This is a genomic window from Staphylococcus sp. mip270_02, from assembly GCF_054031535.1.
On sequence record NZ_CM132934.1, the window covers coordinates 922,743 to 980,413 of the forward strand.

Consider the following 57,671-nt stretch of genomic DNA (forward strand, 5'->3'; position numbering starts at 1 on the left):
CTAAGACTAAAAGTGTGCAATAGACAAACAATCGTGTTTCAATAAAGATAATAGATAAAGTGGAGGGGTTAAAATGACAGAAGTTAATTATCTTACATTGGGTTCAAATGAAGCGCCAATTCAAGTCGAATCTTTTATTAATTTTGCATGTCCATATTGTAAGAATTATTTTAAAGCTGCAGACAAGGTTCTAAAACCATTTATTGAGGCAGGTAAAGTGCAACATGTAATCAAACATTTTGATAAAACTAAGCAAGCCTTATTAAAAGGAACGGTTGCAAATATACATTTAGATTATCAAAAAGTTAATGAAACGATAGAAATTATACGTGAGTTATACGATACGCAAGATGAATGGAAAAAAAGCTTTACTGCAATTGAAGAAAAAATGACTCAAACATTTAACTTAGCGCCTAACAAAGAAGCGGATGAGCGTTCACTAGCAATTAATGAAGAAACATTTAAACGTGGTATTAAAGGCATTCCAACAGTATTTATTAATGAAGTTCAATTTGAGTTCAACCCATTACAAGATAAACAAAGTGAAATAGAGACATTGATTATTGACAAAATAAACCAATTAAGTAGATAAAATAAGAACACTATGACAATCGTTTCAAACGATTGTCATAGTGTTTTTTGGATTTTTATACATGTTCTATCAATTTTAATTTATAGTCTTGGATAGATTGAATGTTACCATCTTTATTTTTAATAATAATATGTTCTTTAGAAATTTGTGTCGGTGATTCAACGCCAACTGCAGCTGCGATATTAAATAAACCTTCGTGCAAACTTGTTACAAAATTAGTGACACGGTATTTTTTCTCATCAATAATTAGCCCTTTTTCTCTTTTGGGGTCTGTAGTGGCAACGCCTACTGGACAAGTGTTCATATGACATTGTTGACTCATAATACAACCTACACTAATCATCATGCCACGAGCAACGTTGATTAAATCTGCACCTAAACCAAGTGCAATAGCAATCTTATCAGGTGTGATTAGTTTACCTGAAGCAAATATTTTAATACGATGTCGAATGCCATACTTTTCTAGTAAAGAAGTAAGTATAGGCAGTGCTGTGAAAAGAGGTAAACCTACACCATCTTCTAATTCTTGGAAAGTTGCACCAGTCCCACCTTCTCCTCCATCTATTGTTATAAAGTTTGGATATTGTTGTGTATCAATCATTGTGCGCACCAGATCTTCTACCTCTGAAACTTTACTGATTACTATTTTAAAGCCAACAGGTTTTTGACCAAGTTGCTGTAATTGATGTACCCAAGAAAGTAATGCAGACGGATTATTGATTTGCTCAAAACGATTAGGTGAATTTATCGTTTTCCATGGCTCAACTTTACGAATTTCTGCAATTTCTTCAGTGACTTTATTGCCTTGCATATGGCCGCCCCTTGTTTTAGCGCCTTGAGCTAGTTTGATTTCAAAAGCTTTAATTCGAGGGTGCTGTGATAAATGCTTAAAGGCGTCTGTATCAAAATTACCTTGTTTATCACGTACTCCGAATAGACCAGGCCCGATTTGAAAAATAATATCTACATCACCAGACAGATGGTGTTTTGATAGCCCACCTTCACCTGTATTCATCCATGTACCAGCTTGTCCTAACCCTTTAGAAAGGGCAGTAATAGCATGGCTACCTAATGCACCGTAACTCATACCAGATTGACCAACCAAACGTTTTAGTTTGAAAGGTTGTTCAAGCTCTGGTCCGAGTATAATTTGATTGTCGTCTGATAAATAGTAAGGGTCAATTTCTGTTTTTATTCTATGCTCGTCACGATCAAATAGACGCTCATTATCTATCTGATAAATAAAAGAAGATATCATAGGTGATTGATCGATGTGCAATTCGGATGATTGTAGTGGAAACATAGTGTTTTGAATATAAAAGCCATCTTCATAATCGCATTGAGTACCAAAACTTGTCATCCTGGAATTATATTTGCCTGCTACAACGATATTAGTGAAATCATTTCTAGAAAAAGGTTTACCTTTAGTGTCTGCCAAAAAGAGATATTGACGTAATTCCGGACCTATTTTCTCACCAAAATAACGTATTCTAGCTAATAAAGGATAATTACGTAATACGCTATGTTGTTTTTGACGCTTATCTTTAAATAGTAATAGTGCACCTATAATAAGCCCACTTATTAGAAATAAAACAATGATTATATTAACAATAAACTGTAGTACGGTTAATATTGTCATAAAGCATCCCCCCATTTAACTATATGTTACAACAAAATGATCATTTTACAATGAAATAACTAAAAAAAGAAAAAGTTACTTAATATTAAAATTCTAAAAAATGAAATGCTAAGAAAAATTTTATAAAACATATATAAGTAATTTGAATCGTGATATATTTACAATATATAAATATAAAGGAAGGTGTCATATGGATGAAGAATTAACTTTAAAAAGAACGAAACAATTTCAAGAAAAAAACCAATGGCAAAGTAAGCATATTGTGAAAAGAGATTTCTGGCTTATTCCTTTTTATATACTATTCAATCAAGTTGTACCTTTAATTGTCTTAGCTGTAATATTTGGAGTTTTCTTGTTATTTAATATTAAAAATGAAGTAGCAGGCAATGATTACAAGATTATAAGTACAATAATCTCTGAAATTATTATTTTGTTAAGTTTTTATTTAATACATAAGAACCATCGATTAGTACCGATTGCGATAGAGCGTTTTAAGAAAGGTCAAAAATATTTATTAATAATTTTGCTAACTTATATGGTTTCACTAGTATTGATTACTGGATATGAATGGATCACAGATTTTTTGCCTGAATCTCTTCAATATGGAGAAACTCAGAATCAAATGTTATTAGAAGAACTGTTTGATAATAATTGGATGCTACCATTGCTGTTTATAGATATCGTCATTTTGACCTCTTTTATTGAAGAATTATTATTTAGGCACTTAATTATTCATGAATTAGGTAAAAAAATTACCTATGGTTTTGCTACAGTTCTGTCAGTCATTCTTTTCGCGAGTGTACATGTTCTAGGTGCCACTTCGCCTTTTGAAATAGGAAGTTATATTATAATTGGTGCAAGTTTAGCCTTTGTTTATCTAAAAAGTGGTATGAATTTAGCTGTTTCTATCATATTGCACAGTTTAAATAATTTCATATCATTTTTAACAATTGTTATTTTAAAATAACTTTTAATAAAGTATTGTTAAGTTATATTTTCTAGAAACTGGTTATTTACATCATGTGTTAGGGAATAATGATGAGTAAAGTAAATATTAGGGAGGCCGAAGCATGTTAGAACTGAAAAATGTTTCATATCATGTTGATAACCGTGACATCATCAACGATATTTCTTTGAAAATTGAGGAAGGGGATACTATTGCGATTGTAGGACCTTCAGGAAGCGGGAAAAGTACATTAATGAGATTGATTAATAATTTAATTAGTCCGACAGAAGGGGAAATATATTTAAATGGTAAGCCTTATGAGCAAATTGATCCAGAAACATTGCGTATGAAAATTAGTTATCTATTACAAGAGAGTGACTTGTTTGATAGAACTATAGGAGAGAATTTAGCCTTTCCAGCAGAAGTACGTAATGATAAATTTGATCGCAAAAGAGCAAAATATTTATTGAAATCTGTTGGTTTGGGTCATTACAATTTCAATACTAGAATAGATCATTTATCCGGTGGGGAAAGACAGAGAATAACCATAGCAAGGCAGTTAATGTACAAACCACAGATGCTATTATTAGATGAAGCGACTAGTGCACTAGACGAGCAAAATAGTGAAAAAATTGAAAAACTAATTTTTAATATGGCCAAAGAAGGTGTCTCTATTTTATGGATTACTCATAGTAATGAACAAAGTAGTAGGCACTTTAAGAAAAGAATTAAAGTCGTTGAAGGTCGAATTGCACAGGAGGATGATTTATCATGAGCACAACTGCGTTAGCATTAACCGGTCTTCTATTGCTATTTCCTATTATCGTCTCTTATAAAGAAAAATTACATATAATTAAAGATTTATTAATTGCTACATTACGTGCAGTGGTCCAACTTGTTATATTAGGGTATCTCTTACATTTTATTTTTGGAGTAAACCAAAAGTGGCTACTGCTTACATTTGTATTAATAATTATTATAAATGCTTCTTGGAATACAATAAGTAGGGCTTCGCCAGTCATGCATCATGTGTTTTGGATTTCATTTATAGCTATATTCGTTGGTGTTGCCTTGCCATTAGTTGGTGTTATCTTAACTGGTGCAATTCAGTTTAAACCAAATGAAGTTATACCGATAGCAGGTATGTTGGGAAGTAATGGCTTGATAGCCATCAATTTAGCCTATCAAAATTTAGATAAAGAGTTTGTAAAAGAAATGAGTCAAATAGAAGCTAAATTGGCTTTAGGCGCTAACCCTAAATTATCCTCTAAGGCAACGATTAGAAACAGTATTAAAACAGCTATTGTACCTACGATTGATTCTGTTAAAACATATGGTATTGTCTCTATACCTGGTATGATGACTGGTTTGATACTAGGTGGCGTTGCGCCTTTAGAGGCAGTGAAGTTTCAGTTGATGGTCGTATTTATCCATACAACTGCGACAATTATGTCAGCTTTAATTGCGACTTACTTAAGCTATAAACAATTCTTTAATCACCGAGATCAACTGATCGGACGCCATATGCATACAAAAGAAAGATAATATACAACAGTGTTATAATAGTCTATTTGGTTATTACTAAAATTACTTTTCAAAAAGTAAAATGGTGTACGCTAATTAAAGTGGTATTTATCATATTTAGAGTTGAGACGGAAAACCAACAAAGCTAAGTGTTTTGTTGGTTTTTTAGAGCTTCTTTATAGGATACTTAAATTTAACAATCCAAAGACAAATGGATATCTTAACTCCTTACTACAAATGGATAATCATTATTATTTTAAAATGTTCAAACGTGTTGACGAATGGTTTATAATATAGTGGTTATGTAAAAATAAAAATTTATAAAAGGGAGGAGTGAATCTATGTCAGTGATGAGAATTGCAACATTCATTTTAAGTATATTTATCGTAGGTATGGTTGAAATGATGGTTGCTGGAATTATGAATTTAATGAGTAATGATTTACATGTCACTGAAGCGGTAGTTGGGCAGTTAGTAACTCTATATGCGATCACATTTGCTATAGCTGGTCCAATATTAGTGAAATTAACTAATCGCTTTTCACCGAGACCAGTATTATTATGGGCGTTAGCAACTTTTATTATAGGGAATGTAATTATTGCTATGGCGCCAAATTTTTCAATCTTGGTGTTTGGACGTATATTATCATCTGCTGCGGCAGCGTTAATCGTGGTTAAAATATTAGCATTAACGGCCTTATTAACAGCTCCGCAACACCGTGGGAAAATGATTGGTATTGTATATTCAGGATTTAGCGGTGCTAATGTGTTTGGTGTACCTATTGGGACAATTATAGGTGACTTAGTAGGGTGGAGATATACATTCTTATTTATCGTCGCAGTCAGCGTGCTAGTTGGTATACTAATGTACTTTTATGTACCACAGCCACAATTTGAAACGCCTAAAACAGATACAGAGGCAACGCAACGTACAAGTAGTTATTCTAAAATATTAAGACCGGCAGAAATTGTAAAATATTTGAGTATAACGTTTTTACTACTCGTTGCCAATTCAGTGACATTTATTTATATTAATCCATTGATGCTGAAAAGTGGCCATGATTTATCATTTGTGTCTATCGCATTGTTGATTAATGGTGTAGCAGGTGTAATAGGTACCTCAATGGGTGGATTCTTATCAGATAAACTCACAAGTAAACGTTGGTTAACGATTGCGACAACCATTTTTATCATTATGATGTTAATCTTAAATGTCTTCTTACCAGGCACAGGTCTATTATTGATGGTTATCTTTATATGGAATATCATGCAGTGGAGTACAAATCCAGCTGTACAAAGTGGTATCATTGAACATGTAGAAGGTGATACGAGCCAAGTTATGAGTTGGAACATGTCTAGTTTAAACGCAGGAATTGGTATAGGTGGCATAGTAGGTGGCTTAGTTGTTTCAAAAGTAGATGTTTTTGCAACAACGTATTATAGTGCGGCAATTGCCTTATTAGCATTTATATTAATCATTAGTTTAAAAAATGTCGCGAAATTTAATAAAGCTCAGGTATAAAGTTTATATATAATAATGGGGACAACTATCCGAAATACTAACTAAAGCTTAGTGTCAGATAGTTGTCCCCATTTTAAGTTTGAAAGTTAAAATTTATATAAGTAATTTAGACTGCTACTACACCGATTAATACAGCGATAATCAACATGATAATAGCAAATCCCCATATCCAGAAAAAGGCATATTTTATATATGTTCCCATATTTGCCTCTGCAAGACCAATTGCTAACCATAAGGCTGGAGAAAATGGACTAACAAAAGTTCCAACAATATTACCAATAATCATTGCATATGCTGTAGACATAGCAGGAACGCCAAATTGACCAGCAGTTTGTTCAACTATTGGAAGTACGGCAAAATAATAAGCGTCTGTACTTGTGAGTAAATCAAGTGGTACACCAAAAATACCTACGATAATATGTAAATATGGACCAACTGCACCTGGAATAATAGCTATAAAGTTTAAAGCTATAGCTTCTAGCATACCAGTTTTATTTAGTACACCTAAAAACATTCCTGCTGCTATAATTACAGCTGCCATCATTAACGCATTGGGTGCGTGTGCTTTCAAACGGCTCATTTGTTCATCTACATTTGGGAAATTAATTACCAATGCGATTGCAACGCCTATCATGAAAGCAAATTCTGGCGGTGCGATATTAGATAACATCATGACGATAATAATAAGCGTAAGCAGCCCATTAACCCAATTAATCCATGGTTTAGATACGGCAGTTCCACGTACGGGGAATTTTACTGCCTGATCTTTTTCGTAATTATCTACAATTTTATGAATATCTAAATGTTGTGTGTCTCTAACTTCGCCTTTATTTATAGCTTTGTTAATTCTCGCTTTCTCTCTAAGTCCTAAATAAGCTGCAAAAACCAGTACAAGTGCAAAGCCTATTAATTGGACAGGTATAATACCGTACCAAAGTTCATTGACATTTTTGACATTCAATACTGAAGCTGTACGTGCCATAGGACCGCCCCAAGGTACCATATTCATAATAGCAGCACTTAAAGCCAATAGTAATAATAACAAATATCGATTCATATTTAAGGCTTTATAAAGTGGTAATAATGCAGGAATAGATAATAAAAAAGTTGTTGCTCCAGCACCATCAAGCTGTGCGAAGATACCTATTAAAGCAGTAACGATACAAACTACTATGACGTTGCCTCTAGTGAGTAGGATTAACCTTTTTACAAGTGGTTTAAATAAACCGCTATCGCTCATTATACCAAAGAATATGATGGCAAATATAAACATAATAACAACGTTTATAACTTGATCTAAGCCACTATTGAAAAATTTAACTAAATCCCCAATATTATAACCTAAAAGTAATGCACCAATACTTGGTATTAAAATCATACCAACTACTGGGCTAATACGTTGCGCAATTAATAAGCCTACAATGGAAATAATAATAACTAGGCCTACAATCGTTAACCAAATACTTTCTTGTTGCATTTTACTTCCCCCTTAAGTTAAAGCGCTTACAAAAATGATCATCATCTGATTAAATTGTAATGATTATAGATAATTGTAACAAAATTGAATATTGTTAAGTGATTATTCTTGTGTTATTTCATATTAATTTACTTATATTAAATAATAAGTAAAACAAATGTAATGAGAGGAATTATATTTTTTTAAATGTATAAATATAGAAAAGTAAGTTAGAACTCATAATAGAATAATATGAGTTCTAACTTGCTTCCTGTTAAAGATAATTTGTTAATTTGTTTTTTCTGAAAGTTGAGTTGAATTTAAGCGTATATCAACTATATTTAAATTAGCTTTAGTATTTGAAACTTGCGCTATAGCAGCTGAAAGTAAAATATATATTAAAGTACCTATCATATAACCAACTTTCAAGTCAGATATTAATAAATAAGACTGATATAGTAAAACAATTATAGCAATAATTGCTATAACGATTAGTACAGGATAGGGCACTTTAAAAGGTGATTGTTTATAGGCTTCAGGATATTTTTTAGGTAATTGTGTTACTGCTAATGCAGGAAATGCAAATACTATTAACGATATGCCTGTACCTAATTGGGCAACAACATTTAGTGACATCCCCGTAACGATAGGTATTGCACCAATAATATAAAAAATAAGCAGTAACCAATGTGGTGTGCCAAATCGCTTGTTTACGTGCCCTAAGGCTTTGGGCAAATAACCATCATGAATTGCAATTAATAAACTTTTAGTTACCCATGTAAAAGTTGAATTAAGTGTGGTAGCTAAAGCAAACATTGCCCCTCCAATCATAAAGAAAATAAAAATGGGGGTAGGTAGTATTTCTTTTGCTACGCTTGTTAAAGGTCTGCCTGCTACTTCGGGAATCGGTAAAACGCCAACTGCAATTGATGCAATAAAGGCATATAATACACCAACAAAAATAGTAGCTACAACTATAACGAATGGTATATCCCTTTTTGGATTTTTCATTTCTCCACCTAATTCAGCAACAACTTGCGCGCCACCAGTAGCAAAAGAAACTAAACCGACTGCAGTGAAGAATCCTGTAAATCCATCTGGGAACATTGAGCTTGAATTAAATACCCCAAAATTAACATGTGACATACCGAAGATGATGAAGCAAGATAGAGCTACAATTAAAGTAATTACCATCAAGTTTCCTATAATTGATGCAGATTTTATGCCAACGATATTCACGATAAATAAAATAGTTAACAATAAGAAGGCGACAGTTCTAACTGGTACACCAGGAAAAAGCCCTTCTAAATATTGCGCAAACGACAGCGCATATAAGGACAAGGTAATTTGTAAAAACATAAACAACATAAGCCAAAATATACCTGTTTTGGGGGACAATAAACGACTAGTATATTGATACATACCTCCAGTAGTAGGTAACGTTGAACCTAAGATTGCTATTGGAAACATGGTCAGTAATGTTATAACAGCAGATAAAATGAATGCTGGTGTTATACCACTACCTGTCATCTGTATACCAATACCAGTTAATGACATGACACCAGCCCCGATAATTTGACCAATCGCAATTCCCAAAACATCTGTAAGACCTAAGACTTTTTTTAAATTTGTTGCTTGTTGCATTCAATCACCTCTATATTATGTAGTTGTAAAAATATTAAAAAAATCATAACATAATTTGCACTTAATTCATAGTACGTCAATCGGAAAACTTGGTTTAAGGATGAGATGGTCTATGATAGCAAAAATAGAGTGTCTTATAGTAGAATGAAAATAAATTAAAAATATAATGAGGTGCAATTATTATGACAAATCAACAAAATCATATAAAAGTAGATGCATTTATTGATAAATTAAAACAATGGCAAGATGAATTTAAATTGATGCGTGAAATTATTACAGAAACTGAATTAGTTGAAAATTATAAATGGATGCATCCTTGTTATACATTAGAAAATAAAAACGTAGTGATTGTACAAGACTTTAAGTACTATTGTGCACTGTTATTTGAAAAAGGTGCTATTATGGAAGATCCTTATCAAACGTTGATTCAACAAACAAAAAATGTACAAGCAGCTAGACAATTACGTTTTGAAAGTTTAGAAGAAATAGAAAGACGTAGAGAAGAAATTAAATGGTATATTGAAGAAGCCATAAGAATTGAAAAATCAGGCAAAAAAGTACCTATGAAAGAAACAGAGGATTACGAAATGCCAGTAGAATTACAAGCGAAATTAGATGAAATGCCAAAACTGGAAAAAGCATTTTATCAATTAACTCCTGGTAGACAAAGACAATATATGTACTATATAGGCCAGGCTAAAAGAGCTTCAACACGTGAGGATCGCGTGCTGAAATATATAGATCATATTTTAAATGGTAAAGGCATGAATGATAAATAATTCTCAAAGTGTATAGTTCTAAGGCCGAGGCTTAAATTTAATGTCTCGGCCTTTAATTATCCTTATAGTGACATATGTCATAGCAGTATATATGGAATAAATTATTTTAGCAAATATGATAATATACTTATGTCTTTAATTTGGAAGTTATAGAAAGATAGAGTTGCAACTTTTTCGTTTATCGTATATAGTTTGCTCGAATATAAAATACTACGCGACAACAGGTCAGATAGTACATTGAGAAAGAAGGTGTATGAATGCCAAGAGTTTCCAAACGGATACAATTATTACAGGCAGCTGCAACTATCGTTGATGAACAAGGTAGTGAATATTTAACTTTAGATGCTGTTGCTAAAAAAGCTGGTGTTAGTAAAGGCGGCTTATTGTATCATTTTCAAAACAAATTTGCGTTAATACAAGGACTCGTTGACCATGCAGATGAACTATATCGCAATAATGTTAATGAACATGTAGAAAAAGATAATAATGGGAGCGGTAAATGGGTTCGTGCCTTTATTGAAGCAACTCGCGAACATCGTGCTGAAAACGGTTCGATTACATCTGGTATGCTTGCTGCCCAAGGCATAAACAGTAATTTACTATTACCATTACAAGACACATACAAAGAGTGGCAACAGAAAATTGAAAATGATGGTTTAGATAAAGTAGACGCAACTATAATTAGGTTGGCAGTTGATGGATTATGGTTGTCAGAAATTTTCGGTTTAGATAATTTAGATGAATCGATGAGAGAAAAAGTCTTGGATAGATTGACGGAATATACTCAAATTGATAAAAACGACTAAATTATTCTTTGATTCTATGTAATTTATAAAAAAATAATAAAATGAATAAACTACGTTAAGTACTGTTACTAAAGGAATAATCGACAATTTAAAGTTGATTATTCTTTTTTTAAATTTTCAAGGGCTTGAAACTAAACCGTCCAGTTGGTACACTAACCGATGTATTAAAAACTCTCTTGGAGGTTTATATCAATGAAAAAAGTTATGCTAACAGCAGCATTGACAGGTGCTGGAGATACTGTAGATAAAAATAAGCATGTCCCTGTGACGCCACAAGAAATTGCTGATTCTGCAATTAAATGTGCGAAGGCTGGTGCTACTGTAGCACATATTCATGCGAGAGACCCAAAAACAGGGGGGATTAGTCATGATGTGGAGTTTTTTAGGGAAGCAGTAAGACTAATTAGAGAAGCAGATGAAGATATAATTATTAATATTACGTCAGGTGGAGGCGGAGATTTCATTCCAAGCCTCGAAGATCCATATAAAGCAGAGAAAGGATCTGATATGCAAACCCCTGATGAGCGACATGAACCAGTTGGCACATTATTACCTGAGATGTGTACATTAGATTGTGGTAGTGTCAATATGGGTGACGCTATTTATTTAAGTCCTGCAGATTGGTTGAGAAAACAAGCGCAATTAGTTAAGGATGCAGGTGTTAAACCAGAATTAGAGTGTTTTGATAGCGGTCATATTTCTTTTGCAAAACAATTGATAAATGAAGGATTTATTGAAGGGACGCCGCTATTCCAATTCTGTTTAGGTATTCCATGGGGCGCTGAAAATGATCCAGAAACCATCGAATATTTTAAAACACGTATACCTGAAAATGCAGATTGGTCAGCATTTGGTATTGGAAGAATGCAATTTCCAACAGTAGAGGAAGCAGCAAAACGTGGTGGTAATGTTCGTGTTGGTTTAGAGGACAATTTATATTTAGCAAAAGGCGTAAAAGCTTCTAACGAGCAACTTGTTGAAAAAGCAGTAGAAATACTAAATGGTTTAGATATTGAGCCGATGACACCGGCAGAGGCGCGTGAAAAGTATCAGCTTAGAGCACCACAAGGAGGTACAAAATGAAGTTTGCAGTTGTAGGTACAGGTGTAATTGGTAGTGGTTGGATTACAAGAATATTAGCACATGGACATGAAGTCATCGCGACTGATCCGAGTGAAAATGCATATGAAAGTATGTTGAAACAAGTAAAACAAAATTGGCCATATGCTGAACAACTTGGTTTAGCAGAAAATGCCTCTTTAGAAAATTTAACGTTCACTCCTCATTTAGAAGAAGCAGTTAAAGATGCAGATCACATTCAAGAAAATGTGCCGGAAATTGAATCATTAAAGGATCAAGTACTAACTGAGATAGATTTCTATGCAAAACCTGATGCTATAATAGGTTCTAGTACATCGGGTATTATGCCTTCAGAATTACAAAAGAATTTACAACATCCAGAAAGACTAGTGGTAGCGCATCCATTCCATCCTGTATATATTTTACCATTAGTTGAAATTGTTCCTGGTAAATTAACTACAGAAGAAACAACTGTAAAAGCTGAAACAATTTACGAAAGTATTGGTATGGATGTACTACATGTGAGACATGAAATTGAAGGACATGTAGCTGACAGACTAATGGAGGCGTTATGGAGAGAAGCATTGCATATAGTCAATGATGGCGTTGCTACTACAGAAGAAGTAGATAAAGCATTTACCCACGCAGCTGGATTGCGTTATGCACAATATGGTCCGTTTATGACATTCCATTTAGCTGGTGGTGAGGGAGGTATGCGTCATATGTTAAAACAATTTGGCCCTGCATTGAAAAAACCTTGGACTAAGTTATTAGCTCCTGAATTAACACAAGAACTTTATGATGAGGTCGTCAATGGATGTGAATCATCATCACAAGGACAAACAATGTCAGAACTTGACCAAAAACGCAATGAATTTTTAGTTAAAGTGAAACAACTTGCAGAAACATACTGGCCAGAAGAGTCACCTTCAATGAAAAAAAGAAATAATCAGTCGGTGTATTAATATGACTCAATCACTTTTTGAATATACGACAACAGTAAAACAAATTTGGGTAGATCATAATGGTCATATGAATGATGCTGAGTATAATCGAGTATTCAGCGATACAACAGACGCTTGGTTAGCTACTTTGGGATTAGATCTACAAGCGATTGAACAATTGAAATATACAATATTCACACTTGAAAATCACGTGATGTATTTAAAAGAAATAAAAGTAAATGAGCCCATCACTGTCACAGTAGAATTGTTTGATTTTGATGCGAAGCGCTTACACGTATTTATGACATTAAAAAATGGGCAAAATGACAGATGTGCGACATATGAAGTGATGCTAATGGGTATGGATACTGAATCTAATAAACCGAAGCCATTTCCAGAAACTATTAGAAAATCAGTTGAATTTTATGCAGATAGTGCATTAATTCAACATCAACCTGAAGAACTTGGGCATCATATTGGAATCAAACGAAAATAAATTTTAAGCTATTGAATAAAAGGTTTTTTGAATGTGTTGGGAAACAAAGTTCACTATTATAAATTGTTTAATTTTATTAATTGATGTATCTTGTTATATATAGGTTGATAAAATATCTAAGCAAAAACGGCTATTTATTTAGTTGTATTTAGCGAAACATGAATAAATTAGGGCTATATGTGCTCATGTTTTTACTTATTCTAGGATTTGTATAACATCCACAGGTAGCCCTAAATTTATTAGGAAATAGTTGAAATTGAATATATACATAGAAAGGAATTGACCCATGTTAAGTATTAAAAACTTATCTAAAGTCTATGGCGGCGGTAAAAAAGCTGTGAATAACATTTCATTAGAGGTTGAATCTGGTGAATTTATAGCATTTATTGGTACGAGTGGTAGTGGTAAGACAACTGCCTTAAGAATGATAAATAGAATGATAGAAGCAACTGAAGGCCAAATTACAATTAATGGCAAAGACGTCCGTAAGATGAATCCAGTGGAATTGCGTAGAAAAATTGGTTACGTTATACAACAAATTGGATTAATGCCACATATGACTATTAGGGAAAATATTGTTTTAGTACCTAAGTTATTGAAATGGTCACAAGAAAAGAAAGAAAAAAAAGCAAAAGAATTAATTAAATTAGTCGACTTACCTGAAGAATTTTTAGATAGATATCCATCACAACTTTCTGGTGGTCAACAACAGCGTATAGGTGTTGTTAGAGCATTGGCGGCTGAACAAGATGTTATTCTGATGGACGAGCCTTTTGGGGCATTGGATCCAATTACTAGAGACACGCTACAAGATTTAGTTAAAGAGTTACAACAAAAACTAGGTAAAACATTTATATTTGTCACTCATGATATGGATGAGGCTATCAAGCTAGCCGACAAAATTTGTATTATGTCAGAAGGTCAAGTGGTTCAATATGACACACCCGACAATATTTTACGTCATCCAGCAAACGACTTTGTACGTGACTTTATTGGTCAAAACAGATTAATACAAGATAGACCTAACATGCGTACAGTTAAAGATGCGATGATTAAACCAGTTACAGTACATGCAGATAGTACATTAAATGAAGCAGTAGAAATTATGAGGGCACGTCGTGTCGATACTATTTTTGTAGTAGGTAACAATAGCAGATTATTAGGTTACTTAGATATTGAAGATATCAATCAAGGTTTAAGAACGCGTAAGGATCTTATTGATATGATGCAACGTGATATTTATAGAGTGAGGATAGACAGTAAATTACAAGACTCTGTTCGTACAATCCTTAAGAGAAATGTAAGAAATGTACCAGTAGTGGATAGTGATGGTAAAACATTGATTGGATTAGTTACGAGAGCCAATTTAGTAGATATCGTTTATGACAGTATTTGGGGAGAATTAGATGAGGATGTTAGTGCTACTGAAGCTGCAATTGTAGAGCCCGATAATGTAGGAGCTGATATATAATGAAACAATTCATAGAGCAATATGGTGGTCAACTGATTTCTAAAACAGTAGAACACTTTTATATCTCAATGATCGCTTTGCTAATCGCCATTGTAGTAGCTGTACCTTTAGGAATAATTCTATCCAAGATGAAAAGAACTTCAAACATTGTGCTTACAGTTGCTGGTGTATTACAAACGATTCCTACATTAGCTGTACTTGCGGTCATGATACCAATTTTTGGCGTGGGAAAATTACCAGCAATCATAGCTTTATTTATCTATGTACTTTTACCAATATTAAATAATACTGTTTTAGGTGTTAAAAATATCGATAGTAATATTAAAGAAGCGGCAATAAGCATGGGTATGACACGTTTTCAATTAATGAAAGATGTGGAATTGCCATTAGCCTTACCGTTGATTTTAGGTGGTATTCGATTATCATCAGTTTATGTAATCAGCTGGGCTACACTTGCGAGTTATGTCGGCGCCGGCGGTTTAGGTGACTTTGTATTTAACGGATTAAACTTATACGATCCATTGATGATTGTAAGTGCTGCAGTGCTTGTCACAGCATTAGCATTAATTGTAGATCTATTACTATCATTAGTTGAAAAATGGGCAGTGCCAAAAGGATTAAAAGTATCCAGATAAATTAAGGAGGACATTATGAAACGATTGAAACAGTATTGTATCGCGCTTGTACTGTGTCTGACGGTGTTATCTGGATGTAGTTTACCCGGTTTAGGTGGAAATAGCTCAGACAACGAAGTCAAGATTACAGCGCTTGCGACGAGTGAATCACAAATTATGTCTCATATGTTGAGACTTTTAATAGAACATGATACAGATGGAAAGATTAAACCAACATTAATAAATAACTTAGGATCGAGTACAATCCAGCACAACGCTCTTGCAAATGGTGATGCAAATATGTCTGGTGCTCGTTACAATGGTACAGACTTAACAGGTGCATTAAATGAAGATCCTATTAAAGATCCCGAAAAAGCAATGAAAGCTACCCAAGAAGGTTTCCAAAAGAAATTTAATCAAACGTTCTTTAATTCATATGGTTTTGCAAATACATATGCGTTTATGGTTACAAAAGAAACAGCTAAAAAATATAATTTGGAAACAGTTTCTGATTTGAAAGCACATAGTGATGAATTAAAACTAGGTGTCGATAGTTCATGGTTAAATCGGGAAGGTGACGGTTATCCAGGGTTTACGAAAGAATATGGATTTAAATTTAATACAGTTAGACCGATGCAAATTGGTTTAGTATATGATGCATTAAATTCTAAAAATCTCGATGTAGCAGTAGGGTATTCAACAGATGGAAGAATTGCGGCATATGATTTAAAAGTGTTGAAAGATGATAGACGCTTTTTCCCACCTTATGCAGCTAGTTCGGTAGCAACAAATGAATTATTAGATAAATATCCTGAATTAAAACCGATTATTAATAAGTTAGAGAAGAAGATTTCAACAAGTGAAATGCAAGAGCTTAATTATCAAGCTGATGGTAAAGGCAAAGAGCCGGCAGTTGTTGCAGAAAACTTCTTGAAAAAACATAACTATTTTGAAAATGATAAGAAGGGTGGTCAAAACTAATGGAGGGTAATCTATTACAGCAATTAGTCGAATATTATTCAGTAAACTTTGGCTACCTTTGGGATTTATTTATTAAGCATTTACTTATGTCTGTGTATGGCGTGTTGTTTGCAGCAATTGTGGGTATTCCGCTAGGTATTATTATAGCTAGATATAAGAAACTATCATGGACGATTATTACGATTGCGAATATTATACAAACTGTACCTGTTATAGCAATGCTTGCTATTTTGATGTTAGTTATGGGCCTAGGACCAACGACAGTAGTAGTAACGGTATTCTTATACGCTTTATTACCGATTATTAAAAATACTTTTACAGGTATCGTGGGCGTAGATGAAAATATTAAAGATGCCGGTAAAGGTATGGGTATGACACGTAACCAAGTCTTACGTATGATAGAGTTACCATTAGCTTTATCTGTTATCTTAGGCGGACTAAGAATTGCGCTTGTTGTAGCTATTGGAGTTGTCGCTGTGGGGTCATTTATTGGCGCACCGACCTTAGGTGATATTGTAATCCGTGGGACAAATGCTACAGATGGCACAACATTTATTTTAGCTGGTGCTATACCTATTGCATTAATTGCAATTTTAATAGATGTCGTATTAAGATTATTAGAAAAACGATTAGACCCCACGACTAGAACACAGAAGAAACAAAAGCATAGACCTCAGGGTATTAATCAGTAATGAAAGTAGTGAAATGATATGGCGTTGTTAACGATAAATTACAAATCCAAAACTATTGGTATGAACCACCAATTTATAGCAATTTTACCTGAAGATGTTAGTTATTTTAATACGAAGATAGAGCCTAAACAATTAAAGACAATGTTATTGTTACATGGTTTATCAAGTGATGAAACTTCTTATATGCGCTATACAAGTATTGAACGTTATGCAAATGACCATCAAATTGCAGTTATTATGCCTAACGCTGACCATAGTGGTTATAGTAATATGAAATTTGGTCATAAATACTTTGACTATGTATTAGAAGTATTAGATTATGCACATCAAATCTTACCATTATCACAGAAGAGAGAGGATAACTTTATTGCAGGCCATTCTATGGGAGGATATGGAACGATAAAATATGCCTTAACACAAGGTCATCGTTTTGCTAAAGCTTGCCCATTATCATCTGTATTTAATGCACAAACCTTTATAGACATTGATTGGAATGACTTTTCAGGCCAAGCAATTGCAGGTGTAGATAAAATGACACAGGATACAGAACTTGATCCGTATTATTTAGTAGATAAAGCAATAGCTGAAAGCAAAGTAATACCAGAGTTACTTATTATGTGTGGAACAGAAGATCAACTCTACGAAGACAATAAACAGTTTATATCATATTTGGACGCGCAAAAAGTACCTTACCAATTTGAAGATGGAGCTGGTAAGCATGATTATGCTTATTGGGACAAGGCAGTAAAACGTGCAATTGAATGGTTCATAGGGTAAATAGCAATTTAAAACAATGATTTAGCATAAATAAAAAACCTCAATCATAAAAATGGTTGAGGTTTTTTGACTTGAAAAGTTGATTGTATAAACGATAAAGAAAAAATTAGTTATCATTACTATTATTTAAAGTAATATTGTTGCAAGAATTGGAGCAACAACTACTACAATTACACCGACAATAACTAATGAAATAGATGCCATTGAAGCTTCTGTTTCACCAAATTCTTGTGCTGAAGAGACGCCTAAGGAATGCCCACTTGTGCCAAGTGCAAGGCCACGAGCGATAGGATTGGTAATATTAAATAGTTTGATTAACTTTGTACCGAGTGCGTAAATAATTACGCCATTTAATATAACAGCTAATGAAGTTAGTTCTTTAATTCCACCTATGTCCGCTGAAACAGGTAGTGCAATAGCAGTTGTCGCACCTTGAGGTAACATAGATGCAATAATGCCATTAGAAAATTGGAATGCTTCAGCTATTAAGTAAATGCAAATTAGTGCTGCCGTGGTACCTAATGTAATACCTCCTAGTACTTGTTTCCAGTATTTTTTTAAAACATCACGTTTTTTATATAAAGGAATAGCGAAACATATAGTAGCCGGTTCCAGGAAGAAATTAATGATGTCTCCGCCAATTTTATAATTTGCATAATCTATGCCAGTAAATTTTAGAAATGCTATACCTACTACCATACTTACAAATAGCGGTGTGAATAAGAAAAAGCCATTAGTTTTTTTAAATAAAAATGTGGCTATAATAAATGGTATCAATGAAAGTAAAATACCGAAATAGGGCGTGTTAATAGCTAAATGTTCAATCATAATTTATCCTCCGCAAGTTGTTTTTGTGGTCTTTTTCTTGGAATAAAGGATTTAGTTATAAGCATTTGAGCAAAGAACCCTGTACATAATAACAATAAGAGTGTTGAAATAATGATTAATAAAATAATTAGGATAGGGCTCGTACTTAAAACGCCTAGTGAATTAATAACTGATACACCTGCTGGGACAAATAGAAAACCAATATTGTTCGTTAACGTTGTACCGACTTTCTCGACTTGACCAAGTTTAATAATACCTGTACATAACGCTATAAATAATAACACAAGACCTATAACTGAAGCGGGCATAGGAATTGGCATGAAACTTTCGATAATATTTGAAATGAGCATGATAATAGCAATCACAAGTGCTTGATGGAAAAAATTATATGTTTTTGAATGCTGAGTTTGTTCTGCATTTTGTTGTTTGTTTGCTTCCATAATTAAAGTTCCTCCCGAATTAATCTTGGGTTAATTATAGAATGAAAGCGATTACTTTAGTTGGATTGACAAGCGACTTACTAGACGTTATCTCTGAAATGCATAAATTAGAACTTGAAAATCAAGATAACCCCATATCTTGTTTGAATGATTTCATATAAGAGCGACTCACTTGGAATTTTAATTGATTAGTCATGGTTAATTGATAAGTATAGTTGAACCAATGTTCAATTGTTTGAATATGTGTCTTGTTAATTAAAGTGGCACGATGAATTCTCATAAATTGAGTAGTGTCTAATTTTTTTTCATAATGGTTCAACGGTTCAGAAGTTTCAAATTCATTGAGTGTCGTATTTATCGTTGTGACCCCGTTATTGACGGAAATTGCGATAATATCATCTAAATTAATAATATGAATACGCTCGTTAACTTCAATAGGGAGTACGTTTGGCCTATTCTCAAGTTTGTTGTGTGTCTCATTATGGTTATTATCATTATTTATAAAATTTTGTTGTTCGATATTTGAGTTAAGCACTTGTTCAACTTTATGGATAGCTTGTGCGATTCGTTGTTGCTCAAATGGTTTTAAAATATAGTCAATAGCATCTAATTCAAACGCCTTTACCGCAAAAGTATCATGTGCAGTAGCGAAAATAATCAAAGGGCGATGTTTCATTTTTTTAATTTTATTAGCTAAATCCAGACCACTTTCATCCATTAAATTAATATCTAAAAAAATAACATCGTAGTTATCATAAAGTAATAATTCTAAAGTTTCAGAGATATTTTCGGCTTCTTTAATTAAATCAAATGAACGAATTTGATTTAATAAATAGTGTAGTTCATTACGTGCTAGCGGTTCATCATCTACGATAATTGCCTTCATAATTTACCCCTCCTCTGTAGTGTGATGTGGAATGGTACAACTTACTTTTGTACCTTGTTTATTTGATTCAAAATGAAGTTTAGCTTTATAGCCAAATAAACCATCTAATCTTTGATTTAAATTTTCTAATGCACTTCCTGTACCAGATTCTGAATAAACACTAGTTTTTCCGATTTTATCAAGTTTACTTAATGGTATGCCTTGTCCATTATCTGAGACAGAAATATTTAATCCGTAGTTATTTTGGTGAGCTTTTACAATAATATTGTTGTCATACTTTCTATTTTTAAATGCATGTTTAATTGCATTTTCTACAAGGATTTGAATCGCAAAAGGTGGCACTAAAGCACCATAGCTTGAATCAGCGATATCAAAACTAACATTAAAACGATCTGGATAACGCGCTTGTTCTAATGATAAATAAGCCTCAACCTGCTGTAATTCCTTTTCTAAAGAAATGGTATTATTACGTGTACCTTGCAAATTTGAACGGAAAAATTGACTGAGTTGTAATAATAATTCTCTTGCTTTTTCACTATCGATTCGTACTAATGCTGAAATAGTATTAATTGAGTTAAAGAAAAAGTGAGGCTTAACTTGAGCTTGGAGCGACTTAATCTCAGCATCTCTTATTAACGCATTTTGCGTTTCAGCTTGTCCAAGCTCAAGTTGGCTAGAAAATATATCTGCTAGACCGGTTGCAAGCTGTTTATCGGAAAAGTTAACGTCATGCTTATTAGTAAAATAGAGTTTTAATGTACCGACTACTTCATTTTTTACATGTAATGGCATAACAATAGCAGCTTCTAGCGGACAACCAGGGTGGTTACAACCAATATCTTCACTTGAATAAGCTTCTTTTAAAGTTCCAGTTTGAATAGCAATTTTTGATAAATCTGTAATAATTGCTTTTTGTGCAACGTGATGATCACTTGCAACACCAACGTGAGTTAATATGTCTTTACGATTTGTAATAGCAACTGCTGAAACACGCATTAGGTTTAGAATGATTTCAGCAGCTTGTTTAGCGGATTGCTCATTTAAACCTGAACGGAAATAAGGTAATGTCTGGTTAGCTAATTGTAAAACATCATGAGTTTGGATTGCACGGGTTTCTTCTTCTTTCTTAATTGTTGAAAGGATGATAGATAAGAATATAGCTGTACCTATTGAATTTATAGATATCATAGGTAAGGCAATAAGTTTTACTAACGTCCATGCGTGTACGGTATTATCAGAAAATACTAAAATACAAAGCATTTGAATAATTTCTGTAGCACCACCGATGAGCGCGCCTTTTACAATAGTTGGATACCTATTAGCTCGCATAGCTTTATGACCAAAATAACCTGAAACAAGGGCAATAATGATAGAAGAAATTAAATATATGTATGCATCTGCACCTCCGATATAGACACGGTAAATCCCTGAAATCAGTGCTACAGCTAAGGCAACGAATGGACCACCGATTAGTCCTGATACTCCAATTGTTAATACACGTGTATTTGCTAACGATGCATCAGGGCTCAAATGATTATAGACCGTACCGTTGATAATTTCATCACCGCGAATTTGTACTCCAGTAAAATTTGAAAGCATGGAGAAACAACCAAATATGATAATCAATTGCCATTGCGAACGTCGCTTTTCTCGGTCATTCATCATCGATTTAAAATGATTAATATTCATTAAAATATATGCAATCAGTATAATTAAACCAACGCGTTCTAATAATAAGATAAATAAATTTAACATGGTTTCACCTTTTTTTAATTAGTTTGACATGGTTGATTATACATAATTTTATAAAATTATGAGTTTTATGTGAATTATTTTTTATAAATTATATCCAATGTACCAATATAGCAGTGATGAGAGGGAAGAATCAAATTACTCTCTATGTAAATAACTACATAATTGACGCAGTTCTTTAGCATTATTAAGAGTTAAGTGTTATTTTATTAATATTGGCTTTTAAAAGGATTTGTAAAAAATGTAGATATTAATATAAAATTAATTGCATATAATTATTGCAGAATTTTAAACCAATTGTATATTAAAAGATTAGTTTTGAAATAGATATAGACTTTTTTAGCGGTTTTTCAGTTTGTATGGAGAATAGCGTTAAAGGCGTGTATACCTGTTTTGAAATGTGATCTATGTGTTTACGGGAAATATAGGAGGAAAAAAGCATATGGAATCAACACATTCGTTTGAAGGAGATAATAAACTTCTTGTTGGTATTTTCTTAGGAGTCATTACATTTTGGTTGTTTGCACAATCATTAGTAAATATTATTCCAGATTTAGAATCATCATTTGATACGAATTATGGAACAATAAATGTGGCTGTAAGTTTAACTGCATTATTATGTGGTTTATTTGTAGTAGGAACAGGAGGGCTTGCTGATAGATATGGCAGGGTGAAAATGACCTATATCGGATTGATATTAAGTATTGTTGGTTCGTTATTAATCATAATACCAGGGTTTATGCCATTACTTGTTGTTGGACGCGCGATTCAAGGGTTATCTGCAGCATGTATTATGCCTTCAACTTTGGCAATTATCAATGAATATTATATTGGTAGTCGTCGTCAGCGCGCATTGAGTTATTGGTCAATCGGTTCTTGGGGAGGCACAGGAGTTTGTTCGTTATTTGGCGGTGTAATGTCTACGTTTATTGGTTGGAGATCAATATTCATTATTTCAATTCTTGTAGCATTAATGGCAATGTTTCTAATGAGACATACACCAGAAACAAAAGCCGTACAAACTGAAGAAACAAAACAAGCTAAATTTGACATAGTAGGTCTTATTATTTTAATTATTGCAATGCTAAGTGTTAATTTGATTATTACAGAATCATCTGATTATGGGCTTTTCTCACCATTTATCATGGCACTAATTGTTGTATTTATTATTTCAACACTTTGCTTTTTATATTATGAAGGTAAAGTTAAAAATCCACTTATAGATTTTAAACTATTTAAACATAAAGGTTATAGTGGTGCTACAATCTCTAACTTTTTATTAAATGCAGTGGCAGGGACACTTATTGTCGCTAATACGTATTTCCAATCAGGATTACATTTTAGTTCCTTCCAATCTGGTGTCATGTCTATTACGTATTTAGTAGCTGTGCTTGTAATGATTAGAGTTGGAGAAAAAGTGTTACAAAAGATTGGTCCAAGAAGACCGATGCTAATTGGTGCAGCACTTAATGCTATAGGAATTATTTTAATCTCATTCACGTTTTTACCTACGCCAGTTTATATTGTAACTTGTATAATAGGTTATTTAATCTATGGTATGGGGTTAGGTATGTACGCAACACCATCGACAGATACAGCAGTATCAACAGCCCCAGAAGATAAAGTTGGGGTTGCGTCTGGTGTTTATAAAATGGCATCATCATTAGGAAATTCATTTGGTGTCGCATTATCTGGTACTATCTTTACTGTGATGACTGTAGTTTCAAATATACAAGTTGGAGCAATGTTTGGCTTGTGGTTCAATGCAGCATTAGCAATTATCGCATTTTTGGCAGTACTCATATTGGTACCAAAAAATCAATTTAATAATTAACTTAAAACTAATAGAACTTTAAAGTATAGTTATTTATTGTCGAAACGGGATTGCGCATTCAATTTATAGAATTGATTGCGTAATTCCGTTTTTTTATTTTTTGAATTTTTATATAAACTTTGCCATTCATACTATAATTAAGTGAACAAATATTAATTTTACAAAGCTTTTTCATGAGAATATATTGATTATGAAATTAAAAGCATATTATAATTGAGGAAACGTTTACATTAGGAGGGGTTATGTGGCACAGGAACTATGGCAAACTTATGAAGATAGATTGAAATTATTAAAAAATTTAGTTAAACATGAAACGGTTACTAATACTCAAGGTGAGATTGCATTTCCTAATTTTGTAAAGAATCTGCTATTAAAATTGGATTATTTTCAACAGCATCAATCTCAGGTTTTACTTGAAGTTACTGAAGATGAAAAAGAATCTGTTGTAGCTTTTTATCAGGCACCTACTTCTAAAAAAACAATCGTACTAATCAGTCATTTTGATACTGTAGGTGTAGAAGACTTTGGCTCATATAGTGAGTATGCTTTTGATCCTGATGCATTAAAGAATATTTTTAAAGAGAATAGTAGTTATCTTAGTGAAGATGCTATTGAGGATTTAAATCGTGATACATATTTGTTTGGTCGTGGTGTAATGGATATGAAGGCAGGTTTAATGCTACATTTATCCTTAATAGAACAAGCGAGTATTGAAGCATGGGATATTAATTTAATTTTAGTCACAGTACCAGATGAGGAAGTGAATTCTTCAGGTATGCGCAAAGCTGTAGAGACCATTGCAAGATTAAAACAACAACATCAGTTAGATATTCAGCTTCATTTAAACAGTGAACCTACTTTCCAACAGGCAAGTGCAGATGAACAGCACTATATATATTCTGGCTCTATTGGAAAAATAATGCCAGGTGTATTATGTTATGGAAAAGAAACTCATGTAGGAAATCCAATGGATGGATTGAGCTCTAACTTTATGATGAGTTATATTAATCAAGCGATAGAATATAATGGTATATTTAAAGAAACATTTGAAAATGAAACGACACCTTTGCCTGTTTCGTTAATGACAAGAGATATTAAACAAACATACGATGTACAAACACCATTTAGAACAATGGCATTATTTAATATGTTCCTTTTCAAACAGAAACCTGCTGACTTATATAGACAATTTATAGATACAGTAATAAAAGCAACAGAACGTTGTGAAAGTGATTGGTTATCAATTTTAGAAAGTGAAGATATTCCTTTTGATACTAAAATTAATGTACTGACATTTGAACAATTGAAAACATATGCGATTAAACATCATGGTGAAGCATTTGTAAATAAAGAAATAACAGCAGTGATACAGCAAACTAAAGATCTACATTTACAAAGTATTAAAGTGACAGATAGATTAATGCAAATTTGCAGAAATATTGCGCCAGCGGTCGTGACTTTTTTTGCAACGCCATATTATCCAGCAGTTAATACGTCTTATGATGCAAAAGTTGAGGAAACTATTGAATTGGTCCGTCAAACTTTACAAGAACAATTTCAACGTAAAAGTGAACGTATACATTATTTTAATGGTATTAGTGATAGTAGTTATTTGAATTTTTCAGGCGACATGTCTCAAATGATTACTTATCAGCAAAACGCACCTAATTTTAATCAAACTTATTCGATTCCTTTTGAAGCGATACAAGCTATTAGTGCGCCAACCATACTCTGTGGACCAATTGGTAAAGATGCACATAAATTAAGTGAAAGATTACATAAGGATAGTGCATTTATAGAATTACCATTCGTATTAACTCGTATCGTAAAGTCATATATTTAAAACAAGATAAGTAATTATTTGATATAATGTTTTTAAATTTACTAATATTTTAGTATAAGTTTTGAAAAAATAGGGTATTACGATATATTGGTGAAGATATGTACTTTAAAAGTTCCACAAGAAGAAAATGGAGTGGTAAGCACATGCTAGAGGCGTATAAAGATTTTTGGAGAAAATATATAGACTTTAATGGCAAATCAAATAGACTAGAATTTTGGACACCTGTATTAATTCATATCATTATTATATTTATTATTGCGCTCATCGGTGTCGTTTGCTTTATTACAGGTATCTTTATTGTAGCGGCAATACTATCAGCTTTTGTGGGTATATTTGCTCTAGCGATAATCGTACCAATGTTTGCAATTACATTGCGTAGATTTTATGATGCCGGTAGAAAACGTGCAACAGCAATCATATTAATTGTACTGTCTATATTTGTTAATATTACCTTTGATATTATTCAAATCAATAGTGTTGCTATATCATTAAATATTATTTCTTTAATCTGTACAATTATTCTGGTGGTAGAAACATTATTACCATCACGTAATGTTGCTGATTCAGAATTAAAATGGTTATAATTTTATACAATGTCGAAAATAATTTTAAATGTGACGAGTGAGTTTGGAACATACATGTCTAGTCTTAAAACAGTGGTACAGAAATCTAATTTATTTTAGAGAGGTTTCGTCGTCCAGTACCTGCAAAGGTGACTAGAGTTAAAAGAGATAACAGTTTTACCTGAGATGAAGCTCATGTATAGCTGAAACCAACTCAATATACTGATTAAAGCAAAAGAGCTATATACCTTGATATTAAAGGATATAGCTCTTTTGCTTTGGAAATAACTGCAATTTTAACTATTTGATAATAGTAAAAGCTATCAAAATTAGATAACGTAATAAATTTTATTTTCTCTGCTACATAAGTTAAAAATGACGTGAAGTTAGAATGAAAAAGTGAGCAAATTGGAAAGATGGTTATTAGCCATTGTTTTACACAAGTCACCCTCTTTCTAACGGTATTATCGGGAGATATACTTGTATGTTGCCTTTTTTCTATATACAAATTAACATAACTTTAAAATATTATAAAATGTTTAAGGTAGCGTGTACATATTGGCTTGTTATGAAAGACATATTAATCATCGGTGCTAGTCTAGACGGTTTAAGTGCAGGAGTTTTTTGCCTAGTTTTCTATTAGTAATATTTAAAATTACTAATAATTATGACAAAAGGCTATGAACTACTGAAATTCGATAATTTTTATTGTATTTAGAAAATTTAAAATTATAATGTAGGCATAAGGAGGGGTATTATGGAGTGGTTAAAGTTAATTGGTATTCTAATTATTATATTGGGATTCCTGTTTAAGATTGATACGATTGCAGTGATTTTAATTGCTGCTGTTGTTACTGGTATCGTGTCTGGGTTAGATTTTTATTCCATTTTAGAAACACTAGGTAAAGCGTTTGTTGATAATCGTTTAGTTACATTATTTATATTAACGTTACCGATGGTCGGTTTGATTGAACGGTTCGGTTTAAAAAAGCAAGCTTCTAACATGATAGGAAAGGTGAAACGAGTTACAAGTGGGCGTCTGATGACAATATATTTAATAATTAGAGAAATAGCTGGCGTGGCTTCAATACGTATCGGGGGTCATCCTCAATTTGTTCGCCCACTGATTAATCCAATGGTACAAGGTGCGTTAAAAACTAGATATAATTTGAAAGACGATGAAGTTGATGAAGCAGATATCGAAAAGATAAAAGCACAAACTTCTGCAATGGAAAACTATGGAAACTTCTTTGGACAAAATTTATTCGTTGGTGCTGCAGGGGTTTTATTAATGGTAGGGACATTTCAATCATTAGGTATTAAGGTAGACGCAATTGAATTAGTACTGGCGTCAGTACCCATAGCACTAATTGTATTAGTGCTTGTCTGGCTTAATAATATAAGATTTGATAAATATTTAGAGAAAAAATATGACTCAAAGCAGGTGAAACGTGATGAGTGAACAAGTATTAAATAATATCTTAGAAGTTTTTTATATTTTAATAGGTTTACAATTACTATACACTGCGTTTCGAATTTTGAAATCTTCTATACATAAAAAGAAATATGGCACAGCATTATTTTGGATTTTGCTAGCTGCAACATTTATTGTTGGTCCATATATTCCAAATGTAATTAATGGTTTATTTATTTTAATTATGGGGGTACTGACTTTATTTAAACAAGTGACAATTAATAATATTGTCGATGTAACTGAAGAAGAAGGGGTGCATGGTGCTCAAAAATATGGAAATAAACTATTTATTCCAGCTATCATTTTAGCGATTGCGGCAATCGCTGTTTCAAATTGGACTCCTTTAGGTGGTGCAATAGGTTTAGGTGTTTCTTCTATATTAGGGTTAATAGCTGCATATATAGTAATTAAACCTAAAATAAAATATGTATTTTATGATAGTGACCGACTAACACAACAAATTGGTACTGTGGGTATATTACCTCAATTTTTAGCTGCTTTAGGAGTATTATTTACAGTAAGTGGAGTTGGAGATGTCATATCGAAAGGTATTTCATCGGTATTACCCGAGGGAAATCACTTGGTAGGTGCGACTGCATATATATTAGGCATGGTATGTTTTACTATGTTAATGGGAAATGCTTTTGCCGCTTTTACAGTAATTACTGCAAGCATTGGTATTCCGTTTGTCATCGCACAAGGTGGAGATCCTGTTATCGCAGGTGCGCTAGCTATGACTGGAGGATTTTGTGGCACTTTGCTAACACCAATGGCAGCTAATTTTAATACATTGCCGGTAGCATTGTTAGAAATGAAACAAGAATTTGGGGTTATCAAAGCACAAGCGCCGATTGCACTTATACTTATAGTAATACATATTGGCTTAATGTATGTATGGGCGTTTTAACTGATTTCAATTAAAAAGGGGCGTTTTAAAATGAGAATCTTAATAACTGGATTTGATCCATTTGGTGGAGAAGAAATTAATCCTGCGTTAGAAGCGGTGAAACTATTACCAGATAATATTGAAGAACATACGATAGATAAGTTAGAAATACCAACAGTCTTTCATAAAAGTAAACATGTAATCGAAGCACGTTTGAAACAATATGATTATGATATTGTGTTAGCAATTGGACAAGCAGGCGGAAGGTTTGAATTAACACCAGAGCGTGTTGGTATTAACGTCGATGATGCCCGAATAGCAGATAATGAAGGTCAACAACCGATTGACGAATGTATTCATCCTGATGGAGCACAGGCGTATTTTTCAAACTTACCTGTAAAACGCATGACTGAAGCTATTAAAGCAAGTGGTGTACCTGCACGTTTATCTAATACGGCTGGAACTTTTGTATGTAATCATATTTTATATCAATTAGGCTACTTACATGCAACGCAATTTCCTAATATAAAATTCGGTTTTATTCATGTGCCATTTATCCCTGAACAAGTTGTAGATAAACCCGAAAAACCTTCAATGTCTGTGGAAACGATTCGGAAAGGATTAAATGCTGCATTAGAAGCTATCATTGAGTCTGACGAAGATATTAAAGTAGCACTTGGAGAAACACATTAAAGTAAATGTTAACAAATGCTATTGAATAATATAAACAAAGGGGCTACGAGATCTTTAAAAAAAGATTTCCTAGCCCTTTTTATTTGAATTTAATTTAATTATCATGTTCAGTACGTGTGTAATCCATGCGAATTTCGTTATATGTTTTGCCGAAGAAAGTAGGTTGTTTATATGGTGTTTTTTTAAATCCAACTTGTTCATAGAAATTAATAGCGTTAGTATTTTCTTCTACAACCCAGAGTGTCACGTTATCTGGATAAGACAGCTCTAGTGCTCGTTGTGTTAAAGCATATCCAATCATATGACGTTGATATGCTTCTAAAAGATACAATGCGTATATCTCACTCCAATTGTCAGATTCTGAAATAGATTTCGTTTTACCATAAGTGATAAATCCTACAATCTCATCCTTAACAGTTGCAACTAAGGTAGGAAGATCGTGTATAGAGGACTTCTTGATAAATTGTTCTTTATCAAGATTTTCTAGGTAGTCGTTTTCAGAAATATGGTTATATGTTTTTAACCAGCTCTCGTAATGGACATTGGCTTTACCATGACGATCTTCCTCCGTCAACGCTCTAATTGTAAAATCCATAGAATGCCCCCTTGCTAAACTAAATTGATATTATTATAGCATCATTATTTTAAAAAAAGAAATTTTTCAATTCAAAAAATTATAAAAAGTAAAAATATTAAGTGATAAAATAACAAAGTTTTAAAATACGTTTAAGTCAATTTACGTTCATCTAACTCACCTTGAAGATGAATTGCTTTGTTGTATGCCAGTTTACTGTAATAAGAATGCGCAAAATGCATTTGAATAATTAAAAATAATCCACCAACAGTCCAATATAACCCAAGTGCTGCAGCAGAGTGTAGGGAAATATACGTAATAAATATAGGTGATAAAATCATCAATACATAGTGTGTTTTTCTTTGATCTTTAGGATAATGACATGCATTGACTAATGGTTGGAAGAAATATATTATTGCTGCAATTAGTGAAATCCAAAAATTAGGTTCGGTTAAGTTGAACCACAAAAAGTCTGGATAACGATCAATACCATCTCCTGTAGGATACTTTAAAGTTATTATTAAAGCGAATAATATAGGTAATTGAATAAGTATCGGCAAACATCCTAGAACATTTTTTAAAGGATTAATATCATATTGTTTATAAAGATCTATTAGTGATTTTTGTGCTTCGTTTTTTTCTTCTTGTGAATTCGCAATTTTAATATTGTTTCTTAACTCATCAATCTGAAATTGGACAATTTTTGTTTTTTCGCGCATCATATGCATATTTTTTACTTGTGCAAGCATAAAAGGAAGTAGAAAAAGCCTTATTAGTAACACGATTGTGATGATTGCTAAACCATAATTATCTCTGTACAAATGTCCTAATCCATGTAACAACATGTCTATGGGTTGGACAAAAATTGAATAAAATAAACCATTTCTATCTTCATCATTAGAATAATCACAACCAGCTAAAAATAAGGGGACTAATAATACTAAGCGCCTTTTCCAATACATAATATATTTCCTCCGATTAATGTATTATTAAATATAACTTTAACACAACTCAAATATTATTTTAAAGTTTTTGAAAAACAAAGTTAGCTGCATATTTTATATTGTAATAATGAAAAAGTCACTGCCCCCAATGTGAAATAGGATGTAGTGACAGTCGTTTTATTTTGAAGTTAAGATTATTTCATTGTAATTAATATGTTCTCTTACTTGTGCAGCAACATGCGCGTCTATTTGTTTATTTTGGATTAGTTCATCAAGATACGTTCTCTGAATGTATAATCCTTCTAATTTATGCGCTTCAGTGATTGTGTCTGGTGTTTCATTTTGTGTATTACGATTTCTTCTGATTCTGTGAAGTCTGTTGTAATACTGGTTTAAGACAATATTTACTTCTAATACGTTTTCGTTAGTTTGCTCTTCCTTTAAACGCAGTGAAACATTATGATGTACGATACGCATAACTTTCTTCACTTCTTGAAAATTCGATTGAAATTGCTTTAATTGTGAACTTTCTACATGTTTCTTTGCTCTCCATCTTAAGATTAACATTTTAATCACAACTTTAAATTTATGAACAGCTGATGATTCCTTAAATTGTTTTGAAGTTTCTATAGCTGAGCGATAGTTCAAAATCGTTTGACGGTCAACTTTATTTTGAGTTACTAAACGTTCTAACGTTTCTGTCTCTATTTCGCTAGCAATCGTTTCTAGTCGTTTTAATTCTTTAGCATTATTTTCTTCAGGTGTCATCTGCAGTAGGAAGAATAGTTCATCAAAATAATCAGAAATAATGCTACTATAATTTGTTGATGGGTGTGTATTAGACTTTGTTTTAAAATGTTTAATAACGTGTTGTACTATATAAATTTTGGCAACCGCATAGCTCATAGTGGTTGATGTTGGTTTCTCTTCCGAAGGTGTAATAATAGGTAGCACGATTTGAGCCATGACTAAACTAATAATTACCATTAATGAGGCAATAAATAGTAAATCATTTTTATAAGTAAAGGTTTGTTGTTGTGCTAATAATGTAGGTAATGTTAATGCCATAGATAGAGAAATTGTTCCGTGGATCCCACACATTGTCATAATGAACGCATAGTGTGCACGTTTTGGCGGTACTTCATATTGGTCATTGAGATAAGATTGAATGTTATTTGGATAGTAAAATTGTTTGAATAATATAAAGACCCATATAAAACGGAAAGCATAAATAGCTAGTGCAATTAGTAATGTTGTAATGATCAGGAATATAATGTTCTGCGGTTCGTCTTTGAATATTGCAGAAACAACTTCAGGTACAATGTAACCTAATACAACAAAGACAAAGCCATTAAGAACATAACTTAATGTACTCCATATCTGGTTATAGTTCATTTGTAGCTCGGTTTGAGCACGAATCAATCGTTCACGTTCAAATCCATGTATTAATCCAGCCACTACAACTGCAATGATACCCGATGCATGCAACATTTCGGAGATGAAATAGACGACGAAAGGTGTTAATAATTGAATGAAAATCATTGTATTACCATCTTTAAGACCTTTGTGCATGGATAGATAAACACGTAGTCGTACAATCATAAAGCCAAAAATTGCACCTATCAATATGCCTAGAATAGTTGAAATAATAAATTGTTCTATTGCATCGAATGCAGAAAACGCACCAGTAACAAGTGCTGTAACAGCAATTTTGAAGGAGATAATACCAGCAGCATCATTTAATAACGATTCACCTTCTAAAATAGTTAATGCACCCTTAGGTAATATTTTACCTTTAGTAATAGCTTGTACAGCGACTGCATCTGTTGGGCATAAAATGGCTGCTATTGCGAAGGCAGCAGGCATTGGTAACTCAGGCCAAATCCATCCGATGAAATAACCTACGCCTATCACAGTTGTAAATACTAACGCCATTGCCATTAAAATAATAGGTTTGCGATATTCTAACAGTTTAGACCGAGATACATGTGTCCCCTCAACAAACAGTAATGGGGCAATCACAGCCATCATAAATACTTCTGGTTCAAATTCAAAGTGTAAAGGGATAGGGAGAATATATAAACAAACACCTAACCCAATTTGAATGAACGCCATTGGTATCTTTGGAAACTTGTTATGTATAATTGAACTTATAATTACTGCTATAATAAATATTAAAAAAGCTTCTAATAATAACATACTTACTCCTTATTTTTTTGATTGTTTTATATTACCATTATCACCAAAGCATAGATAGTAATTTTTTTGGAAATATAATAGACTTCAATATTTAATTAATTTATAGGCTCATGATTTAAAAATGAATATACAAATATGTCATAATAGAGCTGTTAAGATAATAGAGGATTGTGATAGTAATGAAAATAGGTGTCATATCAGATTTGCATATTGATCGCCATAAGAAATTAACACCAGAGGATTATACACACGAATTAGTAAAAGCCATACAGAAACAAAAGATAGAACTCTTACTTATTGCAGGAGATATTTCTAATAATTATAAATTAACGCATCGATTTATCGATGGTGTAGAGACGCAATCACATATAAAAATATTATTTATTCCAGGAAATCATGACTTTTGGGCTACAGATACGGATGCATCGTCCGCTGAAATTTTAGATTACTATATGAATATGGAAGCGTGTTTGATAGGGAATCCTTATCACCTCAATGATTCATGGGCGATTGTTGGTAATACAGGTTGGTATGACTATACGTATGCAAGTCCAGAATTTTCACTTGAGCGCATTGCTCGTAGAAAATACTACGGTGCAACTTGGCAAGACAAAATCAAAATAGACTGGCCTATAGAAGATAGAAAGCTATCAGCTATTGCAGCAAAACAAACAATTAAAGACATGGAGGAAGTGAAGCATAAGCGTATTATTTTAATGACGCATATTGTAACACACCCTAAATTTGCTGTGCCAATGCCTCATAGAATATTTGATTATTTTAATGCTTTTATTGGGACTTCTGATTTTGATGAGGTTTATCAGCGATATGATATTCGATATAGCATTATGGGGCATGTTCATTTTAGAAACTCTTTTGAAGAACAGGGGATAACATATATTTGCTCGTGTCTTGGTTATCAAAGAGAATGGCGTTCTAATAATATAGAACAAGAAATCAATCATGCTTTATATACAATTAACGTATAGTGAAAGAAGCGACCATAAATATTAATGGTCGCTTCTTTTATTGTAATAATCTATAGTAATTCCTAATATGACTAATTGATAAGCGACCCATTTTTGTTAAGATAACACAAAAATAGTTATGGTTGAATATGAAAACTCAAACGGCCGGGCGCGTCATAACTTTGTGCTAACTTTGATTTTTTAATTTTTATTATTTGATATTTATTAGGCATTAGTGCTGGAAATACAATTAATCTTCCCATATGAGACCAAAGCGGATCGATGTAATAGTAATAATCATCATCATAGCCAATGAGTAAAGTGACATGAATATTAGACACCAATTTAGTAAGTTGATTATCAAATTTATAAGTACGACGCAAAGGTCGTTGTCCGAGTACAGTATGATAAATAACAACGGGTTGACCATTGTCTAAAATTGCACATAAATCAGTTAACGACTGACCAGTACTATCTATAATTTTGGGGTCATATCGTTTGAGATGTGGAACGAGAGCGGAAGGGAAAATAGTTTGATGATGTCCCCATTTAATCCATAAGTGATGTCCTACATATCCTTTATAAGGGTTATTTTTATGTTTAGGCCAATGTTTCATTATTTGAGTGGCGGGTATTTTATGCTGATTGAATTGTAACATCATTGCTGTCGATACACCTTCACAGCCCATAATCATTGGTATTGGAAATAATTGACTAATTGGTTTAACAGGTAATATATTTAATTTCATGATGATGCTCTCCCTAATGATTTGTACTTCAAAGTAAAAATGAAGCGATTTTACATTGTATTTATTATATAGCTATTCTTAAAAGTTGCCTATTAAGATGCTTAAGCAATATGGAAATAGCTTAGAATAGATATTGTTAAGATGTTTTGGTTATAATAGCATAAAAAAGAAGGTGGGAGATTACATATGAAACACAGAATAGAAACACTACCAACGTTATCTGTATTAGGAGAAAAAAGAGAATATGCCACTGGACAAAAAGCACAAGAAAATATTTTTATGTTCTGGATGGATTTTGATGAAAGTGGCAAAAAACACGACTTATTGAAATTAGGTAATGAACATTTACCAGGTCTATTAGGAGTATGTAAACCACTTGATAATGGAGAAATGCATTATTTAATAGGTGTTACGAGCGATGAAGATGATGAAATATGGCAACACACAGAAATAGCAAGCGGGAGATACCTCGTATTTGATGCTGAAGGACCAGTGCCAGGTTCTATAAAAAACGCAATGGAATCTATTAATAGACATATTTTACCAACATTAGATTATGAATTGCGAAATGCGCCATTTTTTGAGTGTTATAAAGAAGGGGAAATTAGAGCTGAAGATTATATTACAGAAATCTGGTTACCGATTGTTTAAACTAAAAGTGAATGCTTAATTAAAATAGGGACAGGATACAAATCAAAAAATTTAAAATTGATTTTGTATACCTGTCCCATTAAGAGTAGCGTAGATAAAAATCATACATATATAATTTTTTCTATCTTAGACATTTTTAGCTAGTTAATCGGTGTTGTTAACCCCATTAGATTACGCATTTCGCTTAATCATGATAGGTTTTAATAGTATTTCCAATAAAATAATTAATATAGCAGTAATAGTTAGGATGATGAGATAAGGCATAACACTGTATTCACCTTTTAAACCAACAAGAGGAGACATAATTCCACCTAAAATAAATTGGAATAAACCAAGCAAACTTGATGCGTTACCACTACCACCTGTTCGAGATTCCATAGCTAATGTGAAACTTAATGGACCAATTCCTGTTACAGGGCATACATTAAGGAAAAAGGCGATGATTAATACCCACAGTGGTAAATGGAATATAAGAGTAAAAATAATCAATACAACACCTGAAATTTGTATTAATGTCAGCAGTACAAGGAGAAAGTAGCGATTGATATATTCAACGAGTAAGGCTGTTAGTTGACTCATAATAATTAAGCCGATACCGTTTAACGCGAATAAAATACTAAATTGTTGTGGTGTCATCTCGTAAATCTTCTGCGTAATAAACGGTGCGGCAGAAGAAAAACTAAAGAGCATCACATAGGTTAATCCTTGCAACAGCATTGGAATGATAAACGCAGGTTTCTTTAGTAGATACCCAAAATCTTTAAATATTAAGGAAAAGTTAAGTTTGGTAAGATCTGTATCTCTCGTTTCTTCCATTTTAAAAAATGCAAAAATTAATATTGCAAAACTGACAATGGTTAAAATTAGGAATATTGCTTTCCAATTTGAAACGCTTAAGGCATACCCGCCGATTAAGGGTGCAAGAATGGTGATAATCCCATTAACAACTAGTAAAGAGGCTAGTCCTTTTGCTAAAGATTTTCCTTTATGCTGATCGCCAATGGACGCTTTGGCGATGACGATAGCGCCTCCCCCAGTTAACCCTTGTATAAGACGTATTACAAGTAACAGTGATAGTGATGTTGTAAATACTGCTGTTAACGAAGCAATGACGTATATTGAAATAATAAGTAATGCAATTTTTTTACGACCATATGCATCAGATAATGGTCCAAATGTAAATTGTCCAATTGCAAGTCCAATCATAGCAAACGACAGTGTAAGTTGTACTTGTGAAGTAGTTGTACCAAAATCACTCTGCACATTTGGTAGTGAAGGGACATACATATCTATTGTTAAAGGCCCAAAAGTAGTCATAATACCCAACATAATAATGACCATCAAAGGTAGTTGGCGATTTGTAATTTTATCCATATAAAGTACTCCTTTAAGCACAGTTAGTTACGTTATTATAATGAAAAATTGAATGTTTAGTAACTAGATTATTATCGCACACGTGAATATAAATGCAATGACAAAATTACATATTTAATACGTGCACATTGTTCGAGATATTATTTTTAATATATAATACAATATATTATGTTAAAATACTGATTAATAAGTAATATATTTTTAAGACATATCTCAAGTTGTTAGACAAGTTATGTTTTATTGTAGTATGGACATTTTAGATTGTCACACAAAGGAGAAAATTGATGCATTTAACCAAGACACAATATGAAATTATAAAATTTATTCTTGTTGGTGGTATTAACACTTTTAATTATTACGTGGTTTATTTATTTTTATTAAAGTTAATTGATATCAATTATTTAGTCAGTCATATCAGTGGATTTGTTGTTAGTTTTATAGTTTCTTATTATCTCAATTGTTATTTTGTATACAAAGTAAAACCGACATGGCGCAAATTTATTCAATTCCCATTAACTCAAGTTGTTAATATGGGGATGCAAACCATCTTACTATATATATTTGTACAATGGTTCCACATCTCATCTGTTATCGCACCATTTGCTGGACTTATTATTACTATACCAATTACGTTTGTATTATCTAAATATATATTAAGAGATTGACATTAAATTAAATTTTGACGAAATGTCATTATATTATTGAGCATTATTAGTTGGCTACCTATGGTTATGGAGTGGCTATGATAATGCTTTTTTATTTATACTGTTATATTTTAGAAAATATCCAGTAGAACGCCGATAGAAATATTTTGAGAGGCGTTTGTGATTTCGAGATTTTTATTTTAATTTTTGCACAATTTAACAGTGTAATTTAGGAATGGCTAAAAAAATAATTAACTAAAAAATATTAAATAATTTTATAATAAAAAATGTTGTAAATATGCTTGTGATAGGTCATAATATATAATCCAATATCAATTAAGGTGGCTGTAGTACATGACACAAAGTGAGAATTTAAAACTTGCACAAAAAGGTGCATATCTGAGTTTAATCGTCTATATTATACTTTCTATTTTGAAATTTATAGTAGGGTATATTTATGATTCGGCGGCAGTAAGAGCTGATAGTATCAACAATATGACAGATATTATTGTCTCATTAGCAGTTATTATCGGATTGAAAATTTCTATTAAACCTGCAGATAAGAATCATCCCTACGGTCATTTGAAATCTGAGAATATTTCGTCATTATTGGTTTCATTCATTATTATGTTTGTTGGTATTCAAGTAGTAATTGAAAATTTGCCCAATATATTTTCTAATGAACACAGTACACCGAATGCGATTACGATTTATGTCAGTGTTATCAGTGGCGTGATTATGTTAGTCGTTTTTATTATTAATCAAAAGCTTGCCAAACGTACAAATAGTAGTTCACTTAATTCAGCGGCAAAAGATAATTTATCAGATGCTTTAGTTAGTATTGGTACCGCGATAGGTTTAGTTTTTACTCAGTTTGGTTTACCAATCATTGATACATTATTAGCAACGGTTTTAGGTCTACTAATTATATATACAGGTTTCGGTATTTTCAAAGAGGCTATATTTACATTAAGTGACGGATTTAATGAACAGGAGCTAGAAGCATATAAGAATTATGTATTAGACATTGAAGAAGTGATTGATGTTCATACTATTAAAGGTAGATATCATGGAAGCAGTATTTTTGTCGATGTAACAATCGTTGTAGATTCAGACTTATCATTAGAAGAGGCGCACCATATTTGTGATAAAGTAGAACAACATATGCATGGTAAAGGTATATCATCTGTGTATGTGCATCCTGAACCTGCTTCAATACAGTAAAACTGGATATTATTGTAAAAAAATATATAATTTATTAATCTCATACAACTGAATAGGTATATAGTAACAACGCTAAAAGCTAATAAAGTATTTCGCGTTGTAGTGAATTAAAATAGAAGTTTCAATTGGTAATATTAGTTGAGCCATGTTTTAAAATTTATATAATGCCCATTTGTATAGTAATTTTACTATACAAATGGGCATTGTTTTTTTTAGTATCTTGATGTGAGATTCCATATAAATGCGACGTATTTTGGCGAGACTCTTGAGGAAACAGGACAAGCAGAAGACTACAGACTGAAGCTGCTCCCTAAAAAAGTAAGCTAACAATACGAAGTATTGAATAAAAACTAAGAACTCAGATGAATTGTATTAAATCATCTGAGTGCTATTTTTCTGGGGTTATGTCCCAACCTTTGGTTATATTATTTAAGCCTAGAAATTAGGTATTATACTTACCACCAGCCGTTAGCTACACGGAAATCAATTGCTGCGTCAACTGAACCATAACGTTCTTCGGCATAGTTAATCATACCTTTTGTTTGCTCTTCAACTGATCCAGTTCCCCAAGATTCTTTAGTTTGTCCTAAACCTCTATATCCTAATTCATTTACAGCATCTGGGTTACCACTTGATTCTGGCATTACAATATTGTCCCATAAAGCTTTAGTACCACCCGCTTCAATAAATTGATCGTATACATCATTTGTTGATTGTGTTGTTTGTTGTACAGGTGTTTCAGCTGCTTCTGCTGTTGAAACATTTGAGCTTACGCCAAATCCAGTTGCTGCAATTGTAATCGATGCGAAAGATGCTAATAATAATTTTTTCATTGTTAAAAATCCTCCTAATTGATTTTACCTGTGTCTGAAAATGAACTATACAGGTTTATATATTTCTTCCAGTTATGTGTGGTATTTACTTGCACATTCTTAATTTCTTAATTCAACGTTTACAACTATAACACTATAAAAAAGCGTGTAGGTTACAGTGAAATAAAAATAAAGTATCTTTTGTGAATAAAAGAAGACATTTATTTCAAAAATGTGTGTAAATTGTTATAATTTTAATATATATAGAATCAAGATAAATACGTAAATGCTTTTATGAAAGCATTTATGATATATTTCATAATTTATTTTTGTTGTAACATTTCTGTAAAAAACAGAAAAATTATATTTTATTTAATGAAAGAAGGAATAATATGCCAAAATTAATTTTATGTAGACATGGACAAAGCGTTTGGAATGCTGAAAATTTATTTACGGGATGGGCAGATGTAGATTTATCTGACCAAGGTAAAAACGAAGCCATTACTTCCGGTAAAAAATTAAAAAAACAAGGTATCGAAATTGATATTGTATATACTTCTTTACTAAAAAGAGCAATTAAAACTACGTTTCACCTGTTAAATGAATCGGATCAATTGTTCATCCCAGTTATAAAATCTTGGAGGCTAAATGAGAGACATTATGGTGATTTGCAGGGTCTGAATAAAGACGACGCACGTGAAAAATTTGGCGAAGAACAAGTGCATATTTGGAGACGCTCTTATGACGTTGCGCCACCTAAACAAGGTGAAGAACAAAGAAAAGGTTATTTAAATGATAGAAAATACGAACATTTAGATAGAAGAGTTATGCCTGAATCAGAAAGTTTGAAAGATACATTAATAAGAGTAATACCATATTGGAATGATCAAATCTCACAACAACTTTTAGATGGTAAAACTGTGCTCGTTTCTGCACATGGTAATTCGTTACGTGCACTTATTAAATATTTGGAAAATGTATCTGATGAAGATATTATTAGCTATGAAATAAAAACAGGTGCCCCATTAATATATGAATTGACAGATGATTTACAAGTAATAGATAAGTATTATTTATAGTGAAAATAATAAATAAAGTTTATGTAAAAAAGTCCGAGGCATTGATTTCATGTCTCGGACTTTTTTATGTGTATTAACACTTGTGTATTTGATTGTTTAGTTATTATTTAAGATTTGAGATTGGGCTTATCAAATCTTTTTATAACTGCCGTTTTAAGATTAGGGGGATCACTACCAAATTAATGATCTATAATAAATAAGGACTTGATGGATTATTTATTACGCTTATGTTGTTGAATAATCTTACGTGCACGTTTTCTTGTTTTAATATTTGGGCTATTCAAGTTACGACGTGCTGTTTGTAAATCTAATTTCATAAGTTATGACCTCCTTCACAAAAGTAATTATGGACGAAATATACAGTTTTGTAAATAGGAATTATTACGATTTATATAAAAACTATCACTTTTATTAACGATATGTAAAAATTACAATATTTTTGAGTATTTTTAATGTTATATTTTAAAAATATATGTATAATGCACCAATGTGGCTAATTTCTCAAAAGCTAAACTATAAGAAAATGTAGGAGATAAAAATGACTCAAAAAACTAAAATAATGATGATATTGATGATGTTGTTTGGGGGTTTCTTTGGACTTTTAAATGAAACATTGTTGACCACAGCATTACCAAGTATAATGAAAGACTTTAATATAGATTATACGCAAGTACAATGGTTAACTACAGCGTTCTTGTTAACTAATGGTGTCGTTATACCATTATCAGCAATGGTGATACAACGCTTTTCGACAAGACAAGTATTTTTAACAGCAATTTCAATATTCTTTATTGGTACAATTATTGCGGGCTTTAGTCCGAATTTTACAGTTTTATTAAGTGCAAGGATTGTTCAAGCACTTGGTTCAGGTATCATGATGCCTTTAATGATGACAACTATATTAGATATATTTGAACCACATGAACGTGGTAAATATATGGGGACTTTTGGTCTAGTGATTGGTTTGGCTCCAGCAATTGGTCCAACTTTATCAGGATATCTTGTGGAATATTTTGATTGGCGTTCATTATTCCATGTAGTTGCTCCAATTGCAGCGTTGACGTTTATAGGTGCATTTAAGTTTGTAAAAAATGTAGGAACAAATAGGAAAGCACCAATTGATATAATATCTATTTCATTATCAGTATTAGGATTTGGTGGACTTCTATACGGCACAAGTTCAATTTCACGCGACGGGTGGAGTGATCCTATTGTTTTAACGTCAGTAATAGGAGGTATAATTCTTGTTGCGATTTTTATTTTCCGTCAAACAAGACTAGAAACACCATTACTTGATTTTTCAGTATTTAAAAATAGTCAATTTGCAGTAGGTATTGTTATTATGGCATTTACAATGATATCAATGATAGGATCTGAGACTGTACTGCCTATGTTTGTCCAAAATATAATGAATGATTCAGCACTTCAATCAGGGTTGATATTATTACCTGGTGCAATCGTAATGGGGATTATGTCTGTAGCTTCAGGTTTTTTATATGAAAAGTATGGCGCGAAAATATTAGCATTTATCGGTATGCTTATCGTAGTAATTACAACATCATACTTTGTTATAATGGATGAAAATACTTCTGCAGCAGTACTAGCAACTGTTTATGCGATTCGTATGATTGGTATTGCACTTGGATTAATGCCATTAATGACACATACAATGAACCAATTATCTCGTGATATGAACGCCCATGGCTCATCTATGACTAATACAGTGCAACAAATATCTGCTTCAATAGGGACAGCAGGTTTGATTACGATCATGAGTCAAGTAGCAAAAGACTTTACACCTAATATGAGTGATTATAAAGGTATGGGTAAAAAAGAAATGGCTATGCAAATACAACATGAAGCACTTTTAAGTGGATATCATGCAGCCTTTTGGTTTGCTGTAATTATTTCATTTATTAGCTTAATTAGCGTGTTTATGTTGAAAAGTAAACGTAAAATTGAACTAGAACAAGAAAATTTATAATAATGGAGCGTGAGCCTTATAGAACATTCGATGAGATTAAATGATGAACCATTTCAATTAGTAAAAGAAGGTACAAAGACCATTGAAGTGAGACTGAATGATACTAAAAGACAGGAAATACAAAGTGGAGACTTTATTACTTTTACAAATTTAAAATCAGCAGAGCAAATAACAGTTGAGGTTATTGGAGCCGAAGTATTTACATCGTTTCAAGCTCTGTTGAATCATTATTCAAATCAAGTGACTGGCTTTAGCAATGATATACAACTATCACAAAAATTAGCATCAATTTATCAGATATACTCACAAACAGATGAGTTGGCTTACGGAGCGTTAGCGATTGAAATTCGATTAATAACCAAATAGTTTCAATCATATGAAATAGACTAAATGATATAACTCAAAACACCCATTCATTACTTTAGTATGTAACTGAAAGTTGGCTTTCAAGCCTAACCTTTAAGCAATACATAGCTAATAGAATGAATGGGTATTTTTTATAGAATTGGTTATTTCATATTATCTTGTTATAATTTACCGATTAATTTTCCTAATTTGTATATTACTGGTCTGATAGGTTTTACAAAGTCACCGATATATTCTTCAACGTGGGCGTTAAATCCTTTTTTGAATTGCTGTACACCGCAATCAATTGCAGTGTCACTAAAATCACCGGTAATACCATAAAAGTTATAGCGATCAATGCCATGTGCCTTAGCGAATTTTATCATTTCCCATTGTAATTTATAAGCACCCATATATGCATTGTACGTTGGATTTGAACCACTAGATAGATAATATAGTTCATAATCATTATAGATATAAATAGCAGCAGCTAAGTCTAATATTGAACCATCTGATACAATGGTAGCGTCTATATCATCGATTTTACGCTGTGTGCTAGTGCTTTGTTGCCTGAGTTGTGTTTGTTTCGTTTTTTGCTTTTTAGAATTTGGACTTTCTACTAATGCATTTTGTACATCAGTCAATTGGTATTGTAATGAATCTAGCTTTTTAATTAAGCTATCTTTATATTCATTCAAGTCAATATATGCTAATTGTATAGAGGCATAACCCTGATAGTCTTTTTGTAATTGTTCAAAATATTGCTGATCTCTAAAGTTAAAGCCATGTTTTTCTTCAGCCATGTGAAATAATTTGAAAAAGCGTGCTGTTTCATCGATGGGCAATTGACGAACTTTAACTCCCATCTCTTCAGTTTTTTTGATGTTACGTCGTGTTTGATAGTCCATTTCTTTTAACAGTTGTTGTTCTGATTTATCTTTTAAATCAAGTACAGATAACCAACGAATCTGGCTTGATTTTGAATAACCTACAGGAAAGCCTTGATGTTGGTACCCTAGTTGGTCTAACGTAGATATTAACATTCGATTATCATATGACTTTATTATTTCACCATCGGCATTTCTTAAATTTTCTAAGATATAGGGATCAAGTAAGACATAAAGACAATTATGCTGTTTTAAATAAGCGGTTAGTGATTTAAAGAAAAAGTTAACTAATGTAATATCAGAATAATCTAGTATAGGACCTCGTTGACTATAAAAATATTTTAAAAATTTGAGTGTTCGCGCTTCTGTAAACATACCTGCAGCAATGACTACGCCATCATCATTTTTAACACCTAATAAATGAGCTTGATAATGAGCTTTATAATTTATATGTGTTTGGGTATAATGTGAGAAATGTTTTTGTGTGAATTTTTCGAACTCTCCAGGAGTAATTTCCAGGAATAACATTATTTTTGCCTCCTTAAATGACAACTTTATAATAATAAGTTGCGCAATATTTTTATTATATCAAAACATTGTTATAAAACATAAGTTTTGCCACGCTTTTGTGGTGTGAAATCATGTATTTGCTTACAGATTGATATAGTATATTTTATATATTCGGTGTATGATAATATTTACGGTGATAATGTATATTAAAGTATCTACTTGAGATAGATATGTTTTAGGAGTGAGTTTTATACTATGAAGAAGTTATTGATTTTACTTGCAATATTTGGACTGGGACTTGCTGGTTGTAGCAGTGGGAAATAAGCTGATAAAATAGATAAGGCAGTAAATAAGCAACAGCACTACCAAAGTAACCTTGCTAAACAACATAAAGGGGATGTAGAGCGTAAATTCGATAAAAAAGATGCTAATATCTACGTTAATGAAAAAGGAAAACACGTTACAATTGCTTATAAACCATTAAAAAATGACGAGGAAGTTCATTATTATACTTATAAGTTTAAAGATGGAAAAGCCAAATATATAAAAGATTTTAATTCTAAAGGTTATTTGCATAAACATGAACCAGACTATAAAGAAGAAAATATGAATCTGGAAGAATAACAAAAAATAAAATAACGAGTTAGAGGTGTACTAATAGGAATATGAAAAAGTTATGGTTATGTATAGGATTAGTAGCTATTATGATATTAGTCACAGCATGTTCAAGTAATCAACATGTACATAAAGATGATAAAATGGATGAAAATGGCAAAATTAAAATAATCGAATATGGTGATTTCAAATGTCCATATTGTAAAAAGGTAGAAACTAATGTAATGCCTAAATTAAAAAAAGAATATATCGATAAAGACAAGATAGATTATCAATTTGTAAATATGGCATTTTTAGGTGATGACTCTATCATAGGTTCAAGAGCCGGTCACGCAGTTAAGCGCTTTGCACCTGATAAATATTTAACGTTTCAAAAGTTAATGTTTGAGCAGCAGCCAGACTCTGAAAAGGAATGGATTAATAAATCATTAGTAGATAAGCAAATAGATAAATTAGCGATAAACAAAGATGTGAAAGATAAAATTAAAAAGGAATATACGACGACAGATAGTAAATCTTGGAAAGCTGCAAAGAAAGATCAACAGCAAGCTAAAGAAAAACATGTTAAGACAGCACCAACTGTATATGTCGGCGGTGAAAAATTAGAAGATCCTTATAAATTTAAAAATTATAAAAAAATATTAGATAAATAAACATAATTGTATATAAAGTATACAGAGAATCATTATAATAAATTTTTTTAATGGAGTGGCATAACCTGACTTATTAGGATATATAAGTTGGTGTTATGTCGCTTTTTTTATAATATAATTTTAATCGTAAAAGTTACGATTAATTCTCTATTTGCTATTGCACTTTAGAAAGAAGAAGCTTATAATAATAAATCGTAACAATTACTATTTGGGGGGTTTAGAAATGAAAAAATATACATATATCCTGTTTAGCATTATAGCTTTAGTAATGGTGTTAGCAGGGTGTGGCAAAGCTGATTCTGATAAGGGAAATGAAAAAATAAAAGTTAATACGACTGTATTTCCTTTAAAATCATTTGCAGAAGAGATTGGTGGCAAACATGTAGAAGTGGAGTCTATTTATCCAGCAGGTACAGATTTACATAGTTATGAACCAACGCAAAAAGATATTATAAATGCTTCAAAAGCGGATTTATTCGTGTATACTGGCGATAATTTAGATCCTGTTGCCAAAAAAGTTGCAGCTACAATTAAAAAAGATGACAAGAAATTATCTTTAGAAAATAAATTAGACAAATCACAATTGCTCACTGACCAACATAGTCACGGTGAAGCTGAACATGAAGAGGAGCATGAACACGAACAGGGTGAACACCATCATCATGGCGGATACGATCCACATGTTTGGTTAGATCCTAAATATGATCAAGTTTTTGCAAAAGCAATTAAAGATGAATTGATTAAAAAAGATCCTGATAATAAGAAATATTATGAAAAAAATTACAAAAAATTAAATGACGAATTAAAAAACATTGATGAGAAGTTGAAAGAAACTAGTAGTAAGAAGCAGGGAAATACTGTATTTATTTCACATGAATCTATTGGTTATCTAGCTGATAGATATGGTTTTGTTCAAAAAGGAGTTCAGAATATGAATGCAGAAGACCCATCACAAAAAGCACTTACTAAAATTGTCAAAGAAATCAAAGAATCAGGCGCTAAATATATATTATACGAAGACAATGTATCTAATAAAGTGACAGATACAATAAGAAAAGAAACATCAGCGAAACCGTTAAAATTCTATAATATGGAATCATTGAATAAAGAACAACAAAAAGATGAAAATTTAACTTATCAAAAATTAATGAAAGAAAATATTAAAAATATTGATAAAGCATTAAGTGACAATATCCATAGTGATGATGATAAGCATGAATCGAAACATGATAAGGCTATTTCTGATGGTTATTTTAAAGATAAACAAGTTAAAGATAGAGCATTATCTGATTATAAAGGAGATTGGCAATCAGTTTATCCTTATCTTAAAGATGGCACTTTAGACGAAGTGATGAAACATAAAGCTGAAGATGATGATTCTATGACTGCTAAAGAATATAAAGATTACTATGATAAAGGGTATAAAACAGACGTAGATAAGATAAAAATTACTGATGATACAATTACATTTAACAAAAATGGTAAAGATATAACTGGAAAATATAGTTACGAGGGTAAAGATATTTTAAAATATGAAAAAGGTAATAGAGGCGTTAGATACACATATAAATTAGTAGAGGATAATAAAGAATTACCCAAATATGTTCAGTTTAGCGATCATAATATAGCTCCTAAGAAGACAGGACACTTCCATATTTTTACAGGTAACGATAAAGACAAAGTGTTGAAAGAACTAGATAATTGGCCAACTTATTACCCTGAAGAATTAACGAAAAATGAAATTAAAGAAGAGATGTTAGCACACTAAAAATCATCATACCTACATTTAAATTTTATATTTTGAATGCATGAATTTCTATTTAAAGGGAATAAAATTTAAAGTAACAAAGAAAATAAGCTTTTTTGTTGATATATATTGTATATTTGATATAATTAGTATATCGATAAAAGTTAAATACTTTGGAGGTATATTTATAATGACAAAATTTAATTTTGACCCAGCGCATTCAGTAGTTGAATTTTCGGTTAAACATTTAATGATATCTAATATTAAAGGTAGATTTACAGAATTTGATGCAAATTTAGATGGTGACTTAAATGATTTAAGTTCATTATCAGGTAATTTTACTATCAATGCTAATTCAATTGATACACGTGTAGAAGATCGTGACGGTCATTTACGTAGTGGAGATTTCTTAGATGTTGAAAATCATCCTGAAATTAAATTTGAATTAATAAAAGCGGATGATTCATCTGTTACAGGTAATGTAACAATTAAAGGTGTAACAAATGAAGAAACTTTTGATTTATCATATGAAGGCCAAAGTAAAAATCCATTAAATGGTGCTACAACAGCTGGATTTATCGTTAATGGTAAAATTAATCGTGAAAAATACGGAATTACATTTAACCAAGCGCTTGAAACAGGTGGCGTTATGATTGGTAAGGATGTATTATTCCAAGTAAGTTTAGAATTTGCTTTAGAAGACTAATACAGTTTTTAAATATAGTAGAATGAGTCATAATAATGCTTATTCTCAAAAAAGGACTAATCCGTTTTTTAATCCGGATTAGTCCTTTTTATATAAATATCTCAAGATTATGGCTGTGCATGCTTGCCTTCGCGATAGTTCGAACTTATATTCTCTCACTCATACTTATGATTGACTTGGGTCATTTAACTTTTTTTCACGATAATATTTGATAATTGTATAAATGATAAAACTCCAAGATATAATCAGTAAGACAATTGAAGAAATAATTACATAGTTTTTGTTCGTAAAGTCACCACCTGTAAATACTGTACCAACCAGATCGGGTATGCATAACAATAGAATAAGACCAGCATAAAATTTTTGTTTTAAAATAAAGCAAGACAACATTGTTAATAATAAGAGTACTAATCCTAGTGTGAAATTAGTTGTTTGATTAGGTGACCAAATTATATAAAGTGGGTAGTTACGTAATAAGTATTCACTTAAAATATATATACCAAAAATAGCTGCAGATGAAATTCCAATAATAGTATAAGTTATTTTACTGTCTCCCCAGCGCATAATTATTTTTTTGGCAAAGTATAAAATAAAGATAAATGACCCCAAAAAAATAAAGAGGAAATAACAAATGAAAGCAAACGTTAACTGAAAAGAAGTATCTAACATTCTAGGAATTGTCGTCATAATAAACATGAAGGATATGAAATATAAAATATATTTGAACAAACCTTGTGTCATATTTAAATGTGTTGAGAATTTGTCTGCGTAAGACTTGATAGGTGTGTTTAATAGAGAGTCGATATTTTCATTGTTTTCTTCAGCAATTGTAATATGGTCCCGTAATTCTTCTTCAATTGTATTTACCTCATCTTCATTTTTCCCACGAAATAATAATTCGATTCTTAACTTTAATAAGAAATTTTCTGCTTTTTTACTCAACATCATAAACACTCCTCATTAAATTGTTCATACCATTATTTAAATAATTCCATTTATAAATAAAATTAGCTAATTCTTCTTTGCCTTCTGTTGTAATACTATAGTATTTACGTTTTGGACCACCTGTATCTGATTTTTTTGAAATAGAAGTTACATATCCTTTTTTACTTAATCTTAATAATACGGGATAAATACTACCATCACTAATTTCAGGAAATTGCTGAGATTTTAATTTGTCTAAAATTTCATAACCGTAAGTTTCTCCTTGAGCAATAAGACCTAAAATTGCACCATCTAACAATCCTTTCATCATTTGATTTGAAACTGACATGACATCCCTCTTCTCACTATCTTACTATATAAGATAGTAAAGGAATTTAGGTTTGTCAACTATCTTTTATAATAAGATAGTTGAAGTGGAAATTAATTGTTACTAACTTGGGTATAATAAGCATAAAAGAGGAGGTGGATGGGATGTCCACAGATTTACCAAAGATAGGTAAACCAGCAACTAATGCTTTGCATAATATAGGGGTGAAGTCATTAGAAGCGGTATCTAAATACGAGCGTACTGAACTGCTAGGCATTCATGGAGTAGGACCTAAAGCGATTGAACTTCTTGAAGAAGCATTAAAAGCGAATGATTTGAATTTTAAAAATGAAATGAACTTTGAAGTTCCATTTGAATTAACAGGTGATTTGTCTTGTGATAATGCGCCAAAAAGAAGGACAATGTTAATATTTTTAATCGCTTCAGCAACAGTTGATAAAAAGAAACTATCAAACATAGTTACTAATGACTTTGTATGGGAAGTTCCAGGTAGCTTTAAGTTAGAAGGATTTGATGACTTTTATAAAGAACTTGAAGACCATAAAATTAATATTGCCTCTCTTGAAGTAAAGGATAATATTTCCCATGGAAAAGTTGGCGCGATACATGGAACTCAAATAGCGCAAGATGGCTCAATAGTATATTTTACAGATATTTTTAAATTTGAAAGTCACAGCAAAGATGCTAAAGTTAAAGCTATCACGTCATATATCATTATGAATGAAGGAGAATCTTAAATGAGTATTCAAATAAACGAAAATAAAATCATTTTTACGCGAGACTTTAAAGCAACAGCCCAACAAATATTTAACGCTTATACGGATCAATCGTTGTTTGAAAAATGGTTTCACCCTCAAGACGCTACCACAGAAGTATATAAATTTGATGTACAAACGGGAGGTGGCGCATTTTTTGCAATTCGTGCAGCTCAAGGTACAAGTTATACAGTGACACAGTATAATGTCGTTGTTGAACCCCAAAAAATTGACTATAATGATTATTTTGCTGATAAAGATGGAAATATAGATGAAAAGATGGCAGGTATGCATAATATCATTCATTTAACAGAAAATGATGACGGCACTACAACGATTCAATCTACAGCTGAATTACCAGACCCTAAAGCAGCGCAACAGTTATTGGATATGGGTGTTGAAGAAGGTATGAATAGTACTTTTGACAACTTGGCAAAATTAATTGAAAATAAATGAAAATATAAAAGTCAAAGAAATGTTAAAAATGTAGCAGTTAGGACACCGCTCTTTTAGATATAATAAGGAGTGAAAAGAGGTGTGTCTAATGAAAAAACGATATATTAAAGTACTTGGATTATATTCTTTTAGTACTTTTATACCAGCTATCATAGCAACTGAAAAATTAATCCCCAATCATACATTGAAATGGGTATTACGAACATTAGTTGGATATAGTATTTTTGCCTATGGATTACACATATTAAGTAAGTTTAAACAATAATAAGAAGGGCCGAGACATATATTTATGCTTCGGTCCTTCTTATTGTGTATATATTTAATCTAGCAATTCACCATTTGATTTAATAACTTTACGATACCAATCAAAGGATGCTTTTTTCTTTCTTTCTAATGTACCATTACCTTTATTATCTCTGTCTACGTATATTAAGCCATAGCGTTTCTTCATTTCACCTGTAGTAAATGAAATAATATCTATAATTCCCCAAGGTGTATAGCCTATAAGGTCAACGCCATCCTCATCAACAGCAGCAATAGCAGCATCAATATGCGCTTTTAAATATTCAATACGATATGAATCGTTAATTTCGCCATTACGATTTATCTCATCTACTGCGCCGAAACCGTTCTCAACTATAAATAATGGAATTTGATAGCGGTCATATAATATATTCAACGTGTAGCGTAGACCTGTAGGGTCAATTGCCCAACCCCAATCACTTTGTTGAATATAAGGGTTATCTACCGAATTAGCTAAACCACCGTTGGTAACATTTTCACCAGTATATGCTTCGGCGTCGTGTTTAACGACTGTGCTCATGTAGTAACTAAAGCCAATATAATCTACAGTACCTTGATTTAAAATTTGTTCATCACCATCTTGCCAACCTATATCGTAACCTTTACGTGCAAGCATTTTGTTTGCGTAACTAGGATAATAACCACGTACTTGTACATCAGGGAAGAAAAAGCGTAGGCGGTTTGCTTTAACTGCTTCCATCATATCTTCAGGATTTGAAGAATAAGGATATATTGCGACATGCGAAATCATTAAACCAATTTCAAAATTTGGATTGATTTCTTTACCAATTTTAACTGCTTTTGCGCTAGCGATAAGCTCATTATGGGCAACTTGATATAAAACTTCTTCAGGATTTTCATCTTCCTCAACAATTACTCCTGAATTTGTCCATAAGAAAATAGGGTTGTCTGTATCCATTTGATTATTAATCTCATTGAATGTCATCCAATACTTAACTTTATCTTTATAACGTGTGAACACTGTTTCTGCAAAATGTGCAAAGAAATCTGCTACTTTTCTATTTCTAAAACCACCATATTCACGTGCTAGGTGTAAGGGCATTTCGAAGTGAGATAATGTGATGACCGGTTCAATATCATATTTTAACAATTCATCAAATAGATCATCATAAAATTTTAAACCTGCTTCATTTGGTTCAGTTTCATCACCGTTTGGGAAAATACGTGACCAAGCGATTGAAGTACGTAAGCACTTCAATCCCATTTCATTAAATAAAGCAATATCTTCTTTGTAGCGATTATAGAAGTCGATACCAATATGATTTGGATAATATTTATCAGGTTCTACATCTTGAGTGATTTCACGTGCTTTACCATGAGCGCCACCGGTCATAACATCTATGACACTTAGCCCTTTACCGTCTTGATCATAGCCGCCTTCAAATTGATTGGCAGCGAGAGCGCCACCCCATAAAAATTCTTTTGGTAATTTTGTCATTTTAATTGCCTCCTAGTAAATTATTATTTGTTAATGATAGTGAGTAATCCATCGTTTGTTGTTATGTTTGATTCTTTTGTTGCTATAGTCTCACTAAATTCAGCGGAATTAGTTATAATGACAGGGATAATGCTGTCATAATTTTTTGAATCAAGTAAGGATTTATCAAATTTCAATATCTGTTGACCTTGTTGTACTGAGTCGTTTTCATTAATTAAAATGTTGAATCCTTCTCCGTTCAATTGAACAGTGTCCAAACCAACATGAATCAATAGTTCTACTCCTGTTGAAGAAGTAATTCCTATAGCATGTTTACTGACTGCAACCATACTCACAACACCATCAAAAGGCGCATGGACTATTTGACCTTCAGGTTTAATAGCTATACCGTGTCCCATCATGCCTTCAGCAAATATAGGATCATTGACCTTTGAAAGCGGCACGACTTGCCCATTAATAGGTGCATAGGCAATTGTTTCTAAAGGAGTGTCTGTATTTTGAACATTCGTTGTTGAGGATGTTTTATTATCAACCTCTTCAGTTGTATCCTCCCCATATCCTAAAAATTGAATTAAAATAATCGGTAAGAGTATGGCAACTATTGATCCGATTATAATTCCCCAAATTGATGAAGGGTTATCAGCACTATAACCGTTTACGATTGTAATAGGTCCTGGCAAACCAGCGTATGCATAGTATTTAGGGTTAAAGAAACTAGCGATAAAAGCACCAATTGCACCACTTATACAAGCGATAATAAATGGCTTTTTGAAGCGTAAGTTAATCCCATACATTGATGGTTCGGTAATACCAAATATGCCTGTAATACCTGCAGATGAAGCTACACGCTTAATTTCTGTACGCTTCGCTTTAATTAATACTCCTATAACAGCACCGATTTGTGAAATTACAGCAATGGTTTGGAAAGCTTGGAATGCGTCACTTTGATGTTGTTCAAAGTTAGCTAGCACCATAGGTGTAATACCCCAATGTACTCCGAAAATGACAAACACTTGCCATAAACCACCAATAAGGGCACCTGCTAACCAGGGCGCGATGTCTACAAGGTAATTAAATCCTCCTGCAATACCATGTGCAGCAATTGTTGTGATAGGACCTATAACTAATAATGTAATTGGTACCATGATGACAATACTTAAAAATGGTGTGAATAAAGGTTTAACAACATCATGAATCCATTTATTTAAATATTTTTCAACGTAAGATAGTATCCATACTAAGAATAGTGGTGGTAAAACTGAAGACGTATAACTTGTTTCTGTTAATGGGATACCGAACAGTTTGATTGCTTCTCCATCCTGTATCCTTTCGATTATGTTAGTTAAATCAGGACTAACAAGTGCAGCAGTACAAGCGACAGCGATATAGACGTTGACATTGAAATGTCTAGCAGCTGTCATAGCAATAAATATTGGTAAAAAAGTGAAAGGCGCCCAGGACATAAAGTTAAATACTTCATAAGTCCCTGTGTCTTTAAACGACGGAATAATAAGATTTATGACAATTAATAAACCTTGTAAAATACCTGCTGCAGCTAAAATATAAATGAATGGAGCAAATACTGCAGACATAGTTGCAATGACTCTATTGAGTATAGAACCTTTGTTACCAGAATGATCATTGTTATCATTTTGACGTTCACCAGTTAATTCTTCAAAAGATTTAAATACTTCACCAACATTATTACCAATAACGACTTGGAATTGTCCGTTATTTTCTACAACTGTTACAACACCCTCGATTTCTGACACCTTTTGTTTAGCATCAGGGATTGATCTTTTTAATACTAAACGTAATCTCGTAGCACAATGTGTACTATTGACAATATTTTCTTCACCGCCAACTGCATCTAAAATATGTTGTGCCAGTATCTCGTTTTTATCAGCCACATGCTTCAACTCCTTAATATACGCACATAAATAAAAATGTAAGCGTTTCATTTAAACCTCATTATAATTATACCGGTACAATTTGTAAAGACCCTTACAAAAATGCGGTTCAGTTTATTTATGTCGTGTACATGTTATAATGAGTTGAATTTATAATTTAAAGGAGTAAATATATGCTCAAGTATGAACAGATTGCGCAAAAGATTAATATATTTATAGAAGAAGGGCATTTTCAAGCAGGGGATAAATTACCAAGTGTTGAAACTTTAAAAGAGCAATACCAAGTGAGTAAAAGTACAGTAATTAAAGCTTTAGAAGTACTTGAGAAAAGAGGATTTATATATCAAGCTCGGGGTAGCGGCATTTATGTACGTAATAAACAAAGAGAAGGCTACCTAAATCTATTCTCTACTGGAGGATTTAGTGATGAGATTGTAGGTCTTGAAGTGACTAATAAAGTCTTGAAAGTAGAAGAAGTGATCCCACCTGAAAGTGTTCAACAAAAATTAAAACTAAAAGGTGAGGTGTCAGTTTATTTACTAGAGCGTATCGTATACGTAAATGGCGATATTCTTTGTTATGAAAAATCATATTTTAATAAAGATATCGTATTATTTTTAAATGAGTCGATTGCAGAACATTCTATTTTTAATTATTTAGAGCAACATTTAAAAGTTAAAATCGGTTTTTCGGATATTTATTTTACCGTAGACAAATTAAATGCGTGGGATGCAGAGAAGTTGGAGTTAGTAGAAGGAGATCCTTGTTTAAATTATGAACAAGTATTTTATACAACGACAGGGATTCCATTTGATTGTTCTCATTTACATTACCATTATCAAAATGCCTATTTTTATATACCTTCGCAAAAATAAAATGCTTGTGTTATGAGCTGTACTCAATGTATTAAATAAGTCATAAGCATGTAGCACAAGCGTTTTTATAATTGATTAATGACGTCTTTAAAAGTTAAGACATAATTTTCTAGCGAGTGTAGCATTGCTATCGATCCTGTTTACAATATATTGACTAGACACAGGCATATTTTTTGTGACTAATAAACTGAGAATATGTATCGACACTGAAATTTGTATGTTCCAAGTAATAACCTTAACTATAAACCTATGTTTGTTTTTATACTCATGAAGTTCACGATAATTTTGCAAAATCACAATAAATTAAATTTATAAAAAATTGCTGAATACACTATTAAATACTAAGTGAAACCAATATAATATGGTTATTAGTATAGAAAAGTGTTAAAAAATGAATTACAAGAGGTGCTTAAATGTCAATGATAGATAATAACAAGTCTATAAAAGATACATATATGTCGAATGAAACTATTGAAAACATAAACAACCAAGTACAAATGAAAGAAGTTATGTTTAACCAGACACCAGGGCGTTATGCACTTAAATCTGTTATGTCAGGATTTTTGTTAGCTATTGTTACAGTATTTATGCTAGCTATCAAGACGCAGTTTGCTGGAACAAATGAAGGTTTAGTTAATTTAATGGGGGCAATTTCTTTTAGTTTAGCATTAGTCTTAATTGTATTAACACATTCTGAATTATTAACGAGTAATTTTATGTATTTAACTGTCGGTTGGTATTATAAAATTATTGGGATGAATAAAGCATTTGGAATTATGCTTGTCTGTTTCTTCTTTAACATTATAGGTGGTTTTATACTATTTGGATTAATGAAATTCACACCTATTATGACAACAGAAATGGTTCACAGTTTAACTGAAATGGTTAATGGAAAAACAGTTGATGCGACGTGGTACGCTATTTTAGCGAAAGCTATTTTTTGTAATTTCTTTATTAATATTGGTATTTACGTATCAATTCAATTTAAGGATGGTTTATCTAGAGCATTCTTTATTGCTTGTGGGGTAGTTGTTTTTGTATTTATGGGCTATGAACATGTTGTATTTAATGCTGGATTGTACTCAGGTATGGTTTTTTATGATTTTGACGCCGTGGCGTGGTTACACGTATTGAAAAATATTGTGTTCGCATTTATTGGTAACTATATTGGTGGTGGTATTTTTGTTGGGCTTGTATATGCATATTTAAATGGTAGAAGAGATAGTTTGAGCAATTAATTTATCTTTAACAAAAATACTAGTTGTGATTTTAATTATGATATTTCAAAGTTTATGTTGAATCTTAGCAAGCAAATTAAGTTATTTAAATACTGAGCATCTCTCGAGCAGTGAGGTAACGAAAGTTTATTCATTAGGAATAGATGATTGTCTCACTGCTTTTTATTTAATTTAAGTTTATAAAACGTATCGATTGACTCAATTATTAAGAAGCCATATTGTATTGATATGATTGCAAAATTGTTTATTATTATAGGAATATTTTAGTGGATAAATGTGCGAACAATAGATAGGAGTGACGACATGTCTGATTATAATATAAGAGTTGCGGTAGAATCCGATGCGGAAGTAATACAAGAGCTAATGTATGAAGCATTTACACCGTTAAGAGAGTTAGGTATTGATTGGCCATCTGTTAATGCCAATGTAGATTTGGTCAAAAAAAATATCATTACAAGTACGACATTTGTATTGGAAAATAAGTCGGAAATTATTTCAACAATTACGGTTCGTTATCCTTGGGAAGGTAAACGTCGTATTTCTCATTATCCATTCGTTTGGTGGTTTGCTACAAAACCCTCTTATGATGGGAAAGGTTATGGTAGTAAACTTTTAAATTATGTCGAAGAAACATTCTTACGAGATACACTTAAAGCACCTGCAGTAACTTTAGGTACCTCTGCACGTAAACATCCATGGTTATTAGATATTTATAAAAAACGTGGTTATGAAGTATACGCGGAGCATGAAAGCGATGATGGTGATTTAGGAGTAATCATGCGTAAAGTGTTAATACCTGAAAGATTTGATGAAGAAGTTTTAGGTATGCCACCTTTTCATTAATTAATAAGAATATATGTCAGGGAATCCTTTTATCTTAGGTATAAGGGGATTCCCTATTTTTATATATAAATGTGAATATATTCACATTCGTTCGTAGATTTGTATTACAATGCAAGTATAAGATGGGTGGTGAGGGAATGGCTGAAAATATTTTAGTAATACATGGCATGCGAAAAGGTAAACAAAACAACATAATTTATGAATTTGTAAAACAATTGATGATGTCAAAACACAGACATGTATATATTGCATTTTTAGAGTGTGAAACGCGCAATTTGAAAGTTGTCATGAGCAATTTAATACGACAAGGATATTTTGAATTTAATATCATTCCTCTGTTGTTGTTTCCGGCAAAACATTATTTACATGATATACCATCAGTTTTGAAATCCTTGAAAAGCGACCATCCTCATATTAGAAGCAATATTGCACAACCATTGGGCACACATAGAGAACTGCCGAACATTATTAACAGGCGGATTGCTAATACTTTAGTATCAGCAGGTCATGTAAACAGAATTATTTTGATTGCACATGGAAGTTCTTATTATAAAGAACCAGATTACGCGTTAAAAAAATTAATGAACGATTGTAATGGCTTTAATACACCAATACAGATGATGACAGTGTATGGCGACTATAGCTATCAATTGCACTTAGAACAGTATTTAAATAAAGGTGAAAGTATATTGATTGTGCCCGTTTTTCTTTATAACGGCTTTTTAGTAAATAAA

The 57,671-nt window shown here is 32.1% G+C and carries 57 protein-coding genes and 1 pseudogene (1 of these 58 only partly in view); 39 read left to right on the forward strand and 19 right to left on the reverse strand.

Features of this window, described 5'->3' with window-relative positions:
• The first annotated feature begins 73 nt into the window (after positions 1-73).
• Positions 74-592, forward strand: a complete 519-nt coding sequence (locus tag ACW5YJ_RS04035) for a thioredoxin domain-containing protein (protein WP_017722807.1) — start codon at positions 74-76, stop codon at positions 590-592.
• A 55-nt stretch (positions 593-647) separates the two neighbouring features.
• Here ACW5YJ_RS04035 and ACW5YJ_RS04040 read toward each other — a convergent pair whose 3' ends face one another.
• Positions 648-2,231: an FMN-binding glutamate synthase family protein gene (locus tag ACW5YJ_RS04040; RefSeq protein ID WP_457338518.1), complete on the reverse strand. Its 1,584-nt coding sequence runs from the start codon at positions 2,229-2,231 to the stop codon at positions 648-650.
• A 190-nt stretch (positions 2,232-2,421) separates the two neighbouring features.
• Between ACW5YJ_RS04040 and ACW5YJ_RS04045 the strand changes: the two genes are divergently transcribed.
• The 4 genes from ACW5YJ_RS04045 to ACW5YJ_RS04060 all read left to right on the forward strand — a co-directional run bounded on the left by ACW5YJ_RS04045 (position 2,422) and on the right by ACW5YJ_RS04060 (position 6,221).
• The gene (locus ACW5YJ_RS04045; protein WP_017722805.1) at positions 2,422-3,198 is read left to right on the forward strand and encodes a CPBP family intramembrane glutamic endopeptidase; all 777 of its coding nucleotides are present in this window, start codon (positions 2,422-2,424) and stop codon (positions 3,196-3,198) included.
• A gap of 103 nt (positions 3,199-3,301) precedes the next feature.
• On the forward strand, positions 3,302-3,952 hold the full coding sequence (locus ACW5YJ_RS04050; protein WP_017722804.1) for an ABC transporter ATP-binding protein: 651 nt from the start codon (positions 3,302-3,304) through the stop codon (positions 3,950-3,952).
• Positions 3,949-4,722, forward strand: a complete 774-nt coding sequence (locus ACW5YJ_RS04055) for an ABC transporter permease (RefSeq protein WP_135091886.1) — start codon at positions 3,949-3,951, stop codon at positions 4,720-4,722. Before ACW5YJ_RS04050 ends, ACW5YJ_RS04055 begins: the two co-directional genes overlap by 4 nt.
• A gap of 320 nt (positions 4,723-5,042) precedes the next feature.
• Positions 5,043-6,221: an MFS transporter gene (locus ACW5YJ_RS04060; RefSeq protein ID WP_457338519.1), complete on the forward strand. Its 1,179-nt coding sequence runs from the start codon at positions 5,043-5,045 to the stop codon at positions 6,219-6,221.
• Between the two features lie 106 nt (positions 6,222-6,327).
• On the opposite strand, the gene ACW5YJ_RS04065 is transcribed toward ACW5YJ_RS04060, so the two are convergent.
• Both ACW5YJ_RS04065 and ACW5YJ_RS04070 read right to left on the reverse strand, forming a co-directional pair.
• Positions 6,328-7,698 carry a CitMHS family transporter gene (locus ACW5YJ_RS04065; protein ID WP_171915030.1) on the reverse strand — a complete coding sequence of 457 codons (1,371 nt, stop codon included), beginning with the start codon at positions 7,696-7,698 and terminating at the stop codon, positions 6,328-6,330.
• A 267-nt stretch (positions 7,699-7,965) separates the two neighbouring features.
• Positions 7,966-9,321 (reverse strand): APC family permease, encoded by a 1,356-nt coding sequence (locus ACW5YJ_RS04070; protein WP_426432772.1) that lies wholly within the window; start codon positions 9,319-9,321, stop codon positions 7,966-7,968.
• Positions 9,322-9,503: 182 nt separating this feature from the next.
• Here ACW5YJ_RS04070 and ACW5YJ_RS04075 point away from each other — a divergent pair, with 182 nt between their 5' ends.
• From ACW5YJ_RS04075 to ACW5YJ_RS04120, 10 genes are all read left to right on the forward strand, one after another.
• On the forward strand, positions 9,504-10,100 hold the full coding sequence (locus tag ACW5YJ_RS04075; RefSeq protein WP_017722799.1) for a YdeI/OmpD-associated family protein: 597 nt from the start codon (positions 9,504-9,506) through the stop codon (positions 10,098-10,100).
• A gap of 257 nt (positions 10,101-10,357) precedes the next feature.
• Positions 10,358-10,906 (forward strand): TetR/AcrR family transcriptional regulator, encoded by a 549-nt coding sequence (locus tag ACW5YJ_RS04080; RefSeq protein WP_017722798.1) that lies wholly within the window; start codon positions 10,358-10,360, stop codon positions 10,904-10,906.
• 192 nt (positions 10,907-11,098) lie between these two features.
• On the forward strand, positions 11,099-11,989 hold the full coding sequence (locus ACW5YJ_RS04085; protein WP_119614206.1) for a beta-keto acid cleavage family enzyme: 891 nt from the start codon (positions 11,099-11,101) through the stop codon (positions 11,987-11,989).
• Positions 11,986-12,951 carry a 3-hydroxyacyl-CoA dehydrogenase NAD-binding domain-containing protein gene (locus ACW5YJ_RS04090; RefSeq protein ID WP_017722796.1) on the forward strand — a complete coding sequence of 322 codons (966 nt, stop codon included), beginning with the start codon at positions 11,986-11,988 and terminating at the stop codon, positions 12,949-12,951. Before ACW5YJ_RS04085 ends, ACW5YJ_RS04090 begins: the two co-directional genes overlap by 4 nt.
• Before the next feature lies 1 nt (position 12,952).
• The gene (locus tag ACW5YJ_RS04095; protein WP_017722795.1) at positions 12,953-13,426 is read left to right on the forward strand and encodes a thioesterase family protein; all 474 of its coding nucleotides are present in this window, start codon (positions 12,953-12,955) and stop codon (positions 13,424-13,426) included.
• A gap of 286 nt (positions 13,427-13,712) precedes the next feature.
• On the forward strand, positions 13,713-14,897 hold the full coding sequence (locus ACW5YJ_RS04100; protein WP_017722794.1) for a betaine/proline/choline family ABC transporter ATP-binding protein: 1,185 nt from the start codon (positions 13,713-13,715) through the stop codon (positions 14,895-14,897).
• A complete protein-coding gene (locus ACW5YJ_RS04105; protein ID WP_017722793.1) occupies positions 14,897-15,532 on the forward strand; it encodes an ABC transporter permease in 636 nt (211 codons plus the stop codon). The genes ACW5YJ_RS04100 and ACW5YJ_RS04105 overlap by 1 nt, the downstream gene beginning before the upstream one ends.
• 15 nt (positions 15,533-15,547) lie before the next feature.
• Positions 15,548-16,492, forward strand: a complete 945-nt coding sequence (locus tag ACW5YJ_RS04110) for an osmoprotectant ABC transporter substrate-binding protein (RefSeq protein WP_426432771.1) — start codon at positions 15,548-15,550, stop codon at positions 16,490-16,492.
• Positions 16,492-17,184, forward strand: a complete 693-nt coding sequence (locus tag ACW5YJ_RS04115) for an ABC transporter permease (RefSeq protein ID WP_017722791.1) — start codon at positions 16,492-16,494, stop codon at positions 17,182-17,184. Before ACW5YJ_RS04110 ends, ACW5YJ_RS04115 begins: the two co-directional genes overlap by 1 nt.
• A gap of 18 nt (positions 17,185-17,202) precedes the next feature.
• Positions 17,203-17,961, forward strand: coding sequence for an alpha/beta hydrolase (locus ACW5YJ_RS04120; protein ID WP_426432769.1), 759 nt, complete (start codon positions 17,203-17,205; stop codon positions 17,959-17,961).
• A gap of 126 nt (positions 17,962-18,087) precedes the next feature.
• Here the strand turns inward: ACW5YJ_RS04120 and lrgB are convergent, their stop codons facing one another.
• The 4 genes from lrgB to ACW5YJ_RS04140 all read right to left on the reverse strand — a co-directional run bounded on the left by lrgB (position 18,088) and on the right by ACW5YJ_RS04140 (position 21,870).
• Positions 18,088-18,789 carry an antiholin-like protein LrgB gene (lrgB, locus tag ACW5YJ_RS04125; protein ID WP_017722789.1) on the reverse strand — a complete coding sequence of 234 codons (702 nt, stop codon included), beginning with the start codon at positions 18,787-18,789 and terminating at the stop codon, positions 18,088-18,090.
• Positions 18,786-19,229 carry an antiholin-like murein hydrolase modulator LrgA gene (lrgA, locus tag ACW5YJ_RS04130; RefSeq protein WP_171916026.1) on the reverse strand — a complete coding sequence of 148 codons (444 nt, stop codon included), beginning with the start codon at positions 19,227-19,229 and terminating at the stop codon, positions 18,786-18,788. Before lrgA ends, lrgB begins: the two co-directional genes overlap by 4 nt.
• 121 nt (positions 19,230-19,350) lie before the next feature.
• Positions 19,351-20,115 carry a response regulator transcription factor LytR gene (locus ACW5YJ_RS04135; protein WP_017722787.1) on the reverse strand — a complete coding sequence of 255 codons (765 nt, stop codon included), beginning with the start codon at positions 20,113-20,115 and terminating at the stop codon, positions 19,351-19,353.
• A 3-nt stretch (positions 20,116-20,118) separates the two neighbouring features.
• Positions 20,119-21,870: a LytS/YhcK type 5TM receptor domain-containing protein gene (locus tag ACW5YJ_RS04140; protein ID WP_457338521.1), complete on the reverse strand. Its 1,752-nt coding sequence runs from the start codon at positions 21,868-21,870 to the stop codon at positions 20,119-20,121.
• A 439-nt stretch (positions 21,871-22,309) separates the two neighbouring features.
• Between ACW5YJ_RS04140 and ACW5YJ_RS04145 the strand changes: the two genes are divergently transcribed.
• From ACW5YJ_RS04145 to pcp, 6 genes are all read left to right on the forward strand, one after another.
• Positions 22,310-23,701, forward strand: a complete 1,392-nt coding sequence (locus ACW5YJ_RS04145; RefSeq protein WP_017722785.1) for an MFS transporter — start codon at positions 22,310-22,312, stop codon at positions 23,699-23,701.
• Between the two features lie 244 nt (positions 23,702-23,945).
• On the forward strand, positions 23,946-25,544 hold the full coding sequence (locus tag ACW5YJ_RS04150) for a M20/M25/M40 family metallo-hydrolase (protein WP_457338522.1): 1,599 nt from the start codon (positions 23,946-23,948) through the stop codon (positions 25,542-25,544).
• 143 nt (positions 25,545-25,687) lie between these two features.
• Positions 25,688-26,128 (forward strand): DUF805 domain-containing protein, encoded by a 441-nt coding sequence (locus tag ACW5YJ_RS04155; protein WP_107551502.1) that lies wholly within the window; start codon positions 25,688-25,690, stop codon positions 26,126-26,128.
• 736 nt (positions 26,129-26,864) lie between these two features.
• Positions 26,865-27,569 (forward strand): DUF969 domain-containing protein, encoded by a 705-nt coding sequence (locus tag ACW5YJ_RS04160; protein WP_107551503.1) that lies wholly within the window; start codon positions 26,865-26,867, stop codon positions 27,567-27,569.
• A complete protein-coding gene (locus ACW5YJ_RS04165; protein ID WP_457338523.1) occupies positions 27,562-28,488 on the forward strand; it encodes a DUF979 domain-containing protein in 927 nt (308 codons plus the stop codon). Before ACW5YJ_RS04160 ends, ACW5YJ_RS04165 begins: the two co-directional genes overlap by 8 nt.
• A 30-nt stretch (positions 28,489-28,518) precedes the next feature.
• On the forward strand, positions 28,519-29,160 hold the full coding sequence (pcp, locus tag ACW5YJ_RS04170) for a pyroglutamyl-peptidase I (protein WP_119603899.1): 642 nt from the start codon (positions 28,519-28,521) through the stop codon (positions 29,158-29,160).
• Between the two features lie 94 nt (positions 29,161-29,254).
• Here pcp and ACW5YJ_RS04175 read toward each other — a convergent pair whose 3' ends face one another.
• The 3 genes from ACW5YJ_RS04175 to ACW5YJ_RS04185 all read right to left on the reverse strand — a co-directional run bounded on the left by ACW5YJ_RS04175 (position 29,255) and on the right by ACW5YJ_RS04185 (position 32,877).
• Positions 29,255-29,755 carry a GNAT family N-acetyltransferase gene (locus tag ACW5YJ_RS04175; protein ID WP_107551506.1) on the reverse strand — a complete coding sequence of 167 codons (501 nt, stop codon included), beginning with the start codon at positions 29,753-29,755 and terminating at the stop codon, positions 29,255-29,257.
• Positions 29,756-29,886: 131 nt separating this feature from the next.
• Positions 29,887-30,696 carry a membrane protein insertase YidC gene (gene yidC, locus ACW5YJ_RS04180; RefSeq protein WP_119603898.1) on the reverse strand — a complete coding sequence of 270 codons (810 nt, stop codon included), beginning with the start codon at positions 30,694-30,696 and terminating at the stop codon, positions 29,887-29,889.
• Positions 30,697-30,855: 159 nt separating this feature from the next.
• Complete coding sequence (locus ACW5YJ_RS04185) at positions 30,856-32,877, reverse strand: cation:proton antiporter (RefSeq protein WP_457338524.1); 2,022 nt, start codon at positions 32,875-32,877, stop codon at positions 30,856-30,858.
• A 179-nt stretch (positions 32,878-33,056) separates the two neighbouring features.
• On the opposite strand from ACW5YJ_RS04185, the gene ACW5YJ_RS04190 reads away from it, so the two are divergent.
• The gene (locus ACW5YJ_RS04190) at positions 33,057-33,866 is read left to right on the forward strand and encodes a metallophosphoesterase (RefSeq protein ID WP_457338615.1); all 810 of its coding nucleotides are present in this window, start codon (positions 33,057-33,059) and stop codon (positions 33,864-33,866) included.
• A 116-nt stretch (positions 33,867-33,982) separates the two neighbouring features.
• Here ACW5YJ_RS04190 and ACW5YJ_RS04195 read toward each other — a convergent pair whose 3' ends face one another.
• Positions 33,983-34,594 (reverse strand): C39 family peptidase, encoded by a 612-nt coding sequence (locus ACW5YJ_RS04195; RefSeq protein WP_017722775.1) that lies wholly within the window; start codon positions 34,592-34,594, stop codon positions 33,983-33,985.
• Positions 34,595-34,780: 186 nt separating this feature from the next.
• On the opposite strand from ACW5YJ_RS04195, the gene ACW5YJ_RS04200 reads away from it, so the two are divergent.
• Positions 34,781-35,245 (forward strand): GyrI-like domain-containing protein, encoded by a 465-nt coding sequence (locus ACW5YJ_RS04200; RefSeq protein WP_017722774.1) that lies wholly within the window; start codon positions 34,781-34,783, stop codon positions 35,243-35,245.
• 171 nt (positions 35,246-35,416) lie between these two features.
• On the opposite strand, the gene ACW5YJ_RS04205 is transcribed toward ACW5YJ_RS04200, so the two are convergent.
• Complete coding sequence (locus ACW5YJ_RS04205) at positions 35,417-36,619, reverse strand: multidrug effflux MFS transporter (RefSeq protein WP_107551507.1); 1,203 nt, start codon at positions 36,617-36,619, stop codon at positions 35,417-35,419.
• Positions 36,620-36,903: 284 nt separating this feature from the next.
• Here ACW5YJ_RS04205 and ACW5YJ_RS04210 point away from each other — a divergent pair, with 284 nt between their 5' ends.
• Together ACW5YJ_RS04210 and ACW5YJ_RS04215 are read left to right on the forward strand one after the other, a co-directional pair.
• Positions 36,904-37,284, forward strand: coding sequence for a GtrA family protein (locus ACW5YJ_RS04210; protein ID WP_017722772.1), 381 nt, complete (start codon positions 36,904-36,906; stop codon positions 37,282-37,284).
• 333 nt (positions 37,285-37,617) lie between these two features.
• Positions 37,618-38,487: a cation diffusion facilitator family transporter gene (locus ACW5YJ_RS04215; protein WP_017722771.1), complete on the forward strand. Its 870-nt coding sequence runs from the start codon at positions 37,618-37,620 to the stop codon at positions 38,485-38,487.
• Positions 38,488-38,942: 455 nt separating this feature from the next.
• On the opposite strand, the gene ACW5YJ_RS04220 is transcribed toward ACW5YJ_RS04215, so the two are convergent.
• A complete protein-coding gene (locus ACW5YJ_RS04220) occupies positions 38,943-39,320 on the reverse strand; it encodes an aggregation-promoting factor C-terminal-like domain-containing protein (protein WP_107551508.1) in 378 nt (125 codons plus the stop codon).
• 371 nt (positions 39,321-39,691) lie between these two features.
• Between ACW5YJ_RS04220 and ACW5YJ_RS04225 the strand changes: the two genes are divergently transcribed.
• Entirely contained in the window at positions 39,692-40,378 is a 687-nt protein-coding gene (locus ACW5YJ_RS04225) for a 2,3-diphosphoglycerate-dependent phosphoglycerate mutase (protein WP_017722769.1), read from the forward strand.
• A gap of 212 nt (positions 40,379-40,590) precedes the next feature.
• On the opposite strand, the gene ACW5YJ_RS04230 is transcribed toward ACW5YJ_RS04225, so the two are convergent.
• A complete protein-coding gene (locus ACW5YJ_RS04230) occupies positions 40,591-40,695 on the reverse strand; it encodes a putative metal homeostasis protein (RefSeq protein WP_017722768.1) in 105 nt (34 codons plus the stop codon).
• A gap of 221 nt (positions 40,696-40,916) precedes the next feature.
• Here ACW5YJ_RS04230 and ACW5YJ_RS04235 point away from each other — a divergent pair, with 221 nt between their 5' ends.
• Entirely contained in the window at positions 40,917-42,362 is a 1,446-nt protein-coding gene (locus tag ACW5YJ_RS04235) for an MDR family MFS transporter (RefSeq protein ID WP_457338525.1), read from the forward strand.
• Between the two features lie 30 nt (positions 42,363-42,392).
• Positions 42,393-42,728 carry an ASCH domain-containing protein gene (locus ACW5YJ_RS04240; RefSeq protein WP_119613379.1) on the forward strand — a complete coding sequence of 112 codons (336 nt, stop codon included), beginning with the start codon at positions 42,393-42,395 and terminating at the stop codon, positions 42,726-42,728.
• 161 nt (positions 42,729-42,889) lie between these two features.
• On the opposite strand, the gene ACW5YJ_RS04245 is transcribed toward ACW5YJ_RS04240, so the two are convergent.
• Positions 42,890-44,122 (reverse strand): aminoacyltransferase, encoded by a 1,233-nt coding sequence (locus ACW5YJ_RS04245; RefSeq protein ID WP_457338526.1) that lies wholly within the window; start codon positions 44,120-44,122, stop codon positions 42,890-42,892.
• Positions 44,123-44,359: 237 nt separating this feature from the next.
• On the opposite strand from ACW5YJ_RS04245, the pseudogene ACW5YJ_RS04250 reads away from it, so the two are divergent.
• From ACW5YJ_RS04250 to ACW5YJ_RS04265, 4 genes and pseudogenes are all read left to right on the forward strand, one after another.
• Positions 44,360-44,728: pseudogene (locus ACW5YJ_RS04250) on the forward strand (cystatin-like fold lipoprotein).
• Between the two features lie 41 nt (positions 44,729-44,769).
• Positions 44,770-45,372 (forward strand): DsbA family protein, encoded by a 603-nt coding sequence (locus ACW5YJ_RS04255; protein ID WP_171916280.1) that lies wholly within the window; start codon positions 44,770-44,772, stop codon positions 45,370-45,372.
• A gap of 223 nt (positions 45,373-45,595) precedes the next feature.
• A complete protein-coding gene (gene adcA / locus ACW5YJ_RS04260; RefSeq protein WP_107551511.1) occupies positions 45,596-47,140 on the forward strand; it encodes a zinc ABC transporter substrate-binding lipoprotein AdcA in 1,545 nt (514 codons plus the stop codon).
• Between the two features lie 169 nt (positions 47,141-47,309).
• Positions 47,310-47,825, forward strand: coding sequence for a YceI family protein (locus ACW5YJ_RS04265; RefSeq protein WP_107551512.1), 516 nt, complete (start codon positions 47,310-47,312; stop codon positions 47,823-47,825).
• A 165-nt stretch (positions 47,826-47,990) separates the two neighbouring features.
• Here the strand turns inward: ACW5YJ_RS04265 and ACW5YJ_RS04270 are convergent, their stop codons facing one another.
• Together ACW5YJ_RS04270 and ACW5YJ_RS04275 are read right to left on the reverse strand one after the other, a co-directional pair.
• On the reverse strand, positions 47,991-48,770 hold the full coding sequence (locus ACW5YJ_RS04270) for a hypothetical protein (RefSeq protein ID WP_107551513.1): 780 nt from the start codon (positions 48,768-48,770) through the stop codon (positions 47,991-47,993).
• Positions 48,760-49,098 carry a PadR family transcriptional regulator gene (locus ACW5YJ_RS04275; RefSeq protein WP_107551514.1) on the reverse strand — a complete coding sequence of 113 codons (339 nt, stop codon included), beginning with the start codon at positions 49,096-49,098 and terminating at the stop codon, positions 48,760-48,762. Before ACW5YJ_RS04275 ends, ACW5YJ_RS04270 begins: the two co-directional genes overlap by 11 nt.
• A gap of 143 nt (positions 49,099-49,241) precedes the next feature.
• On the opposite strand from ACW5YJ_RS04275, the gene ACW5YJ_RS04280 reads away from it, so the two are divergent.
• The 3 genes from ACW5YJ_RS04280 (at position 49,242) to ACW5YJ_RS04290 (ending at position 50,574) form a co-directional block, all read left to right on the forward strand.
• Positions 49,242-49,835, forward strand: a complete 594-nt coding sequence (locus tag ACW5YJ_RS04280) for a helix-hairpin-helix domain-containing protein (RefSeq protein WP_017722758.1) — start codon at positions 49,242-49,244, stop codon at positions 49,833-49,835.
• Positions 49,836-50,309, forward strand: a complete 474-nt coding sequence (locus ACW5YJ_RS04285; RefSeq protein ID WP_107551515.1) for an SRPBCC family protein — start codon at positions 49,836-49,838, stop codon at positions 50,307-50,309.
• Positions 50,310-50,397: 88 nt separating this feature from the next.
• Positions 50,398-50,574 carry a hypothetical protein gene (locus tag ACW5YJ_RS04290; protein ID WP_167750725.1) on the forward strand — a complete coding sequence of 59 codons (177 nt, stop codon included), beginning with the start codon at positions 50,398-50,400 and terminating at the stop codon, positions 50,572-50,574.
• 54 nt (positions 50,575-50,628) lie between these two features.
• Here the strand turns inward: ACW5YJ_RS04290 and ACW5YJ_RS04295 are convergent, their stop codons facing one another.
• Together ACW5YJ_RS04295 and ACW5YJ_RS04300 are read right to left on the reverse strand one after the other, a co-directional pair.
• On the reverse strand, positions 50,629-52,071 hold the full coding sequence (locus tag ACW5YJ_RS04295; RefSeq protein WP_457338527.1) for a 6-phospho-beta-glucosidase: 1,443 nt from the start codon (positions 52,069-52,071) through the stop codon (positions 50,629-50,631).
• A gap of 23 nt (positions 52,072-52,094) precedes the next feature.
• Positions 52,095-53,981: a beta-glucoside-specific PTS transporter subunit IIABC gene (locus ACW5YJ_RS04300; protein WP_107551517.1), complete on the reverse strand. Its 1,887-nt coding sequence runs from the start codon at positions 53,979-53,981 to the stop codon at positions 52,095-52,097.
• Between the two features lie 173 nt (positions 53,982-54,154).
• Between ACW5YJ_RS04300 and ACW5YJ_RS04305 the strand changes: the two genes are divergently transcribed.
• The 4 genes from ACW5YJ_RS04305 to ACW5YJ_RS04320 form a co-directional block, all read left to right on the forward strand.
• Positions 54,155-54,856 carry a GntR family transcriptional regulator gene (locus ACW5YJ_RS04305; protein ID WP_107551518.1) on the forward strand — a complete coding sequence of 234 codons (702 nt, stop codon included), beginning with the start codon at positions 54,155-54,157 and terminating at the stop codon, positions 54,854-54,856.
• A gap of 419 nt (positions 54,857-55,275) precedes the next feature.
• Complete coding sequence (locus ACW5YJ_RS04310) at positions 55,276-56,094, forward strand: formate/nitrite transporter family protein (protein ID WP_026113497.1); 819 nt, start codon at positions 55,276-55,278, stop codon at positions 56,092-56,094.
• A gap of 303 nt (positions 56,095-56,397) precedes the next feature.
• Positions 56,398-56,937, forward strand: a complete 540-nt coding sequence (locus ACW5YJ_RS04315) for a GNAT family N-acetyltransferase (RefSeq protein ID WP_107551519.1) — start codon at positions 56,398-56,400, stop codon at positions 56,935-56,937.
• Between the two features lie 137 nt (positions 56,938-57,074).
• Positions 57,075-57,671: the 5' portion of a sirohydrochlorin chelatase gene (locus ACW5YJ_RS04320; protein WP_158262916.1), read on the forward strand. 144 nt of this gene lie beyond the right edge of the window; only the first 597 of its 741 coding nucleotides appear in the window; its start codon is at positions 57,075-57,077; its stop codon lies beyond the right edge, outside the window.

Excerpts from the sequence above, each read along its gene's own strand:
- ACW5YJ_RS04155 (WP_107551502.1), top strand. The coding sequence starts at position 25,688 with ATGCTAGAGGCGTATAAAGATTTTTGGAGAAAATATATAGACTTTAAT.
- ACW5YJ_RS04270 (WP_107551513.1), bottom strand. The coding sequence starts at position 48,770 with ATGTTGAGTAAAAAAGCAGAAAATTTCTTATTAAAGTTAAGAATCGAA.
- ACW5YJ_RS04090 (WP_017722796.1), top strand. The coding sequence starts at position 11,986 with ATGAAGTTTGCAGTTGTAGGTACAGGTGTAATTGGTAGTGGTTGGATT.
- ACW5YJ_RS04120 (WP_426432769.1), top strand. The coding sequence starts at position 17,203 with ATGGCGTTGTTAACGATAAATTACAAATCCAAAACTATTGGTATGAAC.
- ACW5YJ_RS04175 (WP_107551506.1), bottom strand. The coding sequence starts at position 29,755 with ATGGATTTTACAATTAGAGCGTTGACGGAGGAAGATCGTCATGGTAAA.
- ACW5YJ_RS04045 (WP_017722805.1), top strand. The coding sequence starts at position 2,422 with ATGGATGAAGAATTAACTTTAAAAAGAACGAAACAATTTCAAGAAAAA.
- ACW5YJ_RS04070 (WP_426432772.1), bottom strand. The coding sequence starts at position 9,321 with ATGCAACAAGCAACAAATTTAAAAAAAGTCTTAGGTCTTACAGATGTT.
- lrgB (WP_017722789.1), bottom strand. The coding sequence starts at position 18,789 with ATGATTGAACATTTAGCTATTAACACGCCCTATTTCGGTATTTTACTT.
- ACW5YJ_RS04240 (WP_119613379.1), top strand. The coding sequence starts at position 42,393 with ATGAGATTAAATGATGAACCATTTCAATTAGTAAAAGAAGGTACAAAG.
- ACW5YJ_RS04065 (WP_171915030.1), bottom strand. The coding sequence starts at position 7,698 with ATGCAACAAGAAAGTATTTGGTTAACGATTGTAGGCCTAGTTATTATT.
- ACW5YJ_RS04255 (WP_171916280.1), top strand. The coding sequence starts at position 44,770 with ATGAAAAAGTTATGGTTATGTATAGGATTAGTAGCTATTATGATATTA.
- ACW5YJ_RS04220 (WP_107551508.1), bottom strand. The coding sequence starts at position 39,320 with ATGAAAAAATTATTATTAGCATCTTTCGCATCGATTACAATTGCAGCA.
- ACW5YJ_RS04315 (WP_107551519.1), top strand. The coding sequence starts at position 56,398 with ATGTCTGATTATAATATAAGAGTTGCGGTAGAATCCGATGCGGAAGTA.
- ACW5YJ_RS04080 (WP_017722798.1), top strand. The coding sequence starts at position 10,358 with ATGCCAAGAGTTTCCAAACGGATACAATTATTACAGGCAGCTGCAACT.
- ACW5YJ_RS04060 (WP_457338519.1), top strand. The coding sequence starts at position 5,043 with ATGTCAGTGATGAGAATTGCAACATTCATTTTAAGTATATTTATCGTA.
- ACW5YJ_RS04195 (WP_017722775.1), bottom strand. The coding sequence starts at position 34,594 with ATGAAATTAAATATATTACCTGTTAAACCAATTAGTCAATTATTTCCA.
- ACW5YJ_RS04210 (WP_017722772.1), top strand. The coding sequence starts at position 36,904 with ATGCATTTAACCAAGACACAATATGAAATTATAAAATTTATTCTTGTT.
- ACW5YJ_RS04040 (WP_457338518.1), bottom strand. The coding sequence starts at position 2,231 with ATGACAATATTAACCGTACTACAGTTTATTGTTAATATAATCATTGTT.
- ACW5YJ_RS04215 (WP_017722771.1), top strand. The coding sequence starts at position 37,618 with ATGACACAAAGTGAGAATTTAAAACTTGCACAAAAAGGTGCATATCTG.
- ACW5YJ_RS04285 (WP_107551515.1), top strand. The coding sequence starts at position 49,836 with ATGAGTATTCAAATAAACGAAAATAAAATCATTTTTACGCGAGACTTT.
- ACW5YJ_RS04310 (WP_026113497.1), top strand. The coding sequence starts at position 55,276 with ATGATAGATAATAACAAGTCTATAAAAGATACATATATGTCGAATGAA.
- ACW5YJ_RS04095 (WP_017722795.1), top strand. The coding sequence starts at position 12,953 with ATGACTCAATCACTTTTTGAATATACGACAACAGTAAAACAAATTTGG.
- ACW5YJ_RS04185 (WP_457338524.1), bottom strand. The coding sequence starts at position 32,877 with ATGTTATTATTAGAAGCTTTTTTAATATTTATTATAGCAGTAATTATA.
- ACW5YJ_RS04160 (WP_107551503.1), top strand. The coding sequence starts at position 26,865 with ATGGAGTGGTTAAAGTTAATTGGTATTCTAATTATTATATTGGGATTC.
- ACW5YJ_RS04295 (WP_457338527.1), bottom strand. The coding sequence starts at position 52,071 with ATGACAAAATTACCAAAAGAATTTTTATGGGGTGGCGCTCTCGCTGCC.
- ACW5YJ_RS04145 (WP_017722785.1), top strand. The coding sequence starts at position 22,310 with ATGGAATCAACACATTCGTTTGAAGGAGATAATAAACTTCTTGTTGGT.
- ACW5YJ_RS04280 (WP_017722758.1), top strand. The coding sequence starts at position 49,242 with ATGTCCACAGATTTACCAAAGATAGGTAAACCAGCAACTAATGCTTTG.
- ACW5YJ_RS04205 (WP_107551507.1), bottom strand. The coding sequence starts at position 36,619 with ATGGATAAAATTACAAATCGCCAACTACCTTTGATGGTCATTATTATG.
- ACW5YJ_RS04190 (WP_457338615.1), top strand. The coding sequence starts at position 33,057 with ATGAAAATAGGTGTCATATCAGATTTGCATATTGATCGCCATAAGAAA.
- ACW5YJ_RS04035 (WP_017722807.1), top strand. The coding sequence starts at position 74 with ATGACAGAAGTTAATTATCTTACATTGGGTTCAAATGAAGCGCCAATT.
- ACW5YJ_RS04110 (WP_426432771.1), top strand. The coding sequence starts at position 15,548 with ATGAAACGATTGAAACAGTATTGTATCGCGCTTGTACTGTGTCTGACG.
- ACW5YJ_RS04225 (WP_017722769.1), top strand. The coding sequence starts at position 39,692 with ATGCCAAAATTAATTTTATGTAGACATGGACAAAGCGTTTGGAATGCT.
- ACW5YJ_RS04055 (WP_135091886.1), top strand. The coding sequence starts at position 3,949 with ATGAGCACAACTGCGTTAGCATTAACCGGTCTTCTATTGCTATTTCCT.
- ACW5YJ_RS04265 (WP_107551512.1), top strand. The coding sequence starts at position 47,310 with ATGACAAAATTTAATTTTGACCCAGCGCATTCAGTAGTTGAATTTTCG.
- ACW5YJ_RS04135 (WP_017722787.1), bottom strand. The coding sequence starts at position 20,115 with ATGAAGGCAATTATCGTAGATGATGAACCGCTAGCACGTAATGAACTA.
- ACW5YJ_RS04200 (WP_017722774.1), top strand. The coding sequence starts at position 34,781 with ATGAAACACAGAATAGAAACACTACCAACGTTATCTGTATTAGGAGAA.
- adcA (WP_107551511.1), top strand. The coding sequence starts at position 45,596 with ATGAAAAAATATACATATATCCTGTTTAGCATTATAGCTTTAGTAATG.
- ACW5YJ_RS04140 (WP_457338521.1), bottom strand. The coding sequence starts at position 21,870 with ATGTTAAATTTATTTATCTTATTATTAGAACGCGTTGGTTTAATTATA.
- yidC (WP_119603898.1), bottom strand. The coding sequence starts at position 30,696 with ATGTATTGGAAAAGGCGCTTAGTATTATTAGTCCCCTTATTTTTAGCT.
- ACW5YJ_RS04050 (WP_017722804.1), top strand. The coding sequence starts at position 3,302 with ATGTTAGAACTGAAAAATGTTTCATATCATGTTGATAACCGTGACATC.
- ACW5YJ_RS04115 (WP_017722791.1), top strand. The coding sequence starts at position 16,492 with ATGGAGGGTAATCTATTACAGCAATTAGTCGAATATTATTCAGTAAAC.
- ACW5YJ_RS04275 (WP_107551514.1), bottom strand. The coding sequence starts at position 49,098 with ATGTCAGTTTCAAATCAAATGATGAAAGGATTGTTAGATGGTGCAATT.
- lrgA (WP_171916026.1), bottom strand. The coding sequence starts at position 19,229 with ATGGAAGCAAACAAACAACAAAATGCAGAACAAACTCAGCATTCAAAA.
- ACW5YJ_RS04105 (WP_017722793.1), top strand. The coding sequence starts at position 14,897 with ATGAAACAATTCATAGAGCAATATGGTGGTCAACTGATTTCTAAAACA.
- ACW5YJ_RS04100 (WP_017722794.1), top strand. The coding sequence starts at position 13,713 with ATGTTAAGTATTAAAAACTTATCTAAAGTCTATGGCGGCGGTAAAAAA.
- pcp (WP_119603899.1), top strand. The coding sequence starts at position 28,519 with ATGAGAATCTTAATAACTGGATTTGATCCATTTGGTGGAGAAGAAATT.
- ACW5YJ_RS04230 (WP_017722768.1), bottom strand. The coding sequence starts at position 40,695 with ATGAAATTAGATTTACAAACAGCACGTCGTAACTTGAATAGCCCAAAT.
- ACW5YJ_RS04085 (WP_119614206.1), top strand. The coding sequence starts at position 11,099 with ATGAAAAAAGTTATGCTAACAGCAGCATTGACAGGTGCTGGAGATACT.
- ACW5YJ_RS04165 (WP_457338523.1), top strand. The coding sequence starts at position 27,562 with ATGAGTGAACAAGTATTAAATAATATCTTAGAAGTTTTTTATATTTTA.
- ACW5YJ_RS04305 (WP_107551518.1), top strand. The coding sequence starts at position 54,155 with ATGCTCAAGTATGAACAGATTGCGCAAAAGATTAATATATTTATAGAA.
- ACW5YJ_RS04235 (WP_457338525.1), top strand. The coding sequence starts at position 40,917 with ATGACTCAAAAAACTAAAATAATGATGATATTGATGATGTTGTTTGGG.
- ACW5YJ_RS04075 (WP_017722799.1), top strand. The coding sequence starts at position 9,504 with ATGACAAATCAACAAAATCATATAAAAGTAGATGCATTTATTGATAAA.
- ACW5YJ_RS04245 (WP_457338526.1), bottom strand. The coding sequence starts at position 44,122 with ATGTTATTCCTGGAAATTACTCCTGGAGAGTTCGAAAAATTCACACAA.
- ACW5YJ_RS04290 (WP_167750725.1), top strand. The coding sequence starts at position 50,398 with ATGAAAAAACGATATATTAAAGTACTTGGATTATATTCTTTTAGTACT.